The following is a 56079-nucleotide window of genomic DNA, read 5'->3' on the forward strand; positions in this document are numbered from 1 at the left end:
CCGTGGAACCGGGGGGTCGTTTGTCCGTGCCCCCCGCTCCAGTAGGTTCTGGCCATGAGCGATTCCGGAACCTTGACGAAAACCGGTCTGGTCGCCCTGACCGACGTCAACAAACATTTCGGTGAACTGCACGTCCTGAAGGACATCAATCTGTCCCTCGCCAAGGGCGAGGTCGTCGTGGTGATCGGTCCGTCCGGATCCGGCAAATCGACGCTGTGCCGCGCGATCAACCGGCTGGAGCCGATCGACTCCGGCACGATCACGCTGGACGGCCAGCCGCTGCCCAGCGAGGGCAAGGCCCTGGCCCGGCTCCGCGCCGACGTCGGCATGGTGTTCCAGTCGTTCAACCTGTTCGCGCACAAGACGATCCTGCAGAACGTCACCCTCGGCCCGAGCAAGGTGCGTGGCCAGTCCAAGTCCGTGGCCGAGGAGAAGGCCCGGGGGCTCTTGGAGCGGGTCGGCGTCACCGCCCAGGCCGACAAGTACCCGGCCCAACTGTCCGGCGGTCAGCAGCAGCGGGTGGCGATCGCCCGCGCGCTGGCCATGGATCCCAAGGTGATGCTGTTCGACGAGCCGACCTCGGCCCTGGACCCGGAGATGATCAAAGAGGTCCTGGACGTGATGGTCGACCTGGCCAGGCAGAGTATGACGATGATCGTCGTCACGCACGAGATGGGCTTCGCCCGCCGCGCGGCGAACCGGGTCGTGTTCATGGCCGACGGCCAGATCGTCGAGGAGGCCGAGCCGGAGCGGTTCTTCACCGATCCGCAGACCAAGCGGGCCCAGGACTTCCTGTCGAAGATCCTGACCCACTGACCGTCCACAACGCCGTCCCAGCGCAGTACTGATCAACGGAGGAAAAGACAATGCGACAGCGAATCATCGCTGCCCTCGGCATCGCGGGCCTGGCGGCGACCGGACTGGTTGCCTGTGGCGACGACACTGACGCCGGCTCCGGTTCCGGCTCCAGCGGTGGCGAGAAGGTCACCATCGGCATCAAGTTCGACCAGCCGGGTCTGGGCCTGAAGGAAGGCGCGGACTACACCGGCATGGACGTCGACGTCGCGAAGTACGTCGCCAAGGAGCTCGGATACGGCGACATCACGTTCAAGGAGTCCCCGTCGGCCCAGCGCGAGACGCTGCTGGCCAACGGTCAGGTCAAGATGATCTTCGCGACCTACTCCATCACCGACGCCCGCAAGGAGAAGGTCTCCTTCGGCGGTCCGTACATGGTGGCCGGCCAGGACCTGCTGGTCCGCGCCGACAACACCGACATCACCGGACCGGAGTCGCTGGGCGGCAAGAAGCTGTGCTCGGTGACCGGCTCCACCTCGGCGCAGAAGGTCAAGGACCAGTTCGCCGACACGGTGCAGCTGCAGGAGTACGACACCTACTCCAAGTGTGTCGAGGCCCTCGGCGCCGGCGCGATCGACGCGCTCACCACCGACAACACCATCCTGGCCGGCTACGCCGCGCAGGAAGCCAACAAGGGCAAGTTCAAGGTGGTCGGCAAGACCTTCTCGACCGAGCGCTACGGCGTCGGCCTGAAGAAGGGCGACACCGAGACCTGCACCAAGGTCAACGACGCGCTGAAGAAGATGGTCGACTCCGGCGAGTGGCAGAAGGCCTTCGACAAGAACCTCGGCCAGGCCGGTCTGAAGCTGGACACGGCCACCAACCCGCCGAAGACTTTCGACGCCTGCGCCTGACCTAGCATGCTCCGGGGAGGGACCGTCCGCGGTCCCTCCCCGGAGTGCTGGTCTCCGCCTCGTTCCCCAGCAGGAGAATCATGGACGTGATATCGGAGTTCTTCTCCGAGTACGACGGTCTGCAAGCGTTCCGGACGACCATCTACCTCACGCTGCTGTCGGCGGTGTTCGCACTGCTGATCGGCACCGTGGTGGCGGTGATGCGGGTCTCCCCGGTCCGGGTACTGCAGATCCTCGGCGCCGCCTACGTGAACATCGTCCGCAGCACACCGCTGACGCTGGTCATCGTGTTCTGCAACCTCGGGCTGTTCCTGCAACTCGGCCTCTCGCTGGCGAACAAGGACTCGAACACCTTCATCGTCGACAACAACTTCCGGCTGGCCGTCCTCGGCCTGTCGGTCTACCACGCGTCCTTCGTGGCCGAGGCGATCCGCAGCGGCGTGAACACCGTCCCGCTCGGCCAGGCCGAGGCGGCCCGGGCGATCGGCCTGCCGTTCCTGAAGACGTTGCGGTACGTCGTTCTGCCGCAGGCGTTCCGCGGTGCCATCACACCGCTCGGCAACGTGCTGATCGCACTGACCAAGAACTCGACGGTTGCCTCGGTCATCGGTGTGACCGAAGCGTCGGCCGTGATGAAGGTGATGATGGAGGATCGTCCGGACGTGCTGTTCATCGTGTTCGGCATCTTCGCGATCGGCTTCGTGATCCTGACCCTGCCGATCGGCATCCTGTTCACCTCGATGTCTAAGCGGCTGGCGGTGAAGCGATGAGCGGCAGCGTTCTGTTCGACGCGCCCGGCCCGCGCACCAAGCGCCTGTACGCCGCGGTCGGCGTCGCCAGCGTCATCCTCGTGCTGCTGGCGCTGTGGTTCGTGATCGACAAGCTGAACGAGAAGGGTCAGCTCACCGCGGCGAAGTGGAAGCCGTTCCTGACCGGCGAGATCTGGACCGAGTACCTGATCCCCGGTCTGATCGGCACGCTGATCGCGGCCGCGATCTCGGTCGTCTTCGCGATGGTCCTCGGCATCCTGCTCGGTGTCGGCCGGTTGTCCACCAAGGCGTGGATCCGGTGGCCCTGCGGCATCGTCGTCGAGTTCTTCCGCGCCGTACCGGTGCTGCTGATGATGCTGTTCACCTTCGCCCTGTACGCGAACTACAACCTGTTCCCGCCGGATCGACTCGCGCTGGCCGCCGTCGTCACCGGTCTGACCCTGTACAACGGTTCGGTGGTCGCCGAACTGGTCCGCTCCGGGGTGTACTCCCTGCCGAAGGGGCAGAGCGAGGCCGGGATGGCGATCGGGCTCACCACGGGGAAGTCGATGCGGATGATCCTGTTGCCGCAGGCAATCACCGCGATGATGCCGGCCATCGTCGGCCAACTGGTGGTGATCCTGAAGGACACCGCGCTCGGCTACATCATCACCTACGAGGAACTGCTGCGGAAAGCCGAACAGATCGGCAACTTCACGTCGAACCTGCTCCCGGCACTGATCGTCGTGGGCGTGATCTTCGTGATCATGAACTACGGGGTGACTGTGCTCGCGCACCGGGTCGAACGCCTGATGCGCCGCCGCGGCCGTTCCGCCGGCGGTCCGCTGACCGCCGAGCCGCTGGACCAGTCCGCGGTCGGCGCCAGCGAGGTGCTGACCGCGGGCGACAGGCCGCCCGCTGCCAACTGATCACGAGAAAGGGTCCCGGGGAGCCACTCCCCGGGACCCTTTCGCTTGCTCCTCAGCGCAGGGTGTTGAAGGAGTCGCGGATGATCTCGAGGGCTTCGGTGGTCTCTTCCTCGGTCAACGTCATCGGTGGCGCCATCCGGAGAACGTTGCCGTACAGGCCGCCCTTGCCGACCAGCAGACCGCGGTTCTTGGTCTCCTGCTGGAGTTTGGCGGTGGCCGCCGGGTCGGGGCTGTTGTCGTCCGGCTTGACGATCTCGGCGGCCAGCATCAGGCCCTTGCCGCGGACATCGCCGAGCTCGAGGAACTCCTCCGAGATACCCCGCAGGCCGTCGACCAGTTGCGAGCCGCGCTTGGCGGCGTTCGCCTGCAGATCGTGGTCGAGCAGGTAGTCCAGCGTCGCCTTCGCCGCACTGGTGGAGATCGGGTTGCCGCCGAACGTCGACAGCGAGTTGGCGCTCAGGCTGTCCATCAACTCCGGCGTGGAGACCACGCCGCCGATCGCGAACCCGTTGCCGAGGCCCTTGGCGAACGTCATCGCGTCCGGCACCATGTCGTGCGCCTGGATCCCCCAGAAGTGGTCGCCGGTGCGGCCCCAGCCGGTCTGCACCTCGTCGGAGATGAACAGGATGCCGTACTCGTCCAGCACCTCCTTGAAGGCGGCGTACAGGCCGTCAGGCCCGGACGAGAAGCCGCCGACGCCCTGGATCGGCTCGGCGATCAGGCAGGCGACGTCGCCCGCGGTCGTGGTCTCGATGACGTTGCGCAGATCGTCGACGCAGACCTTGATGTAGTCGGCGTCGGGCAGATCCCGGAACGGGCTGCGGTACCGGTAGGCACCCTGGACGTACTGCACGTTGACCGGTGACAGGCTGCTGGCGGACCAGCCACGGTTGCCGGTGATGGCGACGGTGCCGAAGCCGCGGCCGTGGTACGAGTTGCGCATCGCCAGCACCTGGTTGGACCGGCGCCGCTGGGTGGCCAGCATCAGGGCGGCCTCGTTCGCCTCGGTGCCGGAGTTGGTGAAGAACACCTTGGCGTTCGGAATGCCGGACAGCTGCGCGATCTGCTCGGCCAGCTCGATCTGCTTGCGGATCAGGTAGACCGTCGAGGTGTGCGCGATACCGGTGGCCAGTTGCTCACGCACCGCGTCGGAGATCTCCGCGATGTCGTAACCGATCGCGTTGGTCAGGATGCCGGCGAAGAAGTCGAGATAGGTGGTGCCGTGGCCGTCGGTCACCCGGCGGCCTGATCCTTGCACGATCTCGATCGGCTCCTCGTAGTACAACGCGAGCCAGTCCGGCATGACGGCCTTGTGACGCTCCCAGAGCTCCGCATGTGTCATGCCTAAGCATTACCTCATCGCGTCGCTTGCTCATAGTGGGCATCTATCGCAGTTAAGGTGCTCTCCGTGACATTGCCGAGCATCCCGCACGTGGACATCGAGTCCCTGCAGCATTTCGACCGGATCGTGGCGGCGGGCGCCACTTCGATGGCGGGCTGGCGGGTGCAGTCGGTCGACCTGACCGGCCGGACGGCGGAACTGCTCGGACTGCGCCCGATGGGCGCCCTGTTCCTCGGCTGCGTGCTGGAGGAGAAGTCCGACGCCTGGATCCGTGACGGCGGCGGGCTCGTGTTCCCCGCGATCCCGTCCCTGCCCTTCGACGCCTACCGCGGCACGCTGTACGACGCCGAGGAGCTCTACGCCGGCCTCGAGGACGGGTACGACGCCACACCGGACGCTCGGATCTACGCGTGGTCCCGGCAGCACGACGAGAAGGGCGACACCAGTCGGACTCTCGCGGCCGCCCTGCACGACCATTCCATCGCCGACGCACTCCACGAGCTGCCCACCGACCAGCCGTGGATCGGTGTCATGGGCGGACACGGTGTCGCCCGCGGGAGTACGTCGTACCGGTCTGCTGTCATGCTCGGGCGCAGCCTCGCCCAGACGGGCCGCACCGTCGTCACCGGCGGTGGTCCGGGCGCCATGGAAGCGGCGAACCTCGGTGCGTCTCTGTCCGGGTACGACGAGTCGGCCGTCGACACCGCACTGGCTGCGCTGGCCGCCGTACCGTCGTTCAAGCCCTCGGTGGCCGAGTGGGCCGCCGCAGGGCTCCGTGTACGGCGTGAGCTCCCCGGCGCCGGCGGGGTGTCGATCCCGACCTGGTTCTACGGGCACGAGCCGCCGAACGTGTTCGCGTCGTCGATCGCGAAGTACTTCTCCAACGCTCAGCGGGAGGACGTGCTGCTCAGCCGGGCGAAGGGCGGGATCGTCTACCTGCCCGGCGCGGCCGGAACCGTGCAGGAGGTCTTCCAGGCGGTCACACCGAACTACTACGGCGATCCGGCCACCCAGATCCCGCTGATCCTCGTCGACATCGAGCACTGGACCGTCAAGCTGCCGGTCTGGCCGCTGCTGCAGTCCCTGGCCGCGGACCGACCGATGGCGAGGTCACTCCACCTGGTCGACACCATCGACGAGGCGACCGCTCTGGTCAGCTGAGGACCCTGGTCAGCTTCACGTCCTCCTCCTCGAAGCCGAGGCTGCGGTAGAAGCCGCGCGCGGACGTGTTGGCGGTGCCGGTGTCGAGAGTGATCGTGGTGACGCCCAGCCGACGTGCGTCGTCGGTCACGGTGTCTATCAAAGCGCGGCCGACGCCTTCGCCCTCGTGATCCGTGGATACCACCAGCTCACCGACGTACAGCTCCTGGTCGCCGGACCAGTGCGTCCGCTCCTCGCCGGAGACGAAGCCGGCGACCACACCGTCCACCTCCGCGACGTACACGAACCGGCCTGGTTCGGCGGCTCGCTCGACTGCCTCGACGACCCAGCCGGTGACGGCCGCACGCACTCCGTCCGGTGAGCGCCAGCGCGCCACTCCCTCCATCAGTCGCGGCGCCAGGTCGAGCACCGCCTCCCGGTCCTTCTCCTCGTACCGACGTACCTCACCACGCATGACCCAAGTCTGTCGGAGGCTTGGTCTACCGTGCCCGGCATGACGAACTTCGTGTTGGTGCCAGGGGCGTGGCTCGGTGCGTGGGCGTGGGACGAGGTGGCGGCCGGGCTGCGCGCGGAGGGGCACGAGGTCTATCCGGTGACGCTGAGCGGGCTGGCCGAGCGGCACGGTCCCGATTCCGCGCGGGTCGGACAGCAGCAACACGTCGACGACATCGTGGCGGTGATCGAGAGCCGCGATCTGCGAGACGTCGTCCTCGTCGGGCACAGCTACTCGGGGATTCCAGTCGGCCAGGCCGCCGGGCGGATCGGCGACCGGCTGCGTCGGGTGGTGTACGTCGACTCGAACATCCCGGCCGACGGGAGGTCGTTCGTCGACGGCTGGTCTGCTGAAGGACGCGCGTGGGTCGAGGGGCAGCTGGCCGAGTCCGGTGGGTTCTGGCCACCGCTCACCGCCGAGGACTACGTCGACCAGGACCTGTCCGACGAGGCGATCACGCTGATCGTCGCCCGGAGTACGCCGCACCCCGGCCGGGCGATCTCGGAGCCGGCCAAGCTGACCCGGCCCATCGGCGAGCTCCCCACGACGTACCTCAAATGCCTGCTGGACGGCGCCACACCCTCGGCAGACGTCGTCGAGCAACTGAAGAGCCCGTCCTGGGAGCTGCTCGAGCTACCCACGGGCCACTGGCCGATGTTCTCGCAACCCACAGCCCTCACCAAGCTGTTGAGCGAGCTGGGTTAGGCGTGGCTGGTAATCGCGGGATTACCAGACATGACCTAAGCCCTGTCGGCGGCGGCGAGTTGGCCGCAGGCTCCGTCGATCTCCTGGCCGCGGGTGTCGCGGACCGTGGTCGGGATGCCGCCGGCCTGGAGGCGGCGGACGAACTCGCGCTCGTCAGCGGGGTCCGACGCGGTCCACTTCGAGCCCGGGGTCGGGTTGAGTGGGATCAGGTTGACGTGCACCCAGCCCCAGTCGCCGCGGGCGGCCAGCTTCTCCGCCAGCAGGTCCGCGCGCCAGGCGTGGTCGTTGATGTCGCGGATCATCGCGTACTCGATCGAGACCCGGCGCTTCGTCTGCCGCGCGTACCCCCACGCGGCGTCGAGCACCTCGTCGACCTTCCAGCGGTTGTTGATCGGCACGAGCTCGTCGCGCAGTTCGTCGTCCGGCGCGTGCAGCGACAGCGCGAGCGTCACCGGGATGCCCTCGGTGGAGAGCTGGTTGATCCGCGGCACCAGGCCGACCGTCGACACGGTCACACCACGCGCCGAGATCCCGAGGCCCTCCGGCGACGGGTCGGTGAACCGGCGGACCGCGCCGATCACGGCCTTGTAGTTGGCCATCGGCTCGCCCATGCCCATGAACACGATGTTGCTGACCCGGCCCGGCCCGCCGGCGATCTCACCGCGGGACAGCGCCCGGGCACCGTCGACGACCTGCTCCACGATCTCCGCGGTCGTCATGTTCCGGGTCAGCCCGGCCTGACCGGTAGCGCAGAACGGGCACGCCATCCCACAGCCGGCCTGCGACGACACGCACATCGTGGTCCGGTCCGTGTAGCGCATCAGGACGGACTCGACCAGCGAACCGTCCAGCAGCTTCCACAGCGTCTTGCGGGTCTGCCCGTTGTCGCACTCCAGGTCGCGCACGCGGGTCAGCAGCGGCGGCATCAGCTCGGCCACCAGCTTGTCCCGGGTCGCGGCCGGCAGATCGGTCATCTCGGCCGGGTCGGACACCAGCCGGGAGAAGTAGTGGTTCGACAACTGCTTGGCCCGGAACGCGGGCTCGCCCAGCGCGGCTACCGCCGTACGCCGTTCCTCCCCGGTGAGATCGGCCAGATGCCGCGGCGGCTTCTTGGCACGGCGCGGCTCATCGAAAACAAGGGGAAGGGAGGTAGTCATAACCGACCTATTGTCGCCCGCCGCCCCAACCGTTCACAAATTCACATCCCATGACCCCTGTCACCCCTCAGCCGGCGGTGGTGAGCTGACCGGACTCCGCCAGCTCAATCACCACATCCCGAACGGCGGGCAGGATCGGCGACGGGTTGGCCGGCAACCACACCATCTCCGTCGAGACCGTCTGCCCGGCCAAGGGCACGAAGACCACCCCAGTACGACGGAGGCTCTGCGCCGACCGGGCCAGCTTGGTCACCCCGACACCGGCGGCCACCATTCCGAGCAGCACCTGGACGCTCGGGTCGCGGTGTACGACGTTCGGGGTGAACCCGGCCACCCGGAACTCCTCGTCGTAGAACTCGTGCCACGGTCCCCATGAGCTCCGCGGAGTCAGTAGCCACGGGTCACCAGCCAATTCACTGAGCTTCAGTTCGCTGCGGCCAGCCAGCGGATGCCCCTCCGGCAGAACCGCACAGACTTCCTCAGTGATCAGCGTCCGGGTCGCCAGCGCGTCAACCAGCGGTGGTCGCGAGAACGCGACGTCGTACCGGCCGCTGGTGATGCCCTCGACCAGCTGACTGATCGTGGTCTCCTCGGTCGACAGCCGAAGCTCGGGCAGGCGCTCACGGACGGCCCGGACCACCGGTGGCAGCAAGTAGTTCGCCGTCGTCGCCAGGAATGCCAGTCGCAACTGCCCGGCCTCACCACGAACTGCCTGGCCGACGACGCTCATCGCCACGTTTGCTCGCGCCAGCACCGCTCGCGCTTCGGGCAGGAAGACCGCGCCGACCTCGGTCAGCGCCGTGCCCCGGCTGTCGCGGTCGAAGAGTTTCGCACCGACCATCCGCTCCAGCAACGTGATCTGCTGCGACAGGGACTGCTGCGCGATGGTCAGCCGTGCCGCGGCCCGGGTGAAGCTCGACTCCTCCGCCACCGCGACGAAGTACCGCAACTGCCGGAGCTCTGGGGTCACAGGCCCAGGCTACTGCCGCGCCAGGCAGCCGATGTTGGCCCCGGACGCGGTCAGCGACGAAGACTCGAAGGGTGAACAACCCACTGGAAACACACGACGGACAAGGCCGGGTCTGGCTGATCACCGGCTGCTCCACCGGCTTCGGACGGGAGCTCGTCCTGGCTGCCCTCGCGGCCGGCGACCGGGTGATGGCCACGGCCCGGCGCCCCGAAACCCTGGCCGACCTGACCCACGCGCGATTGAGTACGACGGCTCTGGACGTCACCGACTCTGCCTCGATCGAGGCCGCGGTTCAGGCGACGATCGCGGTCTTCGGCCGGATCGACGTACTGGTGAACAACGCCGGCTCGATGGTGCTGGGCGCCGTCGAGGAGGTGTCGATGGCCGATCTGCGCGAACAGCTCGACGTCGTCTTCTTCGGTGCCGCCGAGGTGACGAAGGCCGTCCTGCCGGTGTTCCACTCCCAGGGCTCGGGCACGATCGTGCAGATGAGCTCACTCGGAGGGCTCAAGACGTACCCCGGCTACGGCGCGTACCACGCGGCGAAGTACGCGCTGGAAGGTCTGTCCGAAGCGCTGGCGACCGAGGTCGCACCACTCGGCATCCGCGTCCTGCTGGTGGAGCCTGGCGCGTTCCGGACCGAGTTCAACCGCAACAAGCGAGCCACCGCCGAGCTGGACATCTACCGCGACACTGCAGGCGCGACTCGGGAAGCCACCAGGAGACTGCTCGACTCCGAGCCGAACGACCCGGTCAAGGGTGTCGCGGCGATCATGAAGGCGCTGGACAGCGACAACCCGCCACTGCGCCTGCTGCTCGGCAATGACGCGGTCGACGGACTCCGCGCACACCATGAGGCCCTCCTGGCCGAGGTGACCGAGTGGGAGCAGCTCAGCCGATCCACTGCCGTCGAGTAGCGGGCTGGAGCGCTCGCACTCCAGCCCGCTGGACCATCAGGCCGAGTAACCCTTCGGCGGAATCAGCGTCGCGAGCTGGTTGAAGGTCAGCCAGTACGTCGCTGTCGGGGCGAAGCCGGCCGGGTCAGCGATCAGCACGGTCATGTCGCTGGAGTCGTACCCGATCACCGTGAAGTAGTGGTAGATCGTGTAGTTCGGGTAGCCCGGCGGGTGGTTGCTGGCCGGGGCGACGATGTTGGCGACGATCGGGTAGTTGTTGTCGATGTCGAGGGTGACGTCACGCCAGAGCAGGTCGCGCTGCGCCTGGGTGGGAGGGTCGTTCGGCATCTCCTTGGTCTCGTACCAGCCGGTGCCGAGGTGGTTGTTGAGCACCCGGGTCACCTGCCCGATCCAGTCCGTACCGTTCGTGGTGGTGGGCAGTTCGTTGGCCAACTGCTGTTGGCTCGGCGGTGCGATCCGGGCCGACAGGGCGATCCGGGTCGCCGCCGGGCCACACCAGTAGCCGGTCTGCTGGTACTGGAAGTCGATGGTCAGCGTCCTGACGGCCTGCGTCGAGTAGCCGAGCGTCGGCACCGGCTTGGCTGCCGCCGCGGCCTCGGCGGAGACGGCGGGCACCGTCGGCACAGCGGTCGCCGGAGTGGATGCCATCGGCAACGCTGCTGCCGCGATCAGGGTCAGACCGCCGAGTGCGGCCTTGAGTTTCGTCGTCGTCTGCCTCATGTCAGCTCCTCAGCCTCACAGGGACGCCCGGGGCGTGGTCGTCCCATCACTGAGTGCATTCCTGCCTCCACCGCTTGTAAACCCCCTCCAGCTCCCGTCCCGACACCGGCGCGGTTGACGTTTTCCCAGGTCAGAAGCGGTTTCCAGTCATGCCAGAGAGCCGTGAAAAAATAACCAACCCTTTCCACCCAGCTCGAAAGGTCAGGCTGCGGAGGTCTCCTCGAGCACCGGATCGATGATCTCCCGGACCAGCCACCGGGCCGCCCGCTCCGGGTACGGGCGGGTCAGCGACAGCACGATGTGGTCGAACCCCAGCTCCGCCGCGCGGCGGATGGTCGCTCGAGTCGCGGCCGGATCGTCGTACGAGACGAGTTGTTGCAGCGAGCGGCTGACCGTGGCCGGATCGCGTCCGATGCGGGCGCACTCTGCGTCGAGTCGACGGATCCGGTCGGTGAGGACGTCGAAGTCGGTGTGCGGCGGGCCGCTGATGTTCCAGATGTCGGCGTACTCGGCGATCAGCCGCATCATCCGGTTGCCCCAGCCTCCGATCAGGAGCGGCGGGCCAGGTCGCTGGATCGGCTTCGGCTCGTTCCGGTTCTGCTCGAGCGTGTAGTACCTGCCGTGGAAGTCGAAGACGTCCTGCGTCCACATGCCGCGCAGGATCTCGATGGTCTCGCGGAGCCGGTCCACCCCCTCCCCCGGCGGGACCAGCGTCAGCCCGTACGCCTCGTACTCCGCGATAGCCGGATTGGGGCCGGCGATGCCGCCGGCACCAGCCGGCTGATGCGTGCCGCCGGCACCGAGCCCCATGGTGAGTCGGCCTCCCGAGATCACGTCCAGCGTGCTGGCGATCTTGCCGAGCACCGCCGGTGGGCGGATGCGATTGCTGGTGACGAGCAGACCGAAACGAAGCCGGTTCGTCTGCGCGGCGAGCGCGGTGAGCAGCGTCCAGCCTTCCAGTACATCGCCGTCCTTGCGCCCGACGAGCGGCAGGAAGTGGTCCCAGAGCCACGCGTCGCGGAACTGCGGGAACTCGTCGGCCTCGAGCCAGACGCGCTGGATGTCGGCGTACGGGACATGCATCGGGGTGGTCTTCAAGCCGAAGGTCAGAGTCATAATCGTCAGCATAACTGATGATCAGCGATCCTGACGATCAGTGAAGCGGTAGATTCAACCCATGATGTCCGACCGGCTGGGGTATCTGCTCAAACATGTCCTCGCACTGTTGACCGACGAGCAGGCCAAAGCGCTCGCGCCGTACGGGCTGAACGGCCGGGACCTCGCAGTACTGTCCGCAGTGGTGGCTGGTGAGCCGCTGTCGCAGCTAGAGGTCGCTTCGAGGCTCCGGGTCGACCGGACCTCGATCGGCGACCTGCTGGACAGCCTGGAGGAGCGCGGCCTGGTCGAGCGCCGGCGCAGTCCGGAGGACCGGCGGCGAAATGTCGTCGTGCTCACCGCCAAGGGCGAGTCGACGTTCGAGGAGGCGGAGCGGGTCAGACTGCAGGTCGAGCGCGAGTTCCTGGCCTCGCTACCGGATGCCGACCGCTTCCGCGAGGATCTGCAGCTGCTGCTGGGGGAATGACCGCTGGGCAGCCGCCGTTGGAAATTACGTTATGGCTGCTCTCACTGGGGTTCCGCTCTCCGTCCTGGACCGCTCGCGAACGCGGGCAGGTGAGACGGAAGCGGAGACGCTGCGTGCCACCGTCGAGCTCGCGCGGCAGGTGGAAGAGCTTGGCTACAAGCGTTTCTGGGTCTCAGAGCACCACAGCGTGCCCGGAGTGGTCGGGTCGGCTCCCACAGTGCTGGCAGCCGCGATAGCGGCCCGTACGAGCCGGATCCGCGTCGGCACCGGCGGTGTAATGCTGCCGAACCATCAGCCGCTGGTGGTGGCCGAGCAGTTCGGAGTGCTGGAGTCGCTGTACCCGGGCCGCATCGACATGGGCCTCGGGCGATCGGTCGGCTTCACCAACGGCATCCGTCGCGCCCTGGGCGTCGAGAAGGACGCAGCCGAAGACTTCGCCGCACAAGTCCAGGAGCTACTGGGCTACTTCACCGGCACGCTGCAGAACCAGGTCCACGCGCGCCCCGGAGAAGGTCTGCGCATCCCACCGTTCATCCTCGCTGTCGGCGAAGGCGCTCACCTTGCCGCATCGCTCGGACTCCCCCTGGTCATCGCCGGTCGGGATGAGTCGACACTGCTCCAGCTGGTCGACGGCTACCGCGCCGAGTTCCAGCCGTCCACATGGGCTCCGCGTCCGTACGTCGTACTCGCGGTGACTGCTGCTGTTGCGGAGACGACGGAGGACGCCAGGCAGTTGCTGCTGCCGGAGGCATGGGCGAGTGCGTACTCGCGGACGCGCGGAGTCTTCCCGCCGCTGGAGCCTTCGGTGCCTGGCGAGCTGACAGTCAAGGAGCGCGAGCTCTTCGAGCAGTCGCTCCGCGGCCAGATCTACGGCACCCCTGCCGAGGTCGACGAGGCGCTTGGCGGCCTGGTACGTCGTACCGCCGCCGACGAAGTGCTGATCACCACGAACACCTACGACCGGGCCAACCTGCTCGCGTCGTACGCCGCTCTCGCCGAGTTGGCGGGCACTCGCCGTACTGTCAGCGGTTGATCCGGTCCTCGAGCCGCTTGCGGACCTCAGGCCACTCATCGGCGAGGATCGAGAACACCACGGTGTCGCGGAACGATCCGTCCGCCAGCCGCTTGTGCCGGCGCAGCACACCCTCGCGGGTCGCACCCAGTTTGGCGATCGCCGCCTGCGAGCGGGTGTTCGTGGAGCCGGTCTGGATCTTCACCCGGCCGAATCCGCAGTCCTCGAAGGCGTGCTGAAGCAGCAGCAGCTTGGTGGCAGGGTTGACCGCCGTACCCCAGACGGACGGCGCGTAGCCGGTCCAGCCGAGGTGGATCGATTCGTTGGGTACGTCGACGTCGCCGAGGCTCGACGTACCGACGAGGGTGCCGTCGGCAACCAAACGGACGGCGTACGCAAAGCGCTGCTCCGATGACGGGAACCATTGCGCCCGCATGGCTTCGACATCGGCCGGCATGCCGGCGATCCCACCGCCGAAGCCGCTCGAGTACACCTGCTCGTTGCCGATGGCGGCGTACAACTCCTCGATGTCGCTGACCTGCAGCCGGTCCAGCCGGACGACGTCGCCCACCAGCGACCGCCCGTCGGGCGCGGCCGTCACCCCTTCACCAGAAGGTGCAATAGCAACCAGACCGCAGGGGCCGTAGCCAGCAACGAGTCCAGCCGGTCCATCACACCGCCGTGTCCCGGCAGCAGGTTGGACATGTCCTTGATACCGAGGTCGCGCTTGATCATCGACTCGCCGAGATCGCCCACGGTGGCAGTCAGCACAGCGACCGCGCCGACGATTGCACCGGCCCACCAGTCCCCGTCGAGCAACCACACGACCGAACCGATGCCGGCACCGATACACGCGAGGGTCGAGCCCGCGAAGCCCTCCCAGGACTTCTTCGGGCTGATCGTCGGAGCCATCGGGTGCTTGCCGAACAGCACACCGGCCGCGTAGCCGCCGACGTCACTGGCGACGACGACCAGGAAGAACGTCAGAACACGCTGCGGGCCGTCCGATTCCGGCTGCACCAGCAGGATCGCGAAACCGGCCAGCAGTGGCACGTAGCCGATCAGGAACACCCCGGCGCTCGCGTCCCGGACGAACCCGACCGACCCGCCCGGCATCCGCCACCAGATCGTCGCCAGCACCGTGAGCGCGAGCGCGATCAGCAGCGCCATCGGTCCCCAGAAGTACGCCGCCAGCAGCATCGCCGTCGTACCGGCGAACAGCGGGATCCTCGGGATCACCGCGCCACCCGCGCGCAGGGCCTTGACCATCTCGTCGACCGCCACCAGCACGGTCGCCAGCACCAGTACGGCGAACAGGACCTTCTGCCAGAACAGCGATCCGAGGATCAGTGCGCCGAGACCGACACCGACCGCGATCGCCGCAGGCAGATTCCGCCCGGCGCGGCTCGGACTCGACGCGGGCGTGCTGTCGACGCCCATCACACCTCGAGCAGTTCGGCTTCCTTGTGCTTGAGCAGATCGTCGATCGAGTCGACGTACTTCTTCGTCAACCCGTCGAGCCGCTTCTCAGCACTCTTGCCCTCGTCCTCGCCCGCGTCGCCGTCCTTGACCGTCTTGTGCACCTGGTCCATGGCGTGCCGGCGAATGTTGCGGACCGAGACCCGGGCCTCCTCGGCCTTGGTCTTGGCGACCTTGATGTACTCCTTGCGCCGCTCCTCGGTCAACTGCGGCATCACCACGCGGATCACCGCACCGTCGTTGCCCGGGTTCACCCCGAGGTCGGAGTCGCGGATCGCCTTCTCGATCGCCGTCATCGCACCTTTGTCGTACGGCGAGATCAGCACGGTCCGGGGCTCCGGGACCTGGAAACCGGCCAGTTGCTGCAGCGGCGTCGGGCTGCCGTAGTAGTCGGCCAGGATGCCCGCGAACATCTGCGGGTGGGCCCGGCCGGTGCGGATCGCGGCGAAGTCGTCCTTCGCGACCTCCACAGCCTTCGCCATCTTCTGCTCGGCTTCGCGGAGAGCTTGGTCGATCACGACATTCCTCGCTTCCTCAGGGCCGCTTCGGCGCGGCCACTCCATACCCTACGAACGCAGGTCTACCAGATAACGGACATCCACCCGTGTCGAACGATCCTAGTGGTACGCCGCGGTACCGGCTGCGGCCGGGGGACTACTGACCGGGAGAAACGATGGTCCCGATCTTCTCGCCGTGCACGACCCGGGCGATGTTGCCCTCCTCGAGGCCGAAGATCACGATCGGTAGCGCGTTGTCGCGGGCCAGGCTGATCGCGGTGGCGTCGGCCACTCGCAAGCCGCGCGCGAGGAAGTCGTCGTACGACAACTGGTCGAACTTCACCGCGTCCGGGTTCTTCTTCGGATCGGAGTCGTACACCCCGTCCACACCCTGCTTGCCCATCAGCAGCGCCTCGGCGCCGATCTCCAGGGCCCGCTGCGCGGCGACCGTGTCGGTGGAGAAGTACGGCATGCCGGAGCCGGCGCCGAAGATCACCACGCGGCCCTTCTCCAGGTGCCGCTCGGCCTTGCGCGGAATGTAGGGCTCGGCGACCTGGCCCATCGTGATCGCGGTCTGGACCCGGGTCTCGATGCCGAGCTTCTCCAGGAAGTCCTGCAGCGCCAGGCAGTTCATCACCGTGCCGAGCATGCCCATGTAGTCGGCCCGGTTGCGCTCCATCCCGCGCTGCTGCAACTCGGCGCCGCGGAAGAAGTTCCCTCCGCCGACCACCACGGCGACCTGGACGCCGGCCCGGGCCACCCCCGCGATCTGCTTGGCGATGGAGTTCACCACGTCGGGGTCGACGCCGAGCTTGCCGCCGCCGAACACCTCACCCGACAGCTTCAGCAGCACCCGGTGATAGGCCGGCGCGAACGGCGAAGAGGCCGGACTCGTCTCGGTACCCAGGGTTTCCGTCACGATTCCGGCCTCCTCGATCGTTGCTGTCTTGCTGATCCTTCGAAGATCCCGAAGCTCAGGCGCCGACCTCGAAGCGGGCGAACCGCTTCACGGTCACGCCGGCCTCGTCGAGCACGGCCTTCACGGTCTTCTTGCTCTCCTGGACCGACGCCTGCTCGAGCAGGACGACGTCCTTGAAGAAGCCGTTCACCCGGCCCTCGACGATCTTCGGCAGAGCCTGCTCCGCCTTGCCCTCCTCGCGGGCGGTCGCCTCGGCGATCCGCTTCTCGTTCTCGACCGTGTCGGCCGGGACCTCGTCGCGGGTGGTGTACAGCGGGCGCATCGCGGCGGCCTGCATGGCGGCGCCACGAGCGGCCTCGACGTTGTCGCCCTCGAACTCGACCAGCACGCCGACCTGAGCCGGCAGGTCCGCGGCACGCTTGTGCATGTACGCCGTCACCTTGCCGTCGAACACGGCGACCCTGCCCAGCTCGAGCTTCTCGCCGATGACCGAGGCCAGTGCCTCGATGTTCTCGGCGACGCTCTTGCCGTCGGACAGCTTCTCGCTCAGCAGGCCCTCGACGTCGGCGACCTTGCTGGCGGCGGCGTGCGCGACGATGTCGGCGGCCAGCTGCTGGAACTGCTCGTTCTTGGCGACGAAGTCGGTCTCGCAGTTCAGCTGGACCAGCGCGTTCTCCGCCGCGGCCACCAGGCCGTTGGTGGCGGAGCGCTCGGCGCCCCGCTTGGCGGCCTTGGCCGCGCCGTGGATGCGCAGCTCCTCGATCGCCTTCTCGAAGTCGCCGTCGGTGGTCTCGAGCGCCTTCTTCGCGTCCATCATGCCCGCGCCGGTGGCGTCGCGGAGCTTCTTCACGTCAGCGGCGGTGTAGTTCGCCATTCCTCGTTCTCTCGTCTTGTCGATGCGGCTGGATGGGCGACCTCGAGTGCCGCCCGGTCTGGACCGGGCGGCGACTCAGGGCTGTCAGGCCTCGTCGGCCTTCACGGCGTCGGCAGCCGGGGTCTCCTCGGCAGCGGCCGGGGTCTCCTCGGCAGCAGCCGGGGCTTCCTCGGCAGCAGCCGGGGTCTCCTCGACAGCGGCCGGGGCTTCCTCGACAGCGGCGGCCGGCGCCTCGGCGGCGGCATCCTTCGGCGCCTCGGCGGCCTTCGCGGCGTCGCCCTCGGCGGTCTTGGCCTCGGAGGTGCCGTTCTGGCTCTCCAGCAGCTCGCGCTCCCAGGCGGCCAGCGGCTCCTCGGCGCCCAGCTCCTCACCGGCAGCGGCGGCGCCCTGACCCGAACGGGCCATCAGGCCGTCGGCGACGGCGTCGGCGACCACGCGGGTCAGCAGGCCGACCGAGCGAATCGCGTCGTCGTTGCCCGGGATCGGGAAGTCGACCTCGTCCGGGTCGCAGTTGGTGTCCAGGATGCCGATGATCGGCAGCTTCAGCTTGCGCGCCTCGTCGACGGCGAGGTGCTCCTTCTTGGTGTCCACGATCCACACGGCGGCCGGAACCCGGGCCATGTCGCGGATACCGCCGAGGGTCTTCAGCAGCTTGTCGTGCTCGCGCCGCTTCTGCAGCAGCTCCTTCTTGGTGACGCCCGAGGCCGCCACGTCGTCGAAGTCGAGCAGTTCCAGCTCCTTGAGCCGCTGCAGCCGCTTGTTCACGGTCTGGAAGTTGGTGAGCATGCCGCCCAGCCAGCGCTGGTTCACGTACGGCATGCCGACCCGGGTCGCCTGCTCGGCGATCGCTTCCTGGGCCTGCTTCTTGGTGCCGACGAACAGGATCGCCCCGCCCGAGGCGACCGTGCTGCGGACGAACTCGTAGGCGCGGTCGATGTACGACAGCGACTGCTGCAGGTCGATGATGTAGATGCCGTTGCGCTCGGTGAGGATGTAGCGCTTCATCTTGGGGTTCCAGCGCCGGGTCTGGTGCCCGAAGTGCACGCCGCTCTCGAGGAGCTGCTTCATGGTCACGACGGCCATGAGGGTGTTGCCTCCTGTCGCGCGTTCCCGGGTTCGCTCGGTCCGGTCGGCGCAGTCTCGGTTGTCTCGCGGCGGACCGGGGTGGCCCGCCGTGCCTGATGCCCGTCGGCACGCAACCCACCCGGGAGGTCCCGGGACCGAGGGAGGCGCGCTGTTGTGCGGGCATGCGTAGTCGTCCCACTCACATGGGACGCCACCGGAAGTGTACGGGACCACCCCGGCCCAAAGCGAACCGGGCCCGGTTGTCCACAGCCTCGAACTCACCGCCGGAAATCAGGCGTTTCGACGGCATGTTCCAGGCATGAACCTCGTCCTTCTCGCCCTCACGCTCGCCGCCGCAGGCCCGGACCCTGCGAACTGGCCTCTCCAACCCCGTCCCGAGGTCGTCCGCGGCTTCGAACTGCCCGCCAAACCCTGGCTCCCGGGCCACCGCGGCGTCGACCTGACCGGCTCCCCCGGCCAACCCGTCCGCGCCGCAACGTCCGGCACAGTCACGTACGCCGGTCTGCTCGCCGGCCGCGGCGTGGTCGCGGTGTCACACGGAGCGCGCCGGACCACCTACGAGCCGGTCGTCCCGGCCGTCACTGTGGGCACTCCCGTCACCACGAGCACGGTCATCGGCCACCTCTCGGGCGCCGGCTCACACTGCTCACCCGCGACCTGCCTCCACTGGGGCCTGATCGAGGGCAAGCGGTACCTCAATCCGCTCAGCCTGTTGCCGGATCGCCCGGTCCGCCTACTCCCCCTCAGCTCCACGCCCGCCACGGCCGGGGCGCAGTCGATCAGGACGCAGGCGGTTCACAGCACCGCGCCGCCACCGCCGCAGCCGGTGCGTTCGACCGCGTCACCGCCTGCTTCAAGCTCCAACCGCACAGGTGCGATCGTGGTCGCCAGTACGGCGGCCCTGGCTCTGGCCGGCGGCCTCCTGCTCAAGCGCCACTAGGCCAGGTTGAGCTGCCAGGAGATCCCGAACCGGTCGCCGACCCACCCGAACCTCCGGCTCCAGCCGTACTCCCCCAGCGGCATCATCACCTTGCCCTTCTCGGACAAGACGGCGAACAGGCGGTCGATCTCAGCCTCGTCCGCACAGTCCACCCAGAGCGAGATCGATGGTGTGAAGTCGAACCCGTGCTGCACCGGGCTGTCGCTGCACATGTATTGCTGACCCGCCAACGTGAAGATCGCATGCATCACCGAGCCCTCGGCACCGGGTCCCTCCGACCCGTAGCGAGTGATCGAGACGACCTCCGCGTTGTCGAAGAGCGACAGGTAGAAGTTCATCGCCTCCTCAGCCCTGCCGTCCTGGAACATCAGGAACGTGGTGGTCTTCTGCTCAGCCATCTGTCCTCCTGTAGTCACGGCTTATATAAGGCCACACTGTAACAGTCGGATCGGCGTCCCGGGAGAGGATCAGCTACCAGGAACGCGCGCTTGCCAGGCGTCCTCGTCGCGGGAGCGACGCTCCACGCCGGCGGGGAGCTTGTTCTTGGCGAGATCGATGAGCGTGGTGTGTTCGAGCACGTCCCGCAGACTCGCGCGGGCGGCGATCCAGACCCGTTGCAGTACGACGGCCCGCTCGTTGTACGCGACGCTCTCGGGCCGCACCCCGGAGATGCTCACGATCGGTCCGTCCACCGCACGCATCACGTCGGCGACAGAGATCTCGTTCGGGTCCACGGCGAGTTTCCAGCCGCCGGACTGCCCCCGCTGACTGGCCAGGATCCCCGCACGCCGGAGGTCGGCCAAGATCCCCTGGAGGAACCCATGCGGAATGCCCTGCGCACGGCTGAGCTCCTCGGCCGACACGACCGAGGGGTCGTTGGCCACCCATCGTTGGGTGATCTCGATCAGCGCCCGCAACGCATAGTCAGACTTCGCCGAAACCCGCATGAACCGCAGTCTGCCCCATCCCCGCATCCGTTCGCCGCATCCACCCGCGGACAGGTCGGCAGGTCAGGCCCGAGGGTGGGCCTGTTCGTAGGCCTTGCGCAGGCGGTCGGTGGAGATGTGGGTGTAGATCTGGGTGGTCGCCAGCGATGCGTGGCCGAGCAGTTCCTGGACGCTGCGAAGGTCGGCACCACCTTCGAGCAGGTGAGTTGCCGCCGTGTGGCGCAGACCGTGGGGCGACAGGTCGGGAGCGTCGACGACTCCGATCCGCTCGTGGACAAGGCGTCGTACCGCTCGCTGGTCGATCCGGCCGCCGCGAGCACCCAGGAAGACCGCCGGCCCACTCCCCTGCCGCGCCAACTGCGGGCGGGCCTCGTCGAGCCAGCGCCGCAGTGCGTCGGAGGCCGGGACGCCGTACGGGACAGAGCGTTCCTTGCGGCCCTTGCCGAAGACGCGGACGACCCGGCGCGAGGTGTCGATGTCGTCGATGTCGAGGGCACAGAGTTCGCCGACGCGGATACCGGTCGCGTAGAGCAGTTCCATGATCGCGAGGTCACGCAGGCCGATCGGGCTACCGTCGTCCGCTGCCACGGCCGCGGCGTCGAGCACGGCACGCGTGTCGGACTGCCCCAAGACTCCCGGCAGGCTCTTGTGCGGCCTCGGACTCGCCAGCAACGCACCCGGATCCGTGCTGATCCGGCCGGTCCGTTGCGCCCAGGCGGTGAAGACACGCGCGGCCGTCGCGCGGCGCGACATCGTGCTGCGCGACTTCCCGAGGCTTTGCTGCTTGGCCAGCCAGGACCTCAGCCCCCGGATATCCAGGCTTTCCAGATCATCGTGACCAAGACGAATCAAATGTTCGAGTAAATCCGCGACGTCTCCACGGTACGCTCTGATCGAATGTCTGCTGAGGTCCCTCTCCGCCGCCAGATGCCGTTCGTAGTCAGCCAGTAACGCAGTGAAACCTTCCGGCCAGGAAGGGTTCGCGCTGACATCGTCCGGCGTCATGCCTCGACGATGCGGGAGCCGACGCGGCATCGCAAGGCACCGCGCGGGGGCCGAGGAGAGGAGGTCTGGTCGATAGCCCGACGGTCGACTACTGTTCGGCCCGATTGCCCTAGTAGCAACGGAGGCACCCCTGACCATGGCCCCCTCAGCGAACGGACAGACCGTAGGCCGGCGCCTGCCGGTCGAGTCGGCGTTCACTCGAGTCGAGGACGCACGGCACCGTCTGCCGCGCTTGTTCGGTCGTCGCGATCTGGTCGTACTCGGCCTGGGCGTGATGATCGGGTCCGGCATATTCAGCATCAGCGGCAACCAGGCGGCCAAAGTCGCCGGTCCGGCCGTGATTTTGTCGTTCGTCATCGCGGCGATCGTCTGTGTGCTGGCCGCGGCCTGTTACGCCGAGCTGTCGTCCACGATTCCTGTATCGGGTAGCGCGTACACCTTCAGCTATGTGACCTTCGGCGAGATGTGGGCCTGGCTGGTCGGCTGGGCGCTCGTGCTGGAACTCGTCACCGCGGCAGCGATCGTCGCCCGCGTCTGGTCGGCGTACTTCCTGGCCACACTGGACGGGTTCGGACTGACACTGCCCGACGGCGTGGCGAAGTTCTTCGGCCCGGATGCGAAGGTCAACCTGGTCGCGCCGCTGCTGCTGCTGATCCTGACCGCGCTGATCGTGACCGGCACGAAGCTGTCCGCCCGGGTTCTGACCGTGGTGGTGATCGCGAAGGTCGCCGTGATCGTGCTGGTCGTGGTGGTCGGCGCGGCGCACATCAACATGGACAACTACCACCCGTTCGTGCCGATGGCCCGGGCCGCGCCGGCAACTGCCAGTCCAACCCTGCTGGGCTGGATCCTGGACTCGTCGTTCGGTTCGTTCGGGATGATGGGCATCTTCACGGCCGCGAGCTCGATCGTGTTCGCCTACATCGGGTTCGACCTGATCGCCACTGCTTCCGAGGACGCGCGCAGCCCGCGCAAGACGGTCCCGCAGGGCATGCTGCTCGGCGTCGGCGCCGTCACGATCCTCTACATCGCGATGGCCGTCGTCCTGGTCGGAATGCGCCCGTACGGCGAACTGGGCGGCAGCGCACCGGTCTCCGAGGCGTTGGCCGCGACAGGGGTCGGATGGGCCGCGAAGGTGGTCAATCTGGGCGCATTGCTCGCGCTGATGACAGTGATCATGGTGGTGCTGATCGCTCAGAGCCGTGTGTTGTTCAACATGGGCCGCGATGGTCTGCTGCCGAAGAGCCTCGGACGGGTCAGCCGGGTGTACTCCTCCCCTGCTCGCGCCGCGGCCGCTGCCGGCTTCGCGGCACTGGCGCTGACGCTCTACCCGAAGGTGCTGGAGCTCGAAGAACTGCTGGTCATCGGTGCGTTGTTCTGCTTCGCGTTCTGTGCGATCGGCGTACTCACCCTGCGTCGCTCCGAGCCCAACCTCGAGCGTGGCTTCCGGGTGCCGATGGTGCCGCTGATTCCGCTGCTGTCGCTGGCCGCGACGGTGTGGCTGATGCTGAACCTGAAGACGAGCACGTGGACGAAGTTCGGTGTCTGGATGGTCATCGGCCTGGCGATCTACGGGCTGTACGGGCGCTGGCACAGCCGGCTGGCCAACGAGGACAGCTGGGACTACGACATCGGCGACACCGACCCTGGGACAGGCGGTCTGCAGGCGATCCGCACCGAGCAGCCGGGCGAACGGGCGAACGAGCTGCGTGCTGTCCGCACGCCGCCGCAGAAGCCGACGCGCGGCAAGCACATGCGCAACTGACGTTGTCCACAAGCTGTTGTCCACAGGAGAAAAGTAGGTCTGAAATCGAGGGCTGATCCCGGCATGTTCTCTGCCGGAGGTGGTCATCGATGCGGACCAAGAACGCCGTCGGACGGTACGGCGAAGACCTCGCCGCCAGGTATCTGGCCGGAGAGGGCTTCGCCATCCTCGAGCGCAACTGGCGCTGCGAGCTGGGCGAGATCGACATCGTCGCGCGCGAGGGCGACGCGCTGGTCATCTGTGAAGTGAAGACCCGCCGCGGGCTGAACTACGGCAGCCCGCTGGAGTCGATCACGTACCGGAAGCTGACCACGCTGCGGAAGCTGGCGGGTCGCTGGTTGCAGACCCACCAGCTCAAACCGGGTGCGATCCGAATCGACATCGTCGCCGTGCTCTTCGACCAGAACACGGCGCCGCAGGTCGACCACTTGCGAGGTGCGGCCTGATGCCGCTCGCACAGACATGGTCCGTCGCGCTGGTCGGCCTCGAAGGCCACCTGGTCGAGGTCGAGGCCGACATCGCGCAGGGCTTGCCGAAGACAACGCTCATCGGACTGCCGGACGCATCGTTGTCCGAGGCCCGTGATCGGGTCCGTGCCGCGGTGGTGAACAGCGGGGAGCGATTCCCGGATCGCAAGGTCACCATCGGCCTCTCACCGGCCACTCTGCCGAAGACCGGTTCGCACTACGACGTTGCCATCGCGCTCGCCTTGCTCTCGGCCGCCGGTGTCATCGACGCCAAGTCGCTGCGGCAGACCGCGATCATCGGTGAGCTCGGCCTGGACGGCCGGATCCGCGAGGTCCGCGGCGCGCTCGCAATGACCCTGGCCGCGGCCCGTTCCAGCTTCGAGCGCATCGTCGTACCAGAGCTGAACTCGGGCGAGGCACGCCTCGTGCCCGGCATCGAGGTGTACGGCGTGCGCTCGCTTCGGCAGGTGCTTGCCCTGTTGCGGGGCACCGAGATCCCAGACGAGGCACCACCACGGGCCGAGCCCCGGTTGTTGTCAGAGTCCCTGACTCGGGTTCCAGAGGTCGATCTGGATGATGTCATCGGTCAACGCGAGGGACGACGAGCGATCGAGGCCGCGGCGGCGGGTGGCCATCACCTGTTCCTGCATGGGCCGCCCGGGTCGGGCAAGACGATGCTGGCTGAGCGGCTGGCCGGATTGATGCCGGACTTGAGCACGGACGACTCGCTCGAAGTTTCCGCCGTGCACTCGCTGGCCGGGCTGCTGACGAACGATGCCGAGCTGGTTGTGCGTCCGCCGTTCATCGCGCCGCACCACACTGCGTCGCTGTCCAGCCTGGTCGGTGGTGGCTCGGGCATGCCGCGGCCGGGCGCGATCAGCTGTGCGCATCGCGGGATCCTGTTCATCGACGAGGCGCCTGAGATGCATCCGCTGACGCTCGACACGCTGCGGCAGCCGTTGGAGTCCGGGTACATCGAGGTCCATCGCTCGGCGGCTGTGGCGAAGTTCCCGGCCCGCTTCATGCTCGTGCTCGCGGCCAATCCGTGTCCCTGCGGGATGTCCGGCGCCGGGAATGCGATCTGCAACTGCACTCCGCAGGTGCTGGCGCGGTATCGGCAGCGGATCAGTGGGCCGATCAAGGATCGCCTCGACATCCAGCGCCAGATCCTGCCGGCCGCCCGAGGGGCCGCCGACCGCGAGGCCCCCGAGTCGACCGCAGCTGTCGCCGAGCGCGTGAAGGCAGCTCGTGACCGGCAGGCGTACCGCTACCGAGAGACCGGCTGGATCCTCAACAGCGAGGTCCCCGGCCCGGTGCTGCGCCGCGAGTTCCCGTTGGATGCCGCCAGCCACAAACTCCTCGAGGACCTGTACACGGCCGGCCGCCTCACCGCCCGCGGCTTCGACCGCGTAGTCCGCGTCGCCTGGACTCTCGCAGACCTCCAGGGCCTCGACCAACCAACCGTCGCCCTCACCCACGAAGCCTTCCAACTCCGCACCGGCGAACCCCTGACCGACCTATCCGACACCCGCCCCCTCAAAGGACTCCTCGCATGACCCTCAACTGCATAACGGCTCCAAGGAACCTGGCTTCGCATGAACCGGCCTCTGCCCTCACCTCAAGCATTCAGTTGCCAGCACCCCCATCCCGCCTCAGTCCGGGTATGTCCTCTCGCCCGATCACGTTGCCTCGGGCATCAACCAACGCCGCGGCTGAGGCGCGTGTCTCGGTGGCGGTTGCGGACGGGGCGGTGGGTGGAGCTGAGGTCGCGGATGGCTTGGCGGTGGATGGAGTTGGCGGGACAGGCGGTGGCGGGACCGCGGGGGTTGGTGGACGTGGGGATGAGGAACGGTTGGTTCGGGTTGGGTTGTCTCGGGTGGTGGAGCCCGGGGATCTCGCGGCGTTGAAGGCGTTCGCAGGGATGGAAGTGCTGGAGATCTGGGAGCTCCTGCGGGGGAAGGCGCCAGGGACCGAGCGGTGGTCCACGCGGCTCGATGCGGCTCAGCCCGAGCGAGACCTGGAGCGGGCCGCTGCCGCGGGAGCGCGTTTCGTGATCCCTGGGGACGACGAGTGGCCCGAGCAGGTCGAAGTACTGGCCGAGGCCGGGCAGCTGACTCGCCGGGCCGGGGTGCCGTTCGGGCTGTGGGTCCGAGGGCCGGCGCATCTGCGCAAGACGCTGGCGCGATCCGTCGCGATGGTGGGTGCTCGCGCGTGTTCGTCGTACGGCGAGCATGTCGCAGCGGAGCTCGCGGGCGGGCTTGCGGACAACGGGATCACGGTGGTGTCGGGCGGGGCGTACGGGATCGACGCGGCGGCTCATCGGGGTGTGCTGGCTGGTTCCGGGGTGACGGTCGCCGTGCTGGCGTCTGGGGTGGATACGAGCTATCCGAAGAGCAACTCTGCGATGTTCAGCCGGATCGTGGAGGACGGGTTGGTGGTGAGCGAGCTGCCACCGGGATGTTCACCGACCAAGCTGAGGTTTCTGGCGCGCAACCGGCTGATCGCGGCGGGCACGCTCGGGACGGTCGTCATCGAGGCAGCGGTCCGGAGTGGAGCGCTGAACAGCGCAGGCTGGGCCGAGCAGTGCGGTCGTGCAGTCCTCGCGGTGCCGGGGCCAATCACGTCGCGCATGTCCGCAGGCAGCCACCTCCTGGTCCGCGAGCGAGACGCCGTACTCGTCACGAGCGTCGCCGAGATCATCGAGGCCGTCTCCCCGTTCGGCACCGGCCTCGCACCGCACCCACAAGCCCCCAAGAACCCCAGCGACGACCTGCCCCACGACGTACGCCGAACCCTAGACGCCGTCCCAGTCATCAACCCAGCCCCCGCCACGCGAATAGCCACCACCGCAGGCCTGGACCTCCCAACCACCCAGTCCTGCCTGGAAACCCTCGCCGCCCTCGCCCTGATCCAACCCACCCCAACCGGCTGGCGCCTAACCCCACCGCCCGCCCCCTGACGCGAGCCCGCACATCAGCCAGCCGACGTCAGCGCCCGAACCACCCCACCCGGCAGGCGCGTCACACCGGCTATCCCACCCTGATGTGGGGTGGGGTAGAAGCGGCGGGGTCAGCGGCCGAAGTCGGAGTCTTTGGGGACTTCGAGGTCGGACTTGGCCAGTTCTTCGATGTTGACGTCGCGGAAGGTGACGACCTTGGCGTTCTTGACGAAGCGGGCGGAACGGTAGACATCCCAGACCCACGCGTCGGCCATCGTCACCTCGAAGTACACGTCGCCGCCCTCGGTGCGGACCTTCAGGTCGACCGCGTTGCACAGGTAGAAGCGCCGTTCGGTCTCCACGACGTACTTGAAGATCCCGACGACGTCCTTGTACTCCCGATAGAGCTGCAGCTCCATATCGGTTTCGTACTTCTCGAGGTCGTCAGCGCTCATACCTCCACCTCGCAACGCTCGGTTCCGGCATGAGCGCTGAGAGCGCTGTGCTTGGTTGGGCGCTCGCTGCGCTCGCTCATCGGCTCTCCACTCCGGTGGGACTGGTCACATTCTGTCCCATATCGGGCCGCAGACTGCGGCGGACATTCTCGAACCGCCGTCGATGTTGTGGGCACGGGCCGTATTCGTCCAGCGCCGCCTGGTGTTCGGGCGTGCAGTAGCCCTTGTGGATCCCGAAACCGTACTGCGGGTACACCTTGTCCCAGTGCTCCATCACCCGGTCCCGCGTCACCTTCGCGATGATTGACGCGGCAGCGATACAGGCGGCCACACGATCACCCTTCCAGATCGCGAGGCCAGGTACGCCCAGCCCGTCGACGCCGAACCCGTCGGTCAGCACGTACGCCGGGCGCACGTCGAGCCGGAAGAGCGCACGGCGGAGCGCCTCCACGTTGGCGACGTGCATGCCGAGGCGATCGCACTCGGTGGACTCGATGGCGACAACCGACCAGGCCAGGGCGCGCTTGCGGATCTCGTCGTAGCAGCGGTCACGGGCCTTGGCGGTCAGCAGCTTGGAGTCGGCGAGCTCCGGGATCTGGCCGCGCTTGCCCTCCGGGAGGATCACCGCAGCCGCGACCAGCGGTCCCGCGCACGGTCCGCGGCCCGCCTCGTCCACGCCGGCGATCGGGTCCAGGCCGACGCGGCGCAGGGCCCGTTCGTACCCGTACAGCCCGGCATCGCGCCGTACCGTGCTCCCGCGCGGCAACACGCTCATGCAGCCCTCCGCATCACAGCTCCCACCCTAGGTCCGACCACCCTAGGCACGATCACCGACGTCCCCGCTGAGCGGGGTCTCGTCATTTGGGCGGTGGGGTGAGGGATATCGAAGGTTTGTCCGGCGCCGGCCCAGGTGCCGGGACGGCTTTGAAGGTGTCGGGGACGCCGAGTTTGCCCCAGCGACCCGCGGGCCACACGATCATGATGGCGCGGCCGGTGACCTTGTCCATCGAGACGAAGGCGGCATCGCCGGGATTGTTGCCGTTGGCGTCCACGTCGCTCAGATGGACGCGGGAGTCGCCCGAGGCAGACCTGTGGTCACCCATCACGAAAACGCGCCCGGCCGGGACGGTGACCTGGAACTCCATCTGGGACGGGGCGTCGCCCGGGTACAGATAACTGGTCTCGTCCAGAGGCTGGCCGTTCACCAGCAGCCGGCCCTTCTCGTCGCAGCAGGCGACTTTGTCGCCCGGCATGCCGATCAGGCGCTTGATCAAGTGGCCGTGGCTGGAGTCCGGCAGCAGGCCGACGATCTCGAAGAACCGGCCGATCGACCCACGCTTCTGGCCGCTCTCCTCCGGGCCGAGCCAGCCGCCCGGGTCCTCGAACACGACCACGTCGCCGCGCTTGACGTCGGTGAGCTTCTCCACCACGACGCGGTCGCCGACCAGCAGGGTGTTCTCCATCGACTCGCTGGGGATGATGAACATCTGCCCGACGAACGCCCGCAGGATCGACGAGACGATGAGCGCCCCGACCACGATCAGCACGAACTCGCGAGCGGCGGCCGCGAAGCCCGATCGGTGTGCGGGTTTCTCGTCCGTCTTCGTCGGTGTATCGGTCACTTCTTCAGCCCCGGCTTCTTGAAGGTTTCCGGAGGACGCAGCATCGTCATCCGGTCAGACGGCCAGATTACGCAACAGGCCCGGCCAACCACGTTCTCGACCGGCACGAACCCACCACCGGGGCCGCCCATATGGGCGCGGGAGTCGGCGGATTCGGCGCGATTGTCCCCCATCACCCACAGGTGGCCTGGCGGCACCACCACGCTGAAGGGCAGCTCGGACGGCTTCGCATCCTTGAGCAGGTACTCGCGTTCGTCCAGCGGGATGCCGTTCACGGTGATCCGGCCCGAGCGGTCGCAGCAGATCACCTTGTCGCCGCCGACACCGATCACCCGCTTGACCAGGTGCCCCTCGCCGCTGCGCGGCAGGATGCCAACGAACTCGCCGACCCGGCGGAACGGGCCGGGCTCGGTCTGCGCCTCGTTCAGCCAGTTGGCGGGGTCCTTGAACACGATGATGTCGCCGCGGTCCACGTCCCGGTGCATGTAGCTGATCTTCTCGGCCAGGATGCGGTCGTTCGTGGTCAGCGTGTCGTACATCGACTCCGACGGTACGTAGAACGCTTCCGCCACGAACAGCCGCAGTACCACCGTGATGACGAGGGCGAGCACCGTGACGGTGCTCATCTCGATGAGCAGGCTGAGCAGCGGGTTGCGCTGCTTCAGCCTGCGGTGACGTCCCTTACTGCGACGTGCCCTCCGGGCGACCGGGCGAGGGCGAGCGCGAGTCGCAGTGCTCGGCGCCATAGGTGACCGTCGTCGCTACGACGTTCAGGAGGCCGGGACGTCCCGCTTCTCCTTGATCTTGGCTGCCTTGCCGCGCAGCTCACGCAGGTAGTACAGCTTGGCGCGACGGACGTCGCCGCGGGTCACGACCTCGACCTTCTCGACGATCGGGGTGTGCAGCGGGAAGGTCCGCTCGACGCCGACACCGAAGCTGACCTTGCGGACCGTGAAGGTCTCCTGCAGGCCACCACCCTGGCGCCGGATCACGACACCCTGGAACACCTGGACGCGGGACCGGTTGCCCTCGACGACCTTGACGTGCACCTTGACGGTGTCGCCGGGACGGAAGGCGGGGATGTCGTCGCGCTTGCTCGCGTTGTCGAGCTCGTTCAGGATGTTGCTCATCGGGTGTCTCTTCCTCGCGCGTGCCACAGGTCACCCACGAATCTCGGTGGTGATGAAGTCATTCAAAGCTGCTGGTCGGTGGTCACCCCCTGTGGCAGGAGCACCGAAGGGCAGCAACGAGCAATCTTGCCACACCGGCCCAGCGGAACCGAAATCAGCGCCGCCTGCGACGCTTGGTCAAGACCACCAGTTCGACCTTCGCGGTCTGCTGCTCGCGTCGTGTCTCACGGTAACCGGCTTTCCGGTACAGCCCGAGGTTGCGCTCACTCTCCGCACCGGTGTTCAGCTCGTACGACGTGACCTCGGCCGGCGCGAGCTTCTCCGCGACCCGCAGTAGCCGGAGCCCCAGACCGCGCCCCTGCCAGTCCGGCGCGACGATCAGCCGCTCGATCCGGCCCACCTCACCGTCCACGCTCAGCTGGACCGACCCGACGATCCTGGTGCCGGCCACAGCCTTGAGTACGCCGCCCTGCTTGAGCCGCTCGACACTCGCGGCCGGCTCCTCCGCGAGCGGCGGGATTGTCACGTCGTCGTAGATCCGCCCCTCCGAGAGGAACGCGGCCAACTGGAGTGTGTGGATCTCCCCCGCGTCCGCCTCCGTGGCAGGCAGCAGCTGTACCTCCGACGCCGGATCGTCCTTCCCCGCGACCGCATCGCCCCACGCCGCGAGCAGATCAGGCCGGCGCTCCGCAGTACGTCGTATCGACTCGTCGTGATGCCACTCCGCGATCAGACGGTGGTTGCCGGACAACAGCACCTCGGGTACGTCGTACCCGTGCCAGGTCGGAGGCTTCGTGTAGACCGGGTACTCCAGCAGGCCATCGCCCGAGTGGGACTCCTCAGCGAGCGACTCCGGGTTGCCGATGACACCGGGCAGCAGACGGGCCACTGCCTCGACCATGACGAGTACGGCGACCTCCCCGCCGTTCAGCACGTAGTCGCCGATGGAGACCTCGTCGACGCGCATCCGCTCCGCCGCGTACGACGCCACCCGCGCGTCAATGCCCTCGTAGCGGCCACAGGCGAACGCGAGCCATGGCTCGGCGGCGAGCTCGTACGCGAGCTCCTGGGTGAACGGGCGACCAGCCGGCGTCGGCACGATCAGGCGGGGCTGCGCAGCGCCGTCCGGGGGTGCGACGGCGTCCAGCGCCTCCCCCCAAGGCTCCGGCCGCATCACCATGCCCGCACCGCCGCCGTACGGGGTGTCGTCGACGGTCCGGTGCCGGTCGTGGGTCCAGTCGCGTAGATCGTGCAGGCGGATGTCCAGGAGACCGCTCTTAGCCGCCTTGCCGACCAGGGACACGTCGAGCGCGGCCAGGTACTCCGGGAAGATCGTGAGGACGTCCAGCCTCATCAGTCGGCGCCCGGCTCGGTCGGAACCTCGTCAGCGCCCTCCGGGTCCAGCAGACCCGGCCGGTCGGCCACGACGACGTACTGCTTGTCCAGATTGATCTCGGGCACGAGCTCCTCGACCAGCGGCACCAGTACGGCGTTGCCCGCGGGACGCCGGATCTCCAGCAGGTCCTGCGACGGCAGGTGGACGACGTCGATCACCTCGCCGGCCTCGGCACCGTCCGCGGTCCGGACGGCCAGGCCGACCAGTTCGCGGTCGTAGTACTCCTCCGGGTCCTCCGGACGGGCGTCCTCGGCCACCTCGGCCTGCACGAACAGGTTGCGCAGCTGCTCGGCGGCGGTCCGGTCGGCCACCTCGGCGAACTTCACCAGCAGCCGCCCGCTGTGCCACCGGCTCGCGGCGACGGTCAGCGTGCGCGGGACCCTCGAGTCCGTCACCAAGGTCGCACCGTCGGCGAACCGCAGGTCCGGCTCGTCCGTCCGGACGTCCACGCCGACCTCGCCCTTGATCCCATGCGCCCGGCCGAGCCGTCCGACAGTCACCAACACCCGCACAAACCTCTCTCTACAAACACGATGGACCCGAGGATATGGCGAAGGGCCGCACCGGTGCGGTGCGGCCCTTCGGGGAACTGCTGCGAGTCAGCGGCGCGGACGCCGGTTGAACTCGTCGACGAAGTCGATCCGGATCGACGACTCGGAGCTCAGCGCACCGACCACGGTGCGGATCGCGGTGGCGGTCCGGCCGTTGCGGCCGATCACCTTGCCGATGTCGTCGGGGTGGACGTGCACCTCGAGGGTGCGGCCACGCCGCAGGTTCCGGGCCCGGACGTTGACCTCGTCGGGGTTGTCCACGATGCCACGGACCAGGTGCTCGAGCGCCTCGGTCTCCATCATGGTCAGGCCTTGGCGTCGTCGGCCGGCGCGGCCTCAGCCGGGGCCTCGGCGGCCTCAGCCTTGGGAGCGTCGGCCTTGGGAGCGTCGGCCTTGGGAGCGTCGGCCTTCGGAGCGTCAGCCTTGGCGGCCTCGTCCTTCGGCGCGTCGTCCTTCTTGTCCGCCTTCTTCGCCGCCGACTTCTTGGCGGTGGTGGCCTCGGTCTTCAGCGTGCCGTGGGCCTCGGCCAGCGCCTCGTTGAAGATCTCCTGCTTGTCCCGCTTGGGCTCCTTGACCCGCAGCGGCGCCGGAGCGGCCTCACCCTTGAACTTCTGCCAGTCGCCGGAGGCCTTGAAGATCGCCTCGACGGCCTCGGTCGGCTGCGCGCCGACGCTCAGCCAGTACTGCGCCCGGTCCGACTCGACGTGGATGAACGACGGCTCGGTCTTCGGGTTGTACTTCCCGATCTCCTCGATGGCGCGACCGTCACGCTTGGTCCGGGCGTCCATCACGACGATACGGTAGTGCGGCGCACGCTTCTTGCCGATGCGCTTCAAACGGATCTTGACTGCCACGTTTGTGGGGTCTCCCTCGGAGTACATGTCTGGGTGAGCAGCACAGCGTCGTGGGGACAACGGGTGACAACTCGAATGGGCCGACCGGGCAGTGGAGTTAGAGGGCTGCACGAACCTGGACGGACTCAGCAGGCCATTGTGCCAGATTCCGCTCCCACCAACCAATCCGCCGCCTCTGGCTGAGGAGGGAACAGGGCAAGGGAGGGAGGCAGACCCCAACCAATCCGCCGTCTGTGGCTGAGGAGGGAGCGGAGTGTCCGGTGTCAGGCTCGGAAGCGGGTTAGGTCTGGCAGTTGCTGAGCGTACGACTCCAGTAGCTTGCCGGCTGCGGTGACGGAGTCGACCAGGGGGTGCCAGGCGAAGGCGCGCAGCGCGGCGGACCGGGAGCCAGTGACAGCAGCCTCGATCGTCGAGCGTTCGACCGCCTTGACCGAGCAGATCAGCCCGGCCTGGTGGTCGGTCAACTGCGACACCGTGACCGGCAGAGCGCCGTTCGCGTCGACCGTGCACGGGATCTCCACCACCGCGTCGTCGTCCAGGTGATGCAGCACCCCGCGGTTGCGCACGTTGAGGATCAGCGAGGCGCGCTCGTTGTGGGCGATCGCCCGCATCAGCGACAGCGCCACCTGCTCGTACCCACCCGCGGCCATGTCCCGCTCGTCGCGCTCACCGGCGTCCGCGACCTCACGGCTCTCCACCATGTACGTCGACTCACGCTCGGCCCGCGTCTTCTGCCACAACTCCAGCGCCCGCTCGGGGTGCCGGGTCGTCTCCGCATAGAACGCGGACTGCTGCTCCAGCAGGAACTTCCCCCGCGTCTGCTGCACAGCCTGTACGGCGGCCAGTGTCTCGCGGGCGAAGTAGTAGTAATGCAGGTACTCGTTCGGAATCGCCCCCAGCGACCGCAACCAGTCCGCCCCGAACAGCCGCCCTTCCTCAAACGACGACAACGCCTCGGAGGACTCCAGCAGCGCCGGCAACCGATCGACTCCACCGGACCGCAAGCCCCGCAGCCAGCCCAGGTGATTCAGCCCCGCGTAGTCGTAGAACGCCGTCGCTGGGTCGACTCCGAGCGCCAGCGCGGCCCGACGCCCCAGTCCGGACGGGGAGTCACAGATCCCGATCACCCGGTCGCCCAGATACGGGATCATCGCCTCGGTCACCATCCCGGCCGGGTTGGTGAAGTTGATGACCCACGCCTCGGGCGCCACCGCCGCGATCCGCTGGGCGATCCCCACCGCGACCGGCACGGTGCGCAGTCCGTAGGCGATCCCACCGGCCCCGACCGTCTCCTGACCCAGTACGCCGAGGTCCAGCGCGACCCGCTCGTCGACGGTCCGCCCTTCCAGACCGCCCACGCGGATCGCGGAGAACACGAAGTCCGCACCCCGCAGCGCCTCGTCCAGATCGGTCGTCTCGGTCACCACCGGCGCGTCCGCGACTCCCGCAGCCTGCTGCCCCAACACCGCCGCGATCGACGTCAACCGAGTCCGATCGGTGTCGAACAGCGCCACCGACGTGATCCGGCCCGTACCCCGGTCCCCGAGCAACGCCTGATACACCAGCGCCACCCGGAATCCCCCACCGCCAAGGATTGTCAGTCTCACGCAAGCACCACCTGTACGCCCGCCTCTGTCAGTTGGGCCCGGGTCACCTCGTCGGCGCCGGGCTCGGTCACCACCATGAACAGTTCCCCCGGATCGCAGACCCGGCCGACACCGTGGCCGGGGAACTTCGTCGCGTCCGCCAGCAGCACCACGCGGTCGGCGGCCTGGATCATCGCGCGCTTGACCGGAACCTCGATCATCGTGCTGTCCATCACCCGCCCGTCCGGCCGCACTCCGCTGGTGCCGAGGAACAGCCAGTCGACGTGGATCTGCCGCAGACTCTCCTCGGTCAGATACCCGACCAGCGACCGGTAGCTCCGCCGGACGAACCCGCCGAGCACGATCAGCTCGATCTGCTCGTCGTTCTCCAACTCCTCCAGTACTGCGAGATTGCTGGTGACCACCGTCAACGACCGGCCGTGCAGATGCTGTGCGACGCGCAACGCCGTCGTACCGATGTCGAGCAGCAACGACTCACCGTCGTTCACCAGCTCAGCAGCCCGCCGCGCGATCCGGTCCTTCTCCGCAGCATGTACGGCGTTGACGTCCGCGAAGGGCTCGTCACCACCGTCAACCGCGAGTGCACCACCGTAGACGCGGGTCAGCCGGCCCTCCGCGTGCAGTTGCTCGAGGTCGCGGCGGATCGTCGCCTCACTGACCCCGAGTCGCGTGGCCAGCACTTTGACGCCCCCGGCCCCGTCGGCCCGGAGCGCGCGGATGATCTGGTCCTGTCGCTGCTTCGGCAACACACCCAGACCGTATCACGCAAACTCCGTCATTTTCAGTCAAATTTATGATCAGGTATTGCGCATCCTGAGCAAGCGTTTCAAGATTCATGCACGAGTTTGATCGACCCTGCAGAAGTGTGGTGGAGCGTAGATGAATTCGCTGGACGTGGTCGTGTCCGGCCTGGTCTTCCAGGACCTGGTGCTCGGCCTGCCCACTCCACCGCGGCCCGGCACCGAGGTGTGGGCCACGGACTCACAGGAAAGCCCGGGCGGCATCGCGAACTTCGCTGTCGCACTGGCTCGGCTCGGTCTGCACACCGGCCTGGCCGCGGCCTTCGGCGCTGACCCTGACGGCGACAGCGTCTGGGATCGGCTGACTGAAGAGGGCATCGATCTGACTCTCTCCCGCAAGCTCGCCGGCTGGCGGACCCCACTGACGGTGGCCCTTGCCTATGACAACGATCGGGCACTGGTCACCCGGGGCACCCCTCCCCTGCTGTCGGCCGACGAGCTGATCACTGCGCCACCGGCCGCTCGAGCTGTCGCCGCCCACATCGGCCCCTGGCCGAACGAGTGGCTGGCGAAGGCGAAGGCGGCCGGTTGCGTGGTGTTCGCCGATGTCGGGTGGGACCCGTCGGAGCAGTGGGATCCCGCAGTACTCGACCAGCTCGAGCACTGCGACGTGTTCCTGCCGAACGCTGACGAGGCGATGAACTACACGCGGACGAGCAGTCCAGAGCAGGCGCTCGACCGGCTGGCCGAGCTGGTGCCACAGGTCGTTGTGTCGAACGGCGCGGCCGGTGCCTTGGCGATCGACGCCGGCACCGGCGAGCGGGTCGCCGTACCGGCCTATCCAGTGCAGGCGGCGGACACCACCGGGGCGGGTGATGTGTTCGCCGCCGGCTTCATCGCGGCCACGCTGTGGGACCTGCCGCTGGAGCTGCGGGTGCGGTTCGCCGCGCTCACCGCGGCGCTGTCGGTGACCCGGCTCGGCGGTGCCGACGCGGCGCCCCGCTGGGAGGACCTGGCGGCCTGGCAGGCCGCGCATCCCGAAGACCACCTCCAAGCGCTGATCAGCGCCCACTCAGGAAGGTAAGAACCATGGAGCTCTCACGTCGGACGCTGCTCGCTGGGGGCTTCGCAGCCATGCTCGGCGGTTCCCTTGTCGGCTGCTCGTCCGGGATGGACGCCGCGTCGACGAAGAAGAATGCCTCGGGCAACATCGCGCTGTGGTGCTGGCCGGGCGGTCTGGGCAAGACCGTGCTGGACGACACCATCGCGCACTTCCCGGACCAGCACATCAAGTACTCCGAGATCGGCGACGACTTCAAGCAGAAGCTGCTGACGACGTTCAACGGCGGCACCAACATCCCCGACATCACCGGGCTCAAGGGCGAGGACATCGCCGCCTGGCTACCGCAGGCGGACCGGTTCGTCGACCTGAACACCGTCGGCGCGAAGGACATCCTCGGTGACTACCTGGAGTGGAAGGTCAAGCAGGCCACCACGCTGGACGGCAAGCTGCTCGGTATCCCGATCGACATCGGCCCGACCGCGCTGTTCTACCGCGAGGACGTCTTCACCGCCGGCGGACTGCCCGGCAAGCCGGACGAAGTGGCCGCGCAACTGAAGACCTGGGACGACCTGCTGGCCGCCGGCCTGGAACTGAAGGCGAAGAACCCGAAGGCGCTGATCGTGTCCGACGCGACCGACCTGTACGGGATCATCGTCAGCCAGGGCACCGAGCGCTACATCGACAAGGACAACAAGTTCATCGGCGACCAGGACCACATCCGCCGCGCCTGGGACCTGGCGGTGAAGGCGATCAACACCAAGGTCGACGCGAAGACCCTCGGCGGTACGCCGGACTGGAACGCGGGACTCGACCAGGGCACGGTGCCGGCGCTGTCCGGAGCGGCGTGGGTCGCGTTGGACGTGAAGGCGGCCTGCAAGACCAGCGTGGGCAAGTGGCGGCTGGCGCCGACCCCGAGTGGCCCGGCGAACTTCGGTGGCTCGTTCCTAGGGATCACCAAGAACGCCGCCGACCCGTCCGCCGCGTTCGAGGTGATCAAGTACATGCTCAGCGCGGACAACCAGGCCAAGGCGTTCGCCGACGCCCAGATCTTCCCGGCGGCCCCGAAGGCGTACGACATGCCGCAACTGAAGGCAGCCGATCCGTTCTTCGGCGGCCAGGTCCCGATCGACGTGTTCGGCCCGGCCGCCAAGGCGATCCCGATCGCGTACGAGGCACCGCTCGACTCCGCGGTCGGAGCGCCGTACGGGACCCAACTGAAGACCGTGCAGTCCGGCAGCAAATCGTCGGAGCAGGCCTGGAAGGACGCGGTCGCGCAGGCGAAGCAGATCGGCAAACGTCAGGGCGTGCAGTGACCCTGACCGCCACGGCGCCCCGCAGCGACGTCGGTACGACGGGATCCGGGCGGAAACGTCCGGTCCGGTCGTACTGGCGGTTCTATCTGGCCCTGTCGCCGTTCTACATTCTGTTCGTCGTCTTCGGGCTGTATCCGGTCGCGTCCACGATCCTGCTCGCGTTCCAGAAGTGGGACGGGCTCGGGGCGCGGCAGATGGTCGGGCTGCAGAACTTCAAGTTCCTGATCGAGGACAACACGTTCTGGCTGTCGCTGTGGAACACGCTGGTGCTGTTCGTGATGTCGACCGCACCGACGTTGTGCCTGGCGCTGCTGCTGGCGGTGATGCTGCATTCGGCGGTGCGGTTCAGCAGCGTGTACCGGTTCGCGTACTTCGTCCCCAACATCACCTCGCTGGTCGCGGCGGCGATCTTCTTCGGCGCGATCTTCAGTACGAACTTCGGTCTGATCAACGCCGGCCTGCGGTCGCTGGGACTGCCGACCGAGGACTGGCTCGGGCAGCCGTGGGGCATCAAGATCGCGATCTCGACGATGATCGTGTGGCAGTGGACCGGGTACAACACGATCATCTACCTGGCCGGATTGCAGGCGATACCGACCGAGCAGTACGAGGCGGCCAAGGTGGACGGCGCCGGACCGGTCCGGACGTTCTTCTCGATCACGCTGCCGCAACTGCGGCCGGTGGTGCTGTTCACGGTGATCATGTCGACGATCGGCGGGCTGCAGACGTTCACCGAACCGCAGGTGATGGTCGGCACCAGCGGTGGCGCGGGCCAGAGCGGTCTGACCGCGGTGATGTACTTCTACACCCAGGCGTTCGTCGCCAACGACTACGGCTATGCGGCGGCCGTTGCCTTGAGCATCTTCATGCTGGTGCTTCTCGTCACGGCGATCAACTGGCGGCTGTTCCGGGGCAGGAGTGAGTCATGATCAGGCGACGCGGACGGATCCTGCTGCACGTCGGCCTGGCGGTGACGGCACTGATCTCGCTGTTCCCGTTCTACTGGTCGTTGGTGATGGCAACCAACACCACGGCCGACATCTACCGGTTCCCGCCGAAGTTCACCTTCGGCTCGCAGCTCGACGACAACATCCATCACGTGCTGACGAACATCGCGTTCTTCCAGTCGATGGGCAACTCGGCGATCGTTGCGGTCTCGGGAACGGTGCTGGTGCTGTTCTTCGACTCGCTGGCCGCGTTCACGTTCGCGAAGTTCCGCTTCCCGGGCCGGAACGCCTTGTTCGTCATCCTGCTCGCGACGATGCTGCTGCCGGCCCAATTGGCCACCATTCCGCAGTTCCAGACGATGGTCGCGCTGGGTTGGGTCGGCTCGCTGAAGGCACTGATCATCCCGGGTGCGGCGAACGCGTTCGGCATCTTCTGGATGCGCCAGTACTTCCAGCGCTCGATCCACGACGAGTTGGTCGAGGCGGCGACGCTGGACGGTTGCGGTTTCATGGGGACGTACTGGCACGTGGCGCTCCCGTCGGCCCGGCCGGCGCTGGCGTTCCTGGGCATCTTCACCTTCGTCGCGTCCTGGAACGACTACCTCTGGCCGCTGATCGTGCTCACCAACCCCGACCACCTCACGCTCCAGGTGGCGTTGTCCCAGCTGAACCGATCGCACGGCGTCGACTACAGCATGGTGATGACCGGGGCGCTACTGGCGATGATCCCGCTGATCATCGTGTTCGCCCTCTTCGCCCGCCAGTTCATCAAGGGCGCGACCGAAGGCGCCATTCGCGGATGAGTACGCCGGCCACGACCAGCGCGTTGCCGGCCAGCGCAGTGCGGAAAGCGGCCGGTGAGTCGCCCAGGGTCGCGGCGGGTACGGCGGCGATGCTGCTGACCACGGCGTACGTTGTCACGGCCGTACTGAGCCAGATCCGGCTTGGCCTCGCCGTTGCCGCCACGGCGAGCCAGGCCAGCCCAACCGTGACGACAGGCTCGAGCAGGGCCAGCTTCGTGACTCTGAACCACGAGATCCCGTCGGGGTGTTCGATCAGCGCGCTCACCAGCAGCAAGAGGCCGCCGGCAACGATCAGCGCCGCGATCGCCGGCAAGACCGGCCAGAACCGCAACCTGATGGGACGGAGCACGATCACCAGTACGGCGATCATCACGGCGGCGACTGCCGTCGAGGCGATCCACGGGCCGGTTTCGTCCGCCGAGATGCCGGCGCCGAGGATCAGCACACCGTCCTCGAGCACCGAGGCAGCACATCCGGCGACAACACCGATCGCGATCGGTCCCGACCACCGGGCGACCAGGCTCGCCACCAGTGCGCCGAGCGAGGACAGAATCACCGGGTCGCCCCAGCCGCGGTAGACGTACCATCCGGTGTCGTCGTGGTCGTTCCAGACGTAGTGCGCGTACTGGGGACCGGGCCAGTTCAGGTAGACGAGTGCCACCCCACCGAGGGCCAGTACGGCAATCGCCCACCATGGAGGCGCGGATCCAGGCTCAGGTTGCGCGGAGGGCGGAGGCTGAGGCGCAGGTTTGGGTATCGGCTCGGGTTCCATCTCGGCAACAGGTGCTGGTTTGGACGCGGCAACCGGCTCAGACACAGAGGCAGGCTCGGCAACAGGTGCTGCCTTGAACGCAGCAACCGTCTCAGGCTGCGGGTCGGACACCGGCGCTGCTTTGGAGGCGGCAGCCGCCTCGGGCTGGGGGTCGGACGCGGGTGCCAGCTCCGGTTCGGGTTCCGGAGGAGGTGGCTCGGGCTTGGTTTCGGGGAGGGTCAGGTGGACTGGGACTGTGCATTCGCCGGTTGGGCCCGCGACGATGAGGGAGGACTCGTGGTTGCCGGGGTCGGCGGGGTCGGCGGTTACTCGGACAGTTGTGCCTTCCTGCTCGACCCGGACCCACGCGGCACCCGGCGACGCAACGGCGGTCTGCGCGATCGGCGGTCCCGAGACCTGGAGTTCAACGCTCGGCACATCCTCGCCGAGTGCGACCTCGCCAGGCGTCACCCGCGGGACGGCAGCAGCGATCGCCTCCCCGGCGGCCTCGGACACCTTGCGGCTGTCGTCGGTGACCATCCGGTGCAGCGCCTGCCAAGCGGCGTAAGCCTGCCCGAGATCGTCGCCGTCCAGCCGTTCGCGCAGGTAGTCGACCACGCCGAACCTTGCCGCCGGCAACGGACTCTCCATCGCCTCGAGCAAAGCCGGCGCAAGCGGCGTAGGCGTGATCCGGCGGACCCGGCTGCGCGCGATCAGCAACTCGCCCTGCGATCCGAACGTCCACATCTGCGGGTTCTGATTCGGTGTCACCCGATGGACCCGGTCGGTCACGAACCCGACCAACTCGGTCAGCCCAACCCACCCGTCGCCGTCCCGATCCGCCTCACCGGTCGTCAATCCGTCCACGACCGCGCTGGTGAACACCGACGGCGTCGGAGTGGCAGCGTCGGTCGCCAACTGTCCGCCCTCAAAGGCGTACTCCATCGCGCTGGAGGCCGTCACAACCACCCGTCCGCGACCACCGCCCACCTCTTCCTGACCGACGAAAGCGTCGCGCACCTGCGCCTCACCGGATGCGCGCACGACCATGCCTCGCGGGAACGCGCCGCCGTAGCAACAATCGAGGAACAGTGCGATCCGCTGTGCGCGACTGTCCGCCATCTGCCGGTTGACGAAGTCCGCGGCCAGCGCGGTCGACGCGAGCCGGGTCGGCTTGGTGTCCGCGACGGCCAGGAACAACTCTCCTGCGGAGTTCTTCAGACCGTGGCAGGAGAAATGCAGCAACAGCAGGTCTTCCGGCGCGCGATCGGCGAAGAAGTCCTCGACCGCGAACCGGATCTCCTGGGCGGACTCGTTGTGCAGGACCCGAACTTCGAACCCACCGACCGACGGATCGGCCAGCACCTCCGCCAGTGCGGCCGCGTCCTGTGCCGGTGCGACCAGCCTGCGCAGACCGGGATCGTCGTACTGGTCGTTGGCGATGACGAGCGCGACCCTCGAGCCGTCCATCTCACCCGTCCGCCATGGAGTGCCGTCGGACGAACGCGTCCACCAGTTGCTGCTGGGCCTGGTCGCTGGCGCCGGTCAGCTCGATCACGTCGCCGTCGATCGTGAGCTTCACCGTCCGCTCGTTGCCGGACCGGCGCAACCAGCCGCGGACCACCGCCACGATCGCACCGACCGCCTGCACCCCTGGCGCCACCGAGACGCTCAGCATGCCGGCGATCGCGGCCAGAGCACTGCGCGATCCCTCCGGTGCATCGCCTTCGTGGTACGGCTCGACCGACCGTACGTCGAGCGTCAGCAACTCCTGCCGCAGCAGCAGCGCCAGTTCCTCCAGGCGTGCGTCGTCCGACCCCTCTTCGACGACCCCCAGCCGTACCTCCGCGCCCATGACCCCTCCCCGCCCCCAGGCCGCGTCGATGCCTCCACCATGCGCCTGCGGGCGTCCGCGCCACAAGGCGTTAAGCTGCGGAACCCAGAGCAGCCGCGGTACGTCGGAGGGGCGTCATGGTAGGCAAACGGGGGCGCGTGATCGGGCGGATCGCACCTGGGATCGTCGGCGAGGTGATGCTGCCGGTCCGCGGTGCCACCGAGGCCTTCTACGCTTACCCCGCGATCGACGAGGTGATCGAGGTGGGCACCCAGGTGGTGGTCGTGGACTACGACCCACCGCGCACTGTCTACGTCGCTCGCGCCATCTGATTCATCGTTCCGTTCCCTGGAGGGGAAATGCTCTGGACGTACGTGATCATCGCCGCGGTGGCGGTGGTCGTCCTTCTGATCGTGTTCCGGATGGTCTGGCGGGTGGCGGAGCCGAACGAGGCGCTGATCATCTCCGGTCTCGGCGCGCACTCGAGCTCCGAGCAGGTCAACGAGACCCTCGGCTTCAAGATCGTCGTCGGCCGCGGTGCCGCGGTCCTGCCGGGATTCCAGACCGTACGGCGGTTGCCGCTGGACATCCGGGCGACGCCGCTGACCGTCACCTGCGTGTCCAGCCAGGGCATCCCGCTGCACATCAAGGGCGTGACGGCGTACAAGGTCGGTGACGACTACGGCTCGATCGCGAACGCGGCCCGGCGGTTCCTGGAGCAGAGCGACGAGCAGGTGATGAGCACGATCCACGAGCTGTTCGCGGGTCACCTGCGGGCGATCGTCGGATCCACCACGGTCGAGGAGATGCTGCACGACCGGGAGACGCTGACCACGAACATCCGTGGCTCGCTGGCCGGCGACATGGAGAAGCTCGGCCTGGTGGTCGACTCGCTGCAGATCCAGGAGATCGACGACGAGTCCGGCTACATCAAGAACCTCGGCCGCCCGCAGGCCGCCGCGGTCGAGGCCGCGGCCAGGATCGCGCAGGCCGAGCGGGACCGGGAGGCGACCGAACGCGAGCAGGCTGCGGCGGCGAAGAAGGCGGCGGCGGTGCGGGAGAGCTCGATCGCTCAGGCCGGTTACCAGGCCGAGGTCGACCAAGCGAACTCGAAGGCGTCGCAGTCCGGTCCGCTGGCCGAGGCGCTGGCCCGGCAGGAGGTCGTCGTCGCCGAGACGGAGACCGCGAAGCTGAACGCCTCGCTGGCCGAGAAGCAACTGGAGTCGTCGGTGCTGAAGCCGGCCGACGCCGAGGCGTACCGGCAGCGCACGCTGGCGCAGGCTGCCCGCGACGCGCAGATCGCGGCCGCCGAGGCGAACGCCCGTGAGGTCCAGCTCCGCGGTGAGGCCGAGGCGACGGCGACCGAGCTGACCGGTAAGGCCGAGGCCGCCGCCGTGCAGGCGAAGGCGATGGCTGAGGCAGCCGGTATCAAGGCTCGGGCCGAGGCGCTGGCCACCAACACCGACGCGGTCGTCGCGCAGCAGCTGGCCGAGGCGTACCCGGAGATCGTCGCCGCGGCGGCGGGCTCGTTCGAGAAGGTCGGCAACATGGTCGTGCTGAACGGTGCCCAGGGCATCGAGGACACCCTGGTCAAGACGATCACGATGGGTGGTTCCGGTTTCGCGCTGGCCAAGCAGCTGATCGAGTCGCTCAGTACGCCGAAGGACGAGAAGCCGGCGCTCGAGTCGGTGCCCGACCAGCCGGCCTGATCGGCTGGGTCAAAGTCCGAGGTAGGCGAGGACCGCGAGGACTCGGCGGTGGCCGGCATCCGTCGGCGGCAGGTCGAGCTTGAGGAAGACGTTGCCGACGTGCTTGTGGACGGCGCCTTCGGTGACGACCAGGCGGTCCGCGATCGCCGTGTTGCCGAGTCCTTGCGCCATCAGTGCGAGTACCTCGCGTTCCCGAGGGGTGAGCCGGTCCAGCGGGCTACTCCGCTTGACCATCAGTTGGCTCACCACCTCGGGGTCCAGCACGGTTCCTCCGGCGGCGACCCGGCGTACCGCTTCGAGGAACTCGTCGACGCGGGAGACGCGGTCCTTGAGCAGGTACCCGACACCCTCGCTACCGGCGGCGAGCAGTTCGGCCGCGTAGACCTCCTCGACGTACTGCGAGAACACCAGCACGGGCAGGCCGGGCCGAACGCGGCGGGCCTCGATCGCGGCCCGCAACCCTTCGTCGGTGAAGGTGGGCGGCAGCCGTACGTCGACCACCGCGATGTCCACCTCGTGCTCGGCGATCGCCTTGGCGAACCCGTCGGCATCGGCGGCGACCGCGGCCACCTCGAAGCCGGAGTTGCCCAGCAGCAGACCGAGACCCTCGGCAAGGATCGGGTTGTCCTCGAGGATCATCACCCGCACGGGAGGATCACCTCGACGGTGGTCGGCCCACCGATCGGGCTCTGCAGTTCCAGCTGACCGTCGATCGCCTGCACCCGGTGGAGCATGCCATGCAGACCGCTCCCCCGGCCGAGCAGGTCGGACTGCTCGTTGATCCGCGCGCCCCCGATCCCGTCATCGGTGATGACCAGGTACAGCTCCGCAGCACGCCGTTCCATCAGTACGTCGACATGTCCGGCGGCGGAGTGCTTGGTGATGTTGGTCAGCGACTCAGCGACGACGAAGTACGCCGCTGCCTCAACGGGCGCGGGCACCTGGCCGAGCTCACCCAGCCGAAGGTCGACCGGCAGCGGGCAGCGGGCGCACAGCGCGGACACTGCGCCGGCGAGACCACGGTCGGCGAGGATCGGCGGGTACATGGTCCGCAGTACGCCGCGCAGCTCGTGCATGGCCTGCTCCGCGCCGTCGCGGGCGTCATCGAGCAGCTTGGCCGCCTTCTCCGGGTCGTCTGCCATTGTCTGCTTGGCGATCCCGATCCGCATCGCCAGCGACACCAACTGCGCCTGAGTACCGTCATGCAGGTCCCGCTCGATCCGGCGCAGCTCAGCACCATGCGAATCCACCGCACCAGCCCGGCTCTTGGTCAGCTCCTCCACCCGCTGTTCCAATCTGGCCGTCCCCAACTGGGACTCGCTAGGCGCCAGCAGGTGGAGCGCTGCCTTCGCGTGGCCGTGCGCCAGGGCCGGCGCTACCCACCAGAGGAAGCCCAAACTGACCAGCACTTGCAGCGGACCGAGGGTCAACGCCGTGGTCCAGCTGTTGACATCGAGCCCCATCAGGCTGGCGCCGTTGTTGACCTTCCACGTTGCCATGCTGATGAGTGCCGAGGGCGCTCCGGCCACCGAGACGACCGCAACCACCAGTTCGGGGATCATCGCCAGCGGCATCAGCAGACACCGCAGACTGCGCTTGAACGACTTGTCCTCGAACAGCGTGACGACGTCGCCCGGCCGGCGGCGCGCCGCCCGTGGCAGCAGCTCCGGCTGCGGCACACCGAGGTACCACGCGGCGCGGTACCGCTCGATGTTGGCCAGCCGCACCAGACCCGCGGTGACGTCCGGGATGATCCAGCCCACCAACAGGCCGATCGGCAGTGCGGGGAGCAGCACCAGCGATTTCAGGAACCGGACCATCAGATAGCCGCTGGCCGGCATGCCTCGAGACAGGATCTTGGTCAACATGCCTCAATCGTGCGCCAACCGAAGGCCGTAGTCGGTACAGCAGACTCTACTGTTCGGGCTCCAGCACACGAGAAGGCCCGGGGGTGATCCCCCCTGGGCCTCCTGTCGTGGTCAGCACTCAGGGACGCCGGGGAGTTTCGGGTTGGGGTCCTGGATGTAGATGTTGCTCATGTAGCCGCCCTGGTCGCGGAGTCTGGCCCACCAGTCGTTGGTGGTGCCTTCGGCCGTGACCGGGTCGCCCTGGACCTGGCAGGTGACGAACACCTGGGTCGGGCCGGGCAGCTCGGTGATGATGGGGGCGGTCAGGCTGGGGGCGGAGCGGACGCGGACGCCGCTGCCGTAGGTGGTGAAGTTGTATTCCGGCGGGTTCGGGTTCCCGCCGTTCACCAGCTCCATGTAGTAGTCCCAGTTCCAGTTCGGACCCGGGTCGGTGTGGGTCTGGTTCGGCATCTCGACGTGCCCCTTGATGTGGGCCCGGTCCTTCGGGATGCCCCGGCGGTCCGCGATGTTGCGGGTCAGCGCGGCCGACGAGCGGTACATCGCATCGGTGAACCAGGACGGCTCGTCGACGAAGCCCTCGTGCTCGATGCCGATCGTGTAGCCGTTCTCGGAGCCGACGTGCCAGGCGGTGTCCTTCTCGGCCACCATCTGGGTGACCTGACCGTCGCTGGACCGGATCACGTAGTGCGAGCTGACCTGCGCCGACGGGTTCTTGAACCAGCTGATCGTGCCGGCGTACGACCCTTGCGTCACGTGGATGACGATGGTGGAGATCGCCGCGTTCCGGCCGACCCGGTAGTTACTGGTGCTGGCCGCGTTCCAGATCGCGCCCGGGTAGTCGACCGCCGCGACCGAGGTCGGTGTGCGGGTGCCGAGCGGGGCGACCTTGGCGTAGGAGCCGAGCACCGGCGTGACCTTCTTCGGCTCGGTGGTGACACCTGCGGCATGGACACCGGCGCCGATGATCCGGTAGACCTCGTCGGTGTACAGGCGCGCGGTCGGCCCGTCGGCGGAGTGCGAGTACTTCGCGACCACGCCGTACCACTTGCCGAGGTTGGACCGATCGGTCAGGCCGGCCGGGTCGGCGTACGAGTCCAGGACGGCGGCGGCGCCGAGGATGTTCGACGCGTTGTCCTTGGACAACTGCGCGACCGGCAGACCGGTCAGCTTGGTTGCCTCGGACATCGTCTGGTTCTTGTCGTTGCTGACCAGGTGCATCACGCCGTAGCCTCCTGCCTGGCTGGGTTGGCCGTTGTGGCCGTCGAGGTGCGATTCGGCGTACCCGACGCCGACGAGCAGTTCACGCGGTACGTCGTACTTCGCGGCGGCGGTGTCGAACGCGGACGAGAGGCCCGCGGAGCCGGAGGGTTGCGTCGGTTCGGCCGCGTTGCTCGGCACTGCGCTGAGGGCGAGTGCGCCGGCGGCCGCGACGGCCAGGAGAGTTGTGGACACGTGTCTGGGTACTCGGGCGGGTTTCCCCATCGGGCGGTTCCTTCCCATGGTCGGTCCGCCGAGGGGCGTCAGCGGTCCCGGGCTCACGCTAGGCCAATATCTTCCGCCGAGACCAGAGTTCAGGTGAACTTTTTTCCGTCACGGCGTGAATTCGGCCGATCACGCGATCAGCTCACCACCCGGCCGCGCAGAACGATCAGCCGGGGATGGGTCAGCACCGCCGGGTCGGCCCGCGGGTCCTCGTCGTACACCACCAGGTCGGCCGGATCGCCGGGCTGAAAGGTGCTCGGGGCCCCCAACCACTCACGGGCCGCCCACGAACCAGCGGCCAGCGCCTGCTCCCCCGACATCCCGATCTCGGTCAGCGCCTGGATCTCCTGCGCCACCAGGCCGTGCCCGAGAACGCCGCCCGCGTCGGTCCCGGCATACACAGGTACGCCGGCCTCGAAGGCGTCCCGGAGTCGCTCGAGCCGGCGGTCGTACAGGTCGCGCATGTGGGCCGAGTACACCGGGAACTTGGCGGCGGCCTGATCGGCGTACTCCGGGAAGTTCTCCAGCTGAATGAGCGTCGGCACCACCGCGACACCGTGCGCGGCCATCTGGTCGAGCATGTCCGGCAGTACGCCGGTGCCGTGCTCGATGCAGTCGATGCCGGCGGCAAACAGATCCGGCAACGCGTGCTCGCCGAATACATGCGCGGTGACGCGCGCGCCGAGCTGGTGGGCGCGGGCGATCGCCGCGTCGAGCGCCTCGGCCGGCCAGCAGGCGGTGAGGTCACCGGCGTCCCGGTCGATCCAGTCGCCGACGAGCTTCACCCAGCCGTCGGCCCGGCGGGCCTCCTGCTCGACGTACGTGACCAGCTCGTCCGGCTCGATCTCCCAGCCGTAGTTGCGGATGTACCGCTTCGAGCGGGCGATGTGGCGGCCGGCCCGGATGATCTTCGGCAGGTCCTCGCGCTCGTCGATCCAGCGGGTGTCCGCGGCCGAGCCGGCGTCACGGACCAGCAGCGCACCGGCGGCACGGTCGGCGATCGCCTGCTCCTCCTGCGTCTCCTTGTCGACCGCACCGCGTTGGTCGAGGCCGATGTGGCAGTGGGCGTCGACCAGACCGGGCACGATCCAGCCACCGGTGTGCACGGTGGTGACATCGGCAGCGGTGGGCCGGTCGACGACCAGCCCACCGCTGAGATGGAGCTCTTGCTGTTCGCCGGCCGGCAGCACCGTGCCGACGATTCTGAGGACGCCGGAGTCGGTCATACGCCGACCGTATCCGGGCTGGTGCCCCTTCAGCGATGTGGCTCGAGGCACATCGCCTACGGGGCACTCACTCAGCCGTGCGAGCCGCCGCCCGGGGTGCAGCTCGGCGTGGTCGGCTCAGCCGTGCAGGGCGTCCCGCTCGGAGTGTCCGTCGGCGTCTGCGTCGGGGTGTCGGTCGGCGTCTGGGTCGGCGTACCGGTCGGCGTCGGCGTCTTGGTAGGCGTCTTCGTCGGGGTCTTGGTCGGAGTCTTCGTCGGCGTCTGCGTCGGCCGGGTCGGCTTGTGCGTCGGCGTCTCGATCGGATCCGGCAACGTCGGCTGGCCGACCGGTGTGGACGGTTGCTGCGTCGGCGAGGTCGTCTTGTCGTCCGGGACGTCCGGGACCTGGCGCGGGTCGACCTTCCGCTCCGCGTTCCCGGTGGACTTCGCCGTCGACAGGCCGCCCTTCTCGTTCGGGATCAGGACGGCGTTCTTGCTGTAGACCCGCATCCACCGCAGCACCGTGGAGACGAAGTCCTTGGAGTGCTGGTACCGCAGCAGGGAGGCGACCAGGTCGCGGGGCGCCTTCAGGTCGTCGCCTTCGGAGCACAGGTAGACCGCGACCGTGGTGACGGCGTCGTACACGTTGTTCGGGTTGCGGAAGCCGTCACCGTTGCCGTCGGCGCCGAACTCGTCCCACACCTGCGGGATGATCTGCATCGGCCCGACCGCACGGTCCCAGGTCAGGTCGCCGTCGAACCGGCCCTTGTCGGAGTCAGTGACCCGGCCGTTGCCGCCACGGCCGTTCAGCACCGGGCCGAGGATCTTGCCCTTGGTGGTGCCGGCCACGTCGACCCGGCCGCCGCTGGCATGGTCGGACTCGACCTTGCCGATCCCGGCGAGCAACGGCCAGGTGAGCCCACAGTTCGGCCGGACCACGGCGAGATTCGCGGTGGCGCGGCGGTAGGCGGGAAACACCCCGCGCGGAATGCCGTTGACGGCGTCCGGGCTGCCCGGACGGACCACCGAACGGCCGTCGGTCGCCCCCTGCACGGGGACGTCGGCGCGGGCGGGTTTGTCGGATCCGAGCCGGCCGTCCACTCCGGGACGCTGCGGCACGACCATCGTCAGTTCGTCGAACTCACCGCTGTTGAGCCCGGCCCCAGGCGATGGGGCGACCGGGCTGTCCGCCGCGAGCTGACCGGAGGCACCGGCCCCGCCCGAAGCGACTGTCACGATGGCCCCGACCAGGAGCGGGGCTGTGCACAGTGAAGCGATGATGATTTTGACCCGACGGTTACCACTACGGGTTAGGCGCATGATCCCCTCAACGATCCATACGCCAGAAAGTTACATCAAGACGACGCAAAGTTACCGGACCCGCCAACACGGCCGAAAACAGGCACCAGGTAATGCGTGAGGCTACGTTGCCAGCGGCCTCCAGAGCCCCGGATCGCGGGTCGTTGCTCAGTTACCCGGCTTGGGCGCCTCGCCCGGAGTCGCGGCCGTGCTCTCGTCCGACCCGGGTGCGTTCGTGTCGCACGGCGTGGGAGTCGGGCTCGGGGTCTCCGTCGGAGTTGCCGTCGGCGACTCCGTCGGGGTGGGCGTCGGCGTACAGGTCGTCGGCGGCGGATCCGAGGTCGGCGGCGTCGTCGGCGGAGTGGTCGTCGGCGGGGTCGTCGTCGGTGGCGGGGTCGTCGTCGGCGGGGTCGTGGTCGTCGGCGGGGTTGTCGTCGTCGGCGGCTTCGTCGTCGACGTCGGCGGCGTGTTCGGCACCTGGGTGGTCGGCTTGCTCGACGGCGGCTTGCTCGTCGTCCGGCTCACGGTCGGCGTCGGCGTGGACGGCTGCGCCGTCGGCGTCGGCGTGGGAGTCGTGGTGCCGCCCTCGCGGGTCGGGTCGTTACTCTGGTCGACGTTCCCGTTGTCGTCCAGCGGCGGGGTGATGACGCCCGATGTGTCCGGGATCGTCACGGTCTCCTTGCTGTACGACTGCATCCACCGGAGCACAGTCGACACGTAGTCCATCGAGTGGTTGTAGCGAAGGACCGCCTGCACGAGCCCCTGCGGGTCGGCCAGGTTCGCGCCGCCGGAGCACAGGTAGCCGCCGGCCGCCCGGGCCGCGTCGAAGACGTTGTGCGGGTCCTTGACGCCGTCACCGTTGCCGTCCGCCCCGAAGACCTTCCATGTGCCCGGGATGAACTGCATCGGGCCGACGGCGCGGTCCCACTGCGAGTTCCCGTCGTACACGCCCTGGTCGGTGTCGGCGATCGCGGCCATCCCAGGGCCACCGTCGAGCACCGGTCCGAGGATCTTGCCGCGGGTGTTCCCGTTCGCCTCGACCTTGCCGCCGCTGGCGTGCGCGGACTCGACCTTGCCGATGCCGGCCAGCAGTGGCCAGGTGATGTGGCAACCCGGCGTCGCCACCGCGAGGTCGTTGGCCGCCTTCTGGTACGCCGCCAGCACGGTGCCAGGAATGCCCGAGGCGTCACCGGAGATGCCGGGGATCGGCTGCACCGTGCCGTCGACGGCTCCGGTCACCGGCACCGAGATCTGGGACTTCTCCTGGGTCGGCAGGCTGCCGTCCGCACCCGGCTGACTTGGGACGTTGTTGGCCAGGTCGTCGAACTGCGCGTCCTGGCGCGGCTGGGCCAGCGCGTGCGCGTCGACGATGAACGTGTTCGAGGTGAGGCCGCCGGCGACGAACACGGCGACCATCGCGGTGGGAGGAGCCAAGCAGACCCAGGTGGCGGTCAGCTTCCCCCGCCACGTATCCAGGTTCTTGAACTGCTGCCTCATCCGCGTCCCTCGACGTTTCCGCAGTACTGAGTCTTGCCGGGCGTAGGCACGATCTTAGCCGTCACAGGGTCGCGGGCAACCGGTAACGGTGCGCCACTTCATGCAGTAACCGGCTGCCGAACCGGCGTCCACTGCCCCGTCACCGAGCGTTCACCGGCCCGGTGTCACTTCTTGTCGTCGTCACCCAGCATCTTGCGCAGGTCGTCGGGCAGCTGGAAGTCGCCGGCGTCCTGGCCGCCACCGCCGAAGGCGGCGGGCAGCTGGCCCGGCTGCGGCGGAGCCGGCTGGGTGTTGCCCTGGTTCGCCCGCTTGGCCGGGTTGCCGGAGCCACGCTTCTTGCCCTTCTTCTGCTGCTGCTTGGCCTTCCGCGCGCCACCGCCGCCCATGCCCGGCATCCCTGGCATGCCGGGCATCCCCGGCATTCCCTTGCCCGACGCCATCGCGGCCATCATCTTGCGGGCCTCGAAGAACCGCTCGACCAGGCCACTGACAGTGGCGACCTCGGTCCCGGAGCCCTTCGCGATCCGGGCCCGGCGGGAGCCGTTGATGATGTTGGGATCGGTCCGCTCGGCCGGGGTCATCGAGTGGATGACCGCCTCGATCCGGTCGATCTCGCGCTCGTCGAAGTTCTCCAGCTGGTCCTTGAACTGGTTCGCCCCCGGCAGCATGCCGAAGATCTTGGTCAGCGGGCCCATCTTGCGGACCGACTGCATCTGGGCGAGGAAGTCGTCCAGGGTGAAGTCCTTGCCGCCACGCTTCTGCAGCTTGGCGGCCGTCTTGGCGGCCTCCTCGGCGTCGAACGACTTCTCCGCCTGCTCGATCAGGCTCATCACGTCGCCCATGCCGAGGATGCGCGACGCCATCCGGTCGGGGTGGAAGACGTCGAAGTCCTCGAGCTTCTCGCCGTTGGAGGCGAACATCACCTGGCGGCCGGTGACCTGCGCGATCGACAGCGCGGCACCACCGCGGGCGTCACCGTCGAGCTTGGACAGCACGACGCCGTCGAAGCCGACGCCGTCGAGGAAGGCCTGGGCGGTGGTGACCGCGTCCTGACCGATCATCGCGTCGACCACGAACAGGATCTCGTCCGGCGTGACCGCGTCGCGGATGTCGGCGGCCTGCTTCATCAGCACCTCGTCGACCCCCAGCCGGCCGGCCGTGTCGACGATGACCACGCTGTGCTGCTTGCTCCGCGCCTCGTCCATCGCCTTGCGGGCCACGTCGACCGGGTCGCCGACGCCGTTGCCGGGCTCGGGCGCGAACACCGGCACGCCGGCGCGGTCGCCGACCACCTGCAGCTGGGTCACCGCGTTCGGGCGCTGGAGGTCGGCCGCGACCAGCATCGGCGTCTGGTGCTTGGCCTCCTTCAGCCACTTGGCCAGCTTGCCGGCCAGGGTGGTCTTACCAGCACCCTGCAGACCGGCGAGCATGATCACCGTCGGCGGCCGCTTGGCCATCCGCAGCTCGCGGGTCTCGCCGCCGAGGATGTTGACCAGTTCCTCGTTGACGATCTTGATCACCTGCTGCGCAGGGTTCAGCCCGCCGCGCACCTCGGCGCCGCTGGCGCGGTCCCGGACCGCGGCGATGAACTCCTTCACCACCGGCAGCGCGACATCGGCCTCGAGCAGCGCGATCCGGATCTCCCGCGTCGTCGCGTCGATGTCGGCGTCGGTCAGCTTGCCTTTGCCGCGCAGATTCTTGAACGCCGTGGACAGACGATCGGAAAGCGTGTCGAACACCAGGAACAGTCCGTTCTTCAGAAAACCCAGCTCACCCAGACAACTCCCCGAGTCTACCGGGCGCGGTTGACAACCGGAGGGTCAGGCCGCAAGGCTCTAACCGGTCAATCGACGCAGATCGGTTAGGGGCTCGGGTGGGCAAGCAGCGGGTAGTGCTGGACGGACCATCGAACCTGGGGTTGCGGCCGCCGGTCAAGGGCGCGGTGCCGGGCTGTTACAAGCTGGCCGGAGCGTTGCGCGACCAGGGATTGCTGCAGCGGATCAACGCTTCCGACGCCGGGTGTGTCACCCCACCGAGGTACGACCGGGAGGGGTGGAAGCCCGGCGACGGGGTGTTCAACGCTGAGGCGATAGCGTCGTACACGGTGCGGCTGGCTGATCGGTTGACGAAATTGTTCGACGACCAGCGGTTCGTGGTGTTGCTCGGAGGTGAGTGCAGCAACCTGCTGGGTCCGGCGTTGGCGTTGAAGCGGCGCGGCCGGTACGCCGTGGTCTACCTGGACGGCCACTCCGACTTCCGGACCATCGACAACTCGCCGTACGTCGGTGCAGCCGGCGGTGAAGCGCTCGCACTGGTGACCGGACGCGGTCAGGCGGACCTCACTGATCTCGAGGGACTGTCGCCGTACGTCCAGGACACCGACGCTGCCCTATTGGGCATTCGGGAGGACGACGAGTACGTCGGTGACGTCGAGGCGGCCGAGATACCGGTGTGGTCTGCACTCAGGATCATGGCGGAGCCGGCTGCGGACGGCGTACTGCAGCATCTCGAGCGGGAGGAACTCGACGGGTTCTGGGTGCATCTGGATGTGGACATCCTCGACGCCGAGGTGATGCCGGCGGTCGACAGTCCCGACCCGGGCGGAATCGACCACTCCCAGCTCCGAGCCCTCCTTCGCCCGCTGCTCGCGTCGCCGGCCTGCAGGGGGATCGATATCGGCATCTTCGACCCTGACCTCGATCCCGACGGGGTCCATGCGGCCGAGCTCACCGACACGCTGGTCGCGTCACTCACCTGACCAGACGAGACCTTGACCGTGTGGTTCGGCTCGGCCGAGGGTCCGCCGTTCGCCACCAGGCCACGTTTGCAACTCGAGCCGCACAGCTCGCGGCAACGGTTCGAGGCGGAGACGGGCCAGCGGGGTCGACTCTGTGGCCTGGGCGCCGAGATCGGCCAGGTGGTCGTCTACAGCGGCGCGGTCCTCGCGGCTCAGGTACTGCCACATGATGGAGTGCCACACCACCGTCACGTGCCCCTCCGACAGTTCGAGGCCGCGCACGAACGAGACAGCGTCCTCCCGTCGTACGTCGGCCGGCACCTGCCGCGCGATCTCCACCGCACCGCGCAACCGCTCCAGCCGCTGCGACATGTCCGGCCACACGTACGACGTCAGCGTGCGAGCGCCTTCCGCAGTCAGTGGGTTCACCGGAGCGATGTCGCTCCCGACCCGCTCGGCGATCCGCAGCACCGCCGGCTTCAGCGACTGCCCGGACCAGGCGTCCTCGAACACCACAGGACTGTCAGCCGGACCGTACGACGTCCCGTCCGCGGTGTAGTGGAAGTGATCCGCCCGCAGGTTGAGCCCAGCGCTCGCACCGATCTCGAACAACCGGACCGGCAACGGCACGGCCTCGACCAACTGCAGTAGACCACCGTAGAGCGCGGCAGCCCGGCCGACCTCGTTCGTCTGTGGCGGCTGGGTCAGCAACGCCCGCAGCTCGGCGGGCCGCGACTGCAGGGTCTGCTCGAACGCCTCCCAGCCCAGCACCGGGTCCCAGGTCCCACCGACGCTCGGATAGAACGCCGCCAGCTCGGGCACCTCGCCAGCCAGCACCTGGCCGTGCACCGCCGCCAGCAAGCGCAGAGCGATCGCGTCACCGAACGGACGATCCTCATAGCCGGCCAGTACGCCGGTCGACACACCTCCGACCTCGTAGTCGTCCACGATCAGCCGAAGCAGTTCGGCGTACATCGGGGACCCGAGGTCCTCACAGGCAACCGCTTGATGCTGGAACGCCGCTACGACATGCACACCACAGAGACTAAGAGGTCAAGCGATCCAGGATCGTCTTGGCCGTCGTACGCGCGTCCTCCTCGTCGAGTGGAGCGCCCTGCGGATCGGTGAGGTAGAAGACGTCGACACACTCTGCACCCAGTGTGCTGACGTGGGCTGACCGGATGTCCGCTCCGGTGAACGCAATGGCCGCAGTGACGTCGTACAGCAGGCCCGGGCGGTCATGGGCTCGCACTTGCAGCACTGTGGCCGTCTCTGAAGCTCCGGGCAGGAGGTCGACCCGACTGTCGAGCCGGTGCTTCACCGCGGACGAGTCGCGCGCGGCCAAGCGCCGTACCAAGTCAGTGCTGTCGCGGAGCGCCACGGCGAGCCGGTCACGCAACCGGACCGGATCGGGCAGCGAGCCGGCCACCGTCCACTGCGAGATGCCTAGGCCCTCAACGGATGTGATGACAGCGGACCGCACTGCGAGCCGCTCCACCGCCAGCACGGCGGCAACGGTCGACAGCGTGCCCACTTGATCGGGTACGGCGACATTGATGCGCAAGTCACCGTGATGGTCGGCCACGGATACGCCCAGCCGCCCTATGCCTACCACCTGATGCAGTGTGGGCACGGGAACCGGCGGAGCATCGGTCCACATGCCCTCCCCTCCCCCGGACAGCTCACCACGCACCCGACGGCAGAGCTCACCGACCAGCCGCATCCGCCATGGTGACGCTGCCGCCGGACCGGCCGCGCGCGCGTCGGCGTACGTGAGTGCCTCGAGCAGGTCCAGCGTCTCGGTGGTGCGGACGATGCCCACGACCAGATCGACAGTCATCGGGTCGTCCAGGTCCCGGCGAGTAGCGACCTGCGCAAGCATGAGGTGCTGCCGGACCAGCAGCGCGATGGTGTCGGCGTCTGCGTCGGTGAATCCGATGCGGCGAGCAACAGTCCCGGCGATCACGGCTCCGGTGACGCTGTGGTCGCCGTCGACCGCTTTACCCAAGTCATGCAGCAATGCGGAGACGAGCAGCAGGTCAGGACGCCGTACGTCCCGCACCATCTTGGACGCCTCGACACACGTCTCCAGCAGATGCCGGTCGACGGTGAAGCGGTGGACCGCAGACTGCGGCGGCCGGAACCGGACCGTGTCCCACTCCGGCAGGATCCGCGAGATGTAGCCGGCCTGGTCCAGCGCCTCCCACACCTCGAGCAGTCCGCTGCCGGCACCCAGCAGGGCGCACAGCAACCGCCGCGCCTCACCCGGCCACGGCTCGGGCAACGCCATGGCACTCCTGGCGAGCCGACCACACACAGCAGGCGACAGCACGAGCTCACGATCCGCAGCAACAGCGGCAGCGCGCAGCCCAAGTACGGCGTCCCGCTCCGGCCGCGCATCCGGCATCAGTACGACTTCACCCTCGTGCTGACCGACACCGTCATCCAACGCCAGCAGCAGAGGTCCGCCAGTCCGCTGCCGGCGCCTGGACCGCGGCGGCCGGGTCATCAGGCTCTCCACCCGTCGCCACGACACATCGCACACGTGCGCGAGCGTCCGGCCGGTCGCGTACACGTGCCGCAGCAGTTCGTCCCGCCCGTCCAGACCCAGGCCGGCTGCGACCTCACCGGCCAGGTCCGCCACCAGTCGGTCGGTGGAACGACCCGCAACGTTGTGCAGTTCGTCCCGGATGTCCAGCAGGTCCAGCCGCGCCCGCTCCACCACTGGATGCGGTACGTCGACCAACCAGGAAGCCACCAACGAACGCAGTACGACGGCATCCCGCAGACCGCCGTACGCCTCCTTCAGATCCGGCTCGGCGAGATGGGCCAGCTCACCAACCGACGTCGCACG

At 68.1% G+C, this 56079-nt stretch carries 58 protein-coding genes (1 of these 58 cut by a window edge); 21 read left to right on the forward strand and 37 right to left on the reverse strand.

Annotated features, from left to right (window positions below):
- The first annotated feature begins 54 nt into the window (after nt 1-54).
- The 4 genes from E0H75_RS33275 to E0H75_RS33290 all read left to right on the forward strand — a co-directional run bounded on the left by E0H75_RS33275 (nt 55) and on the right by E0H75_RS33290 (nt 3387).
- Nucleotides 55-816 carry an amino acid ABC transporter ATP-binding protein gene (locus E0H75_RS33275; RefSeq protein WP_131517690.1) on the forward strand — a complete coding sequence of 254 codons (762 nt, stop codon included), beginning with the start codon at nt 55-57 and terminating at the stop codon, nt 814-816.
- 50 nt (nt 817-866) lie between these two features.
- Complete coding sequence (locus tag E0H75_RS33280) at nt 867-1709, forward strand: glutamate ABC transporter substrate-binding protein (RefSeq protein ID WP_131517691.1); 843 nt, start codon at nt 867-869, stop codon at nt 1707-1709.
- Nucleotides 1710-1789: 80 nt separating this feature from the next.
- Complete coding sequence (locus tag E0H75_RS33285) at nt 1790-2479, forward strand: amino acid ABC transporter permease (protein WP_131517692.1); 690 nt, start codon at nt 1790-1792, stop codon at nt 2477-2479.
- Complete coding sequence (locus E0H75_RS33290) at nt 2476-3387, forward strand: amino acid ABC transporter permease (protein ID WP_131517693.1); 912 nt, start codon at nt 2476-2478, stop codon at nt 3385-3387. The genes E0H75_RS33285 and E0H75_RS33290 overlap by 4 nt, the downstream gene beginning before the upstream one ends.
- 52 nt (nt 3388-3439) lie before the next feature.
- Here the strand turns inward: E0H75_RS33290 and E0H75_RS33295 are convergent, their stop codons facing one another.
- On the reverse strand, nt 3440-4729 hold the full coding sequence (locus tag E0H75_RS33295; protein WP_131517694.1) for an aspartate aminotransferase family protein: 1290 nt from the start codon (nt 4727-4729) through the stop codon (nt 3440-3442).
- A 66-nt stretch (nt 4730-4795) separates the two neighbouring features.
- On the opposite strand from E0H75_RS33295, the gene E0H75_RS33300 reads away from it, so the two are divergent.
- Entirely contained in the window at nt 4796-5890 is a 1095-nt protein-coding gene (locus E0H75_RS33300) for an LOG family protein (protein WP_131517695.1), read from the forward strand.
- Here E0H75_RS33300 and E0H75_RS33305 read toward each other — a convergent pair.
- Nucleotides 5883-6344 carry a GNAT family N-acetyltransferase gene (locus E0H75_RS33305; RefSeq protein ID WP_131517696.1) on the reverse strand — a complete coding sequence of 154 codons (462 nt, stop codon included), beginning with the start codon at nt 6342-6344 and terminating at the stop codon, nt 5883-5885. The two genes, E0H75_RS33300 and E0H75_RS33305, sit on opposite strands and share 8 nt — an antisense overlap.
- 39 nt (nt 6345-6383) lie before the next feature.
- Between E0H75_RS33305 and E0H75_RS33310 the strand changes: the two genes are divergently transcribed.
- On the forward strand, nt 6384-7088 hold the full coding sequence (locus E0H75_RS33310) for an alpha/beta fold hydrolase (RefSeq protein ID WP_131517697.1): 705 nt from the start codon (nt 6384-6386) through the stop codon (nt 7086-7088).
- A 35-nt stretch (nt 7089-7123) separates the two neighbouring features.
- On the opposite strand, the gene rlmN is transcribed toward E0H75_RS33310, so the two are convergent.
- Both rlmN and E0H75_RS33320 read right to left on the reverse strand, forming a co-directional pair.
- Entirely contained in the window at nt 7124-8245 is a 1122-nt protein-coding gene (rlmN, locus tag E0H75_RS33315; RefSeq protein WP_131517698.1) for a dual-specificity RNA methyltransferase RlmN, read from the reverse strand.
- A 67-nt stretch (nt 8246-8312) separates the two neighbouring features.
- Nucleotides 8313-9215 (reverse strand): LysR family transcriptional regulator, encoded by a 903-nt coding sequence (locus E0H75_RS33320; RefSeq protein ID WP_131517699.1) that lies wholly within the window; start codon nt 9213-9215, stop codon nt 8313-8315.
- Between the two features lie 71 nt (nt 9216-9286).
- On the opposite strand from E0H75_RS33320, the gene E0H75_RS33325 reads away from it, so the two are divergent.
- A complete protein-coding gene (locus E0H75_RS33325) occupies nt 9287-10132 on the forward strand; it encodes an SDR family NAD(P)-dependent oxidoreductase (RefSeq protein WP_238163418.1) in 846 nt (281 codons plus the stop codon).
- Between the two features lie 36 nt (nt 10133-10168).
- Here E0H75_RS33325 and E0H75_RS33330 read toward each other — a convergent pair whose 3' ends face one another.
- Together E0H75_RS33330 and E0H75_RS33335 are read right to left on the reverse strand one after the other, a co-directional pair.
- Nucleotides 10169-10852: a C39 family peptidase gene (locus E0H75_RS33330; protein WP_131517700.1), complete on the reverse strand. Its 684-nt coding sequence runs from the start codon at nt 10850-10852 to the stop codon at nt 10169-10171.
- A 201-nt stretch (nt 10853-11053) separates the two neighbouring features.
- On the reverse strand, nt 11054-11968 hold the full coding sequence (locus E0H75_RS33335; RefSeq protein WP_238163419.1) for an LLM class flavin-dependent oxidoreductase: 915 nt from the start codon (nt 11966-11968) through the stop codon (nt 11054-11056).
- A 61-nt stretch (nt 11969-12029) separates the two neighbouring features.
- Between E0H75_RS33335 and E0H75_RS33340 the strand changes: the two genes are divergently transcribed.
- Entirely contained in the window at nt 12030-12434 is a 405-nt protein-coding gene (locus E0H75_RS33340) for a MarR family winged helix-turn-helix transcriptional regulator (RefSeq protein ID WP_131517701.1), read from the forward strand.
- A gap of 31 nt (nt 12435-12465) precedes the next feature.
- A complete protein-coding gene (locus tag E0H75_RS33345; protein ID WP_131517702.1) occupies nt 12466-13467 on the forward strand; it encodes an LLM class flavin-dependent oxidoreductase in 1002 nt (333 codons plus the stop codon).
- Here the strand turns inward: E0H75_RS33345 and E0H75_RS33350 are convergent.
- From E0H75_RS33350 to rpsB, 6 genes are all read right to left on the reverse strand, one after another.
- On the reverse strand, nt 13457-14047 hold the full coding sequence (locus tag E0H75_RS33350; RefSeq protein ID WP_131517703.1) for a GNAT family N-acetyltransferase: 591 nt from the start codon (nt 14045-14047) through the stop codon (nt 13457-13459). The two genes, E0H75_RS33345 and E0H75_RS33350, sit on opposite strands and share 11 nt — an antisense overlap.
- Nucleotides 14044-14886 carry a phosphatidate cytidylyltransferase gene (locus E0H75_RS33355; protein WP_131517704.1) on the reverse strand — a complete coding sequence of 281 codons (843 nt, stop codon included), beginning with the start codon at nt 14884-14886 and terminating at the stop codon, nt 14044-14046. Before E0H75_RS33355 ends, E0H75_RS33350 begins: the two co-directional genes overlap by 4 nt.
- Nucleotides 14886-15440, reverse strand: coding sequence for a ribosome recycling factor (gene frr / locus E0H75_RS33360; protein WP_202867416.1), 555 nt, complete (start codon nt 15438-15440; stop codon nt 14886-14888). Before frr ends, E0H75_RS33355 begins: the two co-directional genes overlap by 1 nt.
- Before the next feature lie 139 nt (nt 15441-15579).
- Nucleotides 15580-16341, reverse strand: a complete 762-nt coding sequence (gene pyrH / locus E0H75_RS33365) for a UMP kinase (RefSeq protein ID WP_238163420.1) — start codon at nt 16339-16341, stop codon at nt 15580-15582.
- Between the two features lie 55 nt (nt 16342-16396).
- Complete coding sequence (gene tsf, locus E0H75_RS33370) at nt 16397-17215, reverse strand: translation elongation factor Ts (protein WP_131517705.1); 819 nt, start codon at nt 17213-17215, stop codon at nt 16397-16399.
- A gap of 84 nt (nt 17216-17299) precedes the next feature.
- Nucleotides 17300-18298, reverse strand: a complete 999-nt coding sequence (gene rpsB / locus E0H75_RS33375) for a 30S ribosomal protein S2 (RefSeq protein WP_131517706.1) — start codon at nt 18296-18298, stop codon at nt 17300-17302.
- 301 nt (nt 18299-18599) lie between these two features.
- On the opposite strand from rpsB, the gene E0H75_RS33380 reads away from it, so the two are divergent.
- The gene (locus tag E0H75_RS33380; RefSeq protein WP_131517707.1) at nt 18600-19241 is read left to right on the forward strand and encodes a murein hydrolase activator EnvC family protein; all 642 of its coding nucleotides are present in this window, start codon (nt 18600-18602) and stop codon (nt 19239-19241) included.
- Here E0H75_RS33380 and E0H75_RS33385 read toward each other — a convergent pair.
- The 3 genes from E0H75_RS33385 to E0H75_RS33395 all read right to left on the reverse strand — a co-directional run bounded on the left by E0H75_RS33385 (nt 19238) and on the right by E0H75_RS33395 (nt 21193).
- Entirely contained in the window at nt 19238-19639 is a 402-nt protein-coding gene (locus E0H75_RS33385) for a VOC family protein (RefSeq protein WP_131517708.1), read from the reverse strand. The genes E0H75_RS33380 and E0H75_RS33385 overlap by 4 nt on opposite strands.
- Nucleotides 19640-19708: 69 nt before the next feature.
- Nucleotides 19709-20188, reverse strand: coding sequence for an RrF2 family transcriptional regulator (locus E0H75_RS33390; RefSeq protein WP_131354981.1), 480 nt, complete (start codon nt 20186-20188; stop codon nt 19709-19711).
- Nucleotides 20189-20251: 63 nt separating this feature from the next.
- Nucleotides 20252-21193 (reverse strand): tyrosine recombinase XerC, encoded by a 942-nt coding sequence (locus tag E0H75_RS33395; RefSeq protein WP_131517709.1) that lies wholly within the window; start codon nt 21191-21193, stop codon nt 20252-20254.
- 136 nt (nt 21194-21329) lie between these two features.
- Between E0H75_RS33395 and E0H75_RS33400 the strand changes: the two genes are divergently transcribed.
- The 4 genes from E0H75_RS33400 (at nt 21330) to dprA (ending at nt 26384) form a co-directional block, all read left to right on the forward strand.
- Nucleotides 21330-22958, forward strand: coding sequence for an APC family permease (locus E0H75_RS33400; protein WP_131517710.1), 1629 nt, complete (start codon nt 21330-21332; stop codon nt 22956-22958).
- An 89-nt stretch (nt 22959-23047) separates the two neighbouring features.
- Complete coding sequence (locus E0H75_RS33405; RefSeq protein ID WP_131517711.1) at nt 23048-23404, forward strand: YraN family protein; 357 nt, start codon at nt 23048-23050, stop codon at nt 23402-23404.
- Nucleotides 23404-24981 (forward strand): YifB family Mg chelatase-like AAA ATPase, encoded by a 1578-nt coding sequence (locus tag E0H75_RS33410; protein WP_131517712.1) that lies wholly within the window; start codon nt 23404-23406, stop codon nt 24979-24981. The genes E0H75_RS33405 and E0H75_RS33410 overlap by 1 nt, the downstream gene beginning before the upstream one ends.
- A gap of 323 nt (nt 24982-25304) precedes the next feature.
- Nucleotides 25305-26384 (forward strand): DNA-processing protein DprA, encoded by a 1080-nt coding sequence (dprA, locus tag E0H75_RS33415; RefSeq protein ID WP_238163421.1) that lies wholly within the window; start codon nt 25305-25307, stop codon nt 26382-26384.
- 110 nt (nt 26385-26494) lie between these two features.
- On the opposite strand, the gene E0H75_RS33420 is transcribed toward dprA, so the two are convergent.
- From E0H75_RS33420 to E0H75_RS33470, 11 genes are all read right to left on the reverse strand, one after another.
- Complete coding sequence (locus E0H75_RS33420; RefSeq protein ID WP_012922325.1) at nt 26495-26818, reverse strand: DUF2469 domain-containing protein; 324 nt, start codon at nt 26816-26818, stop codon at nt 26495-26497.
- A 76-nt stretch (nt 26819-26894) separates the two neighbouring features.
- On the reverse strand, nt 26895-27593 hold the full coding sequence (locus tag E0H75_RS33425; RefSeq protein WP_131517714.1) for a ribonuclease HII: 699 nt from the start codon (nt 27591-27593) through the stop codon (nt 26895-26897).
- An 82-nt stretch (nt 27594-27675) separates the two neighbouring features.
- Nucleotides 27676-28440: a signal peptidase I gene (gene lepB, locus E0H75_RS33430; RefSeq protein ID WP_131517715.1), complete on the reverse strand. Its 765-nt coding sequence runs from the start codon at nt 28438-28440 to the stop codon at nt 27676-27678.
- Nucleotides 28437-29066, reverse strand: coding sequence for a signal peptidase I (lepB, locus tag E0H75_RS33435; protein ID WP_238163422.1), 630 nt, complete (start codon nt 29064-29066; stop codon nt 28437-28439). The genes lepB (E0H75_RS33430) and lepB (E0H75_RS33435) overlap by 4 nt, the downstream gene beginning before the upstream one ends.
- A 144-nt stretch (nt 29067-29210) precedes the next feature.
- A complete protein-coding gene (gene rplS / locus E0H75_RS33440) occupies nt 29211-29570 on the reverse strand; it encodes a 50S ribosomal protein L19 (protein ID WP_131355015.1) in 360 nt (119 codons plus the stop codon).
- A 154-nt stretch (nt 29571-29724) separates the two neighbouring features.
- Nucleotides 29725-30924, reverse strand: coding sequence for a tRNA (guanosine(37)-N1)-methyltransferase TrmD (gene trmD / locus E0H75_RS33445; RefSeq protein WP_131517717.1), 1200 nt, complete (start codon nt 30922-30924; stop codon nt 29725-29727).
- Nucleotides 30924-31472, reverse strand: coding sequence for a ribosome maturation factor RimM (rimM, locus tag E0H75_RS33450; RefSeq protein WP_131517718.1), 549 nt, complete (start codon nt 31470-31472; stop codon nt 30924-30926). Before rimM ends, trmD begins: the two co-directional genes overlap by 1 nt.
- Nucleotides 31473-31565: 93 nt before the next feature.
- Nucleotides 31566-31817 carry an RNA-binding protein gene (locus E0H75_RS33455; RefSeq protein WP_131517967.1) on the reverse strand — a complete coding sequence of 84 codons (252 nt, stop codon included), beginning with the start codon at nt 31815-31817 and terminating at the stop codon, nt 31566-31568.
- 5 nt (nt 31818-31822) lie between these two features.
- A complete protein-coding gene (gene rpsP / locus E0H75_RS33460; RefSeq protein ID WP_131517719.1) occupies nt 31823-32371 on the reverse strand; it encodes a 30S ribosomal protein S16 in 549 nt (182 codons plus the stop codon).
- A gap of 263 nt (nt 32372-32634) precedes the next feature.
- Nucleotides 32635-33978 (reverse strand): 6-phospho-beta-glucosidase, encoded by a 1344-nt coding sequence (locus E0H75_RS33465; protein WP_131517720.1) that lies wholly within the window; start codon nt 33976-33978, stop codon nt 32635-32637.
- Nucleotides 33975-34727 (reverse strand): DeoR/GlpR family DNA-binding transcription regulator, encoded by a 753-nt coding sequence (locus E0H75_RS33470; RefSeq protein ID WP_131355030.1) that lies wholly within the window; start codon nt 34725-34727, stop codon nt 33975-33977. Before E0H75_RS33470 ends, E0H75_RS33465 begins: the two co-directional genes overlap by 4 nt.
- A 130-nt stretch (nt 34728-34857) precedes the next feature.
- On the opposite strand from E0H75_RS33470, the gene E0H75_RS33475 reads away from it, so the two are divergent.
- The 4 genes from E0H75_RS33475 to E0H75_RS33490 are packed head-to-tail and all read left to right on the forward strand — an operon-like array spanning nt 34858 to nt 38844.
- Nucleotides 34858-35802 (forward strand): carbohydrate kinase family protein, encoded by a 945-nt coding sequence (locus E0H75_RS33475; protein WP_131517721.1) that lies wholly within the window; start codon nt 34858-34860, stop codon nt 35800-35802.
- Between the two features lie 5 nt (nt 35803-35807).
- Nucleotides 35808-37094 carry an ABC transporter substrate-binding protein gene (locus tag E0H75_RS33480; RefSeq protein WP_131517722.1) on the forward strand — a complete coding sequence of 429 codons (1287 nt, stop codon included), beginning with the start codon at nt 35808-35810 and terminating at the stop codon, nt 37092-37094.
- Nucleotides 37091-38023, forward strand: coding sequence for a carbohydrate ABC transporter permease (locus E0H75_RS33485; RefSeq protein WP_131517723.1), 933 nt, complete (start codon nt 37091-37093; stop codon nt 38021-38023). Before E0H75_RS33480 ends, E0H75_RS33485 begins: the two co-directional genes overlap by 4 nt.
- Entirely contained in the window at nt 38023-38844 is an 822-nt protein-coding gene (locus E0H75_RS33490; protein WP_131517968.1) for a carbohydrate ABC transporter permease, read from the forward strand. Before E0H75_RS33485 ends, E0H75_RS33490 begins: the two co-directional genes overlap by 1 nt.
- Here E0H75_RS33490 and E0H75_RS33495 read toward each other — a convergent pair.
- Nucleotides 38810-41065 (reverse strand): caspase, EACC1-associated type, encoded by a 2256-nt coding sequence (locus E0H75_RS33495; RefSeq protein ID WP_131517724.1) that lies wholly within the window; start codon nt 41063-41065, stop codon nt 38810-38812. The genes E0H75_RS33490 and E0H75_RS33495 overlap by 35 nt on opposite strands.
- 1 nt (nt 41066) lies before the next feature.
- Nucleotides 41067-41450 (reverse strand): hypothetical protein, encoded by a 384-nt coding sequence (locus E0H75_RS33500; RefSeq protein WP_131517725.1) that lies wholly within the window; start codon nt 41448-41450, stop codon nt 41067-41069.
- Nucleotides 41451-41566: 116 nt separating this feature from the next.
- On the opposite strand from E0H75_RS33500, the gene E0H75_RS33505 reads away from it, so the two are divergent.
- Together E0H75_RS33505 and E0H75_RS33510 are read left to right on the forward strand one after the other, a co-directional pair.
- Entirely contained in the window at nt 41567-41761 is a 195-nt protein-coding gene (locus tag E0H75_RS33505) for a hypothetical protein (protein WP_131517726.1), read from the forward strand.
- Nucleotides 41762-41788: 27 nt separating this feature from the next.
- Nucleotides 41789-43138: an SPFH domain-containing protein gene (locus E0H75_RS33510; protein WP_131517727.1), complete on the forward strand. Its 1350-nt coding sequence runs from the start codon at nt 41789-41791 to the stop codon at nt 43136-43138.
- Between the two features lie 9 nt (nt 43139-43147).
- Here E0H75_RS33510 and E0H75_RS33515 read toward each other — a convergent pair whose 3' ends face one another.
- The 7 genes from E0H75_RS33515 to ffh all read right to left on the reverse strand — a co-directional run bounded on the left by E0H75_RS33515 (nt 43148) and on the right by ffh (nt 52227).
- On the reverse strand, nt 43148-43786 hold the full coding sequence (locus E0H75_RS33515) for a response regulator transcription factor (RefSeq protein ID WP_131355058.1): 639 nt from the start codon (nt 43784-43786) through the stop codon (nt 43148-43150).
- Nucleotides 43777-45006 (reverse strand): sensor histidine kinase, encoded by a 1230-nt coding sequence (locus tag E0H75_RS33520; protein WP_131517728.1) that lies wholly within the window; start codon nt 45004-45006, stop codon nt 43777-43779. The genes E0H75_RS33515 and E0H75_RS33520 overlap by 10 nt, the downstream gene beginning before the upstream one ends.
- 111 nt (nt 45007-45117) lie before the next feature.
- Nucleotides 45118-46458 carry an N-acetylmuramoyl-L-alanine amidase gene (locus E0H75_RS33525; protein WP_238163423.1) on the reverse strand — a complete coding sequence of 447 codons (1341 nt, stop codon included), beginning with the start codon at nt 46456-46458 and terminating at the stop codon, nt 45118-45120.
- A 167-nt stretch (nt 46459-46625) separates the two neighbouring features.
- Nucleotides 46626-47714, reverse strand: a complete 1089-nt coding sequence (locus tag E0H75_RS33530; RefSeq protein ID WP_131517730.1) for an amidohydrolase family protein — start codon at nt 47712-47714, stop codon at nt 46626-46628.
- A gap of 71 nt (nt 47715-47785) precedes the next feature.
- On the reverse strand, nt 47786-48928 hold the full coding sequence (locus E0H75_RS33535; RefSeq protein WP_238163424.1) for a lytic transglycosylase domain-containing protein: 1143 nt from the start codon (nt 48926-48928) through the stop codon (nt 47786-47788).
- Nucleotides 48929-49159: 231 nt separating this feature from the next.
- Entirely contained in the window at nt 49160-50488 is a 1329-nt protein-coding gene (locus E0H75_RS33540; RefSeq protein WP_202873304.1) for a lytic transglycosylase domain-containing protein, read from the reverse strand.
- Nucleotides 50489-50652: 164 nt separating this feature from the next.
- The gene (ffh, locus tag E0H75_RS33545; RefSeq protein ID WP_131517732.1) at nt 50653-52227 is read right to left on the reverse strand and encodes a signal recognition particle protein; all 1575 of its coding nucleotides are present in this window, start codon (nt 52225-52227) and stop codon (nt 50653-50655) included.
- 134 nt (nt 52228-52361) lie between these two features.
- Here ffh and E0H75_RS33550 point away from each other — a divergent pair, with 134 nt between their 5' ends.
- Entirely contained in the window at nt 52362-53246 is an 885-nt protein-coding gene (locus E0H75_RS33550; protein WP_238163425.1) for an arginase family protein, read from the forward strand.
- Here the strand turns inward: E0H75_RS33550 and E0H75_RS33555 are convergent.
- Together E0H75_RS33555 and E0H75_RS33560 are read right to left on the reverse strand one after the other, a co-directional pair.
- Nucleotides 53235-54260 carry a DUF2332 domain-containing protein gene (locus E0H75_RS33555; RefSeq protein ID WP_131517733.1) on the reverse strand — a complete coding sequence of 342 codons (1026 nt, stop codon included), beginning with the start codon at nt 54258-54260 and terminating at the stop codon, nt 53235-53237. The genes E0H75_RS33550 and E0H75_RS33555 overlap by 12 nt on opposite strands.
- A 10-nt stretch (nt 54261-54270) precedes the next feature.
- Nucleotides 54271-56079 carry the 3' portion of a [protein-PII] uridylyltransferase gene (locus E0H75_RS33560; RefSeq protein ID WP_131517734.1) on the reverse strand. Its footprint extends 456 nt past the window's final position, so the window shows 1809 of its 2265 coding nt (coding positions 457-2265); its start codon lies beyond the right edge, outside the window — the gene reads right to left on this strand; it ends in the stop codon at nt 54271-54273.

Origin of the sequence: Kribbella capetownensis, from assembly GCF_004331485.1 — a bacterium.
Classification (GTDB): Bacteria; Actinomycetota; Actinomycetes; order Propionibacteriales; family Kribbellaceae; genus Kribbella; species Kribbella capetownensis.

Coding starts and splice junctions, on each gene's coding strand:
- rplS (WP_131355015.1), bottom strand. CDS start 29,570: ATGAGCAACATCCTGAACGAGCTCGACAACGCGAGCAAGCGCGACGAC.
- E0H75_RS33400 (WP_131517710.1), top strand. CDS start 21,330: ATGGCCCCCTCAGCGAACGGACAGACCGTAGGCCGGCGCCTGCCGGTC.
- E0H75_RS33380 (WP_131517707.1), top strand. CDS start 18,600: ATGAACCTCGTCCTTCTCGCCCTCACGCTCGCCGCCGCAGGCCCGGAC.
- rpsB (WP_131517706.1), bottom strand. CDS start 18,298: ATGGCCGTCGTGACCATGAAGCAGCTCCTCGAGAGCGGCGTGCACTTC.
- E0H75_RS33425 (WP_131517714.1), bottom strand. CDS start 27,593: ATGAGCGTGTTGCCGCGCGGGAGCACGGTACGGCGCGATGCCGGGCTG.
- E0H75_RS33505 (WP_131517726.1), top strand. CDS start 41,567: ATGGTAGGCAAACGGGGGCGCGTGATCGGGCGGATCGCACCTGGGATC.
- E0H75_RS33355 (WP_131517704.1), bottom strand. CDS start 14,886: ATGGGCGTCGACAGCACGCCCGCGTCGAGTCCGAGCCGCGCCGGGCGG.
- E0H75_RS33405 (WP_131517711.1), top strand. CDS start 23,048: ATGCGGACCAAGAACGCCGTCGGACGGTACGGCGAAGACCTCGCCGCC.
- E0H75_RS33410 (WP_131517712.1), top strand. CDS start 23,404: ATGCCGCTCGCACAGACATGGTCCGTCGCGCTGGTCGGCCTCGAAGGC.
- E0H75_RS33310 (WP_131517697.1), top strand. CDS start 6,384: ATGACGAACTTCGTGTTGGTGCCAGGGGCGTGGCTCGGTGCGTGGGCG.
- E0H75_RS33290 (WP_131517693.1), top strand. CDS start 2,476: ATGAGCGGCAGCGTTCTGTTCGACGCGCCCGGCCCGCGCACCAAGCGC.
- E0H75_RS33480 (WP_131517722.1), top strand. CDS start 35,808: ATGGAGCTCTCACGTCGGACGCTGCTCGCTGGGGGCTTCGCAGCCATG.
- E0H75_RS33335 (WP_238163419.1), bottom strand. CDS start 11,968: ATGACTCTGACCTTCGGCTTGAAGACCACCCCGATGCATGTCCCGTAC.
- E0H75_RS33395 (WP_131517709.1), bottom strand. CDS start 21,193: ATGACGCCGGACGATGTCAGCGCGAACCCTTCCTGGCCGGAAGGTTTC.
- E0H75_RS33495 (WP_131517724.1), bottom strand. CDS start 41,065: ATGGACGGCTCGAGGGTCGCGCTCGTCATCGCCAACGACCAGTACGAC.
- E0H75_RS33330 (WP_131517700.1), bottom strand. CDS start 10,852: ATGAGGCAGACGACGACGAAACTCAAGGCCGCACTCGGCGGTCTGACC.
- E0H75_RS33530 (WP_131517730.1), bottom strand. CDS start 47,714: ATGACCGACTCCGGCGTCCTCAGAATCGTCGGCACGGTGCTGCCGGCC.
- E0H75_RS33385 (WP_131517708.1), bottom strand. CDS start 19,639: ATGGCTGAGCAGAAGACCACCACGTTCCTGATGTTCCAGGACGGCAGG.
- E0H75_RS33305 (WP_131517696.1), bottom strand. CDS start 6,344: ATGCGTGGTGAGGTACGTCGGTACGAGGAGAAGGACCGGGAGGCGGTG.
- trmD (WP_131517717.1), bottom strand. CDS start 30,924: ATGAGGCTGGACGTCCTCACGATCTTCCCGGAGTACCTGGCCGCGCTC.
- E0H75_RS33520 (WP_131517728.1), bottom strand. CDS start 45,006: ATGTTGACCAAGATCCTGTCTCGAGGCATGCCGGCCAGCGGCTATCTG.
- E0H75_RS33500 (WP_131517725.1), bottom strand. CDS start 41,450: ATGGGCGCGGAGGTACGGCTGGGGGTCGTCGAAGAGGGGTCGGACGAC.
- E0H75_RS33285 (WP_131517692.1), top strand. CDS start 1,790: ATGGACGTGATATCGGAGTTCTTCTCCGAGTACGACGGTCTGCAAGCG.
- tsf (WP_131517705.1), bottom strand. CDS start 17,215: ATGGCGAACTACACCGCCGCTGACGTGAAGAAGCTCCGCGACGCCACC.
- lepB (WP_238163422.1), bottom strand. CDS start 29,066: ATGAGCACCGTCACGGTGCTCGCCCTCGTCATCACGGTGGTACTGCGG.
- E0H75_RS33275 (WP_131517690.1), top strand. CDS start 55: ATGAGCGATTCCGGAACCTTGACGAAAACCGGTCTGGTCGCCCTGACC.
- E0H75_RS33345 (WP_131517702.1), top strand. CDS start 12,466: ATGGCTGCTCTCACTGGGGTTCCGCTCTCCGTCCTGGACCGCTCGCGA.
- E0H75_RS33540 (WP_202873304.1), bottom strand. CDS start 50,488: ATGAGGCAGCAGTTCAAGAACCTGGATACGTGGCGGGGGAAGCTGACC.
- E0H75_RS33340 (WP_131517701.1), top strand. CDS start 12,030: ATGATGTCCGACCGGCTGGGGTATCTGCTCAAACATGTCCTCGCACTG.
- E0H75_RS33420 (WP_012922325.1), bottom strand. CDS start 26,818: ATGAGCGCTGACGACCTCGAGAAGTACGAAACCGATATGGAGCTGCAG.
- E0H75_RS33280 (WP_131517691.1), top strand. CDS start 867: ATGCGACAGCGAATCATCGCTGCCCTCGGCATCGCGGGCCTGGCGGCG.
- E0H75_RS33475 (WP_131517721.1), top strand. CDS start 34,858: ATGAATTCGCTGGACGTGGTCGTGTCCGGCCTGGTCTTCCAGGACCTG.
- E0H75_RS33510 (WP_131517727.1), top strand. CDS start 41,789: ATGCTCTGGACGTACGTGATCATCGCCGCGGTGGCGGTGGTCGTCCTT.
- E0H75_RS33390 (WP_131354981.1), bottom strand. CDS start 20,188: ATGCGGGTTTCGGCGAAGTCTGACTATGCGTTGCGGGCGCTGATCGAG.
- E0H75_RS33455 (WP_131517967.1), bottom strand. CDS start 31,817: ATGGAGACCGAGGCGCTCGAGCACCTGGTCCGTGGCATCGTGGACAAC.
- rlmN (WP_131517698.1), bottom strand. CDS start 8,245: ATGACTACCTCCCTTCCCCTTGTTTTCGATGAGCCGCGCCGTGCCAAG.
- E0H75_RS33295 (WP_131517694.1), bottom strand. CDS start 4,729: ATGACACATGCGGAGCTCTGGGAGCGTCACAAGGCCGTCATGCCGGAC.